At 51.6% G+C, this 57671-nt stretch carries 48 protein-coding genes, 2 tRNA genes and 3 rRNA genes (1 of these 53 running past the window's edge); 20 read left to right on the top strand and 33 right to left on the bottom strand.

Annotated features, from left to right (window positions below; translation table 11 throughout):
* The 3 genes in view from IPG80_RS00265 to IPG80_RS00255 are tightly spaced (at most 33 nt apart) and all read right to left on the bottom strand, a layout consistent with a single transcriptional unit that may run on beyond the window.
* Positions 1-770: the 5' portion of a hypothetical protein gene (locus IPG80_RS00265; protein ID WP_345101427.1), read on the bottom strand. It extends 568 nt beyond the left edge of the window; 770 of the gene's 1338 nt are visible here — the first part of the coding sequence; the start codon lies at positions 768-770; its stop codon lies beyond the left edge, outside the window.
* Between the two features lie 21 nt (positions 771-791).
* Complete coding sequence (locus tag IPG80_RS00260; RefSeq protein ID WP_345101425.1) at positions 792-1592, bottom strand: hypothetical protein; 801 nt, start codon at positions 1590-1592, stop codon at positions 792-794.
* A gap of 33 nt (positions 1593-1625) precedes the next feature.
* Positions 1626-2285: a M23 family metallopeptidase gene (locus IPG80_RS00255; protein ID WP_345101423.1), complete on the bottom strand. Its 660-nt coding sequence runs from the start codon at positions 2283-2285 to the stop codon at positions 1626-1628.
* A gap of 223 nt (positions 2286-2508) precedes the next feature.
* Between IPG80_RS00255 and IPG80_RS00250 the strand changes: the two genes are divergently transcribed.
* From IPG80_RS00250 to IPG80_RS00240, 3 genes are all read left to right on the top strand, one after another.
* A complete protein-coding gene (locus IPG80_RS00250; protein WP_345101421.1) occupies positions 2509-4167 on the top strand; it encodes a tetratricopeptide repeat protein in 1659 nt (552 codons plus the stop codon).
* 82 nt (positions 4168-4249) lie between these two features.
* Positions 4250-5245 carry a hypothetical protein gene (locus IPG80_RS00245; RefSeq protein WP_345101419.1) on the top strand — a complete coding sequence of 332 codons (996 nt, stop codon included), beginning with the start codon at positions 4250-4252 and terminating at the stop codon, positions 5243-5245.
* 14 nt (positions 5246-5259) lie between these two features.
* Positions 5260-6087, top strand: a complete 828-nt coding sequence (locus IPG80_RS00240) for an SUMF1/EgtB/PvdO family nonheme iron enzyme (protein WP_345101417.1) — start codon at positions 5260-5262, stop codon at positions 6085-6087.
* 6 nt (positions 6088-6093) lie between these two features.
* Here IPG80_RS00240 and IPG80_RS00235 read toward each other — a convergent pair whose 3' ends face one another.
* Together IPG80_RS00235 and IPG80_RS00230 are read right to left on the bottom strand one after the other, a co-directional pair.
* Positions 6094-8112 (bottom strand): response regulator, encoded by a 2019-nt coding sequence (locus IPG80_RS00235; protein WP_345101415.1) that lies wholly within the window; start codon positions 8110-8112, stop codon positions 6094-6096.
* A 92-nt stretch (positions 8113-8204) separates the two neighbouring features.
* Entirely contained in the window at positions 8205-8978 is a 774-nt protein-coding gene (locus IPG80_RS00230; RefSeq protein WP_345101413.1) for a response regulator transcription factor, read from the bottom strand.
* Between IPG80_RS00230 and IPG80_RS00225 the strand changes: the two genes are divergently transcribed.
* A complete protein-coding gene (locus IPG80_RS00225; RefSeq protein ID WP_345101411.1) occupies positions 8977-9336 on the top strand; it encodes a hypothetical protein in 360 nt (119 codons plus the stop codon). The two genes, IPG80_RS00230 and IPG80_RS00225, sit on opposite strands and share 2 nt — an antisense overlap.
* A 72-nt stretch (positions 9337-9408) precedes the next feature.
* Here IPG80_RS00225 and IPG80_RS00220 read toward each other — a convergent pair whose 3' ends face one another.
* Positions 9409-9918, bottom strand: coding sequence for a transposase (locus tag IPG80_RS00220; RefSeq protein ID WP_345101409.1), 510 nt, complete (start codon positions 9916-9918; stop codon positions 9409-9411).
* 228 nt (positions 9919-10146) lie between these two features.
* Here IPG80_RS00220 and IPG80_RS00215 point away from each other — a divergent pair, with 228 nt between their 5' ends.
* Together IPG80_RS00215 and IPG80_RS00210 are read left to right on the top strand one after the other, a co-directional pair.
* On the top strand, positions 10147-10845 hold the full coding sequence (locus IPG80_RS00215; RefSeq protein WP_345101407.1) for an AzlC family ABC transporter permease: 699 nt from the start codon (positions 10147-10149) through the stop codon (positions 10843-10845).
* Positions 10842-11171, top strand: coding sequence for an AzlD domain-containing protein (locus IPG80_RS00210; RefSeq protein WP_345101405.1), 330 nt, complete (start codon positions 10842-10844; stop codon positions 11169-11171). Before IPG80_RS00215 ends, IPG80_RS00210 begins: the two co-directional genes overlap by 4 nt.
* A gap of 119 nt (positions 11172-11290) precedes the next feature.
* On the opposite strand, the gene IPG80_RS00205 is transcribed toward IPG80_RS00210, so the two are convergent.
* From IPG80_RS00205 to IPG80_RS00145, 13 genes are all read right to left on the bottom strand, one after another.
* Positions 11291-12127 carry a hypothetical protein gene (locus IPG80_RS00205; protein ID WP_345101403.1) on the bottom strand — a complete coding sequence of 279 codons (837 nt, stop codon included), beginning with the start codon at positions 12125-12127 and terminating at the stop codon, positions 11291-11293.
* 19 nt (positions 12128-12146) lie between these two features.
* On the bottom strand, positions 12147-12428 hold the full coding sequence (locus IPG80_RS00200) for a tetratricopeptide repeat protein (RefSeq protein WP_345101401.1): 282 nt from the start codon (positions 12426-12428) through the stop codon (positions 12147-12149).
* A gap of 325 nt (positions 12429-12753) precedes the next feature.
* Positions 12754-14313 (bottom strand): tetratricopeptide repeat protein, encoded by a 1560-nt coding sequence (locus tag IPG80_RS00195; protein ID WP_345101399.1) that lies wholly within the window; start codon positions 14311-14313, stop codon positions 12754-12756.
* 11 nt (positions 14314-14324) lie between these two features.
* Positions 14325-16820 carry a tetratricopeptide repeat protein gene (locus IPG80_RS00190; protein ID WP_345101397.1) on the bottom strand — a complete coding sequence of 832 codons (2496 nt, stop codon included), beginning with the start codon at positions 16818-16820 and terminating at the stop codon, positions 14325-14327.
* A gap of 29 nt (positions 16821-16849) precedes the next feature.
* The gene (locus tag IPG80_RS00185; RefSeq protein WP_345101395.1) at positions 16850-19528 is read right to left on the bottom strand and encodes a tetratricopeptide repeat protein; all 2679 of its coding nucleotides are present in this window, start codon (positions 19526-19528) and stop codon (positions 16850-16852) included.
* On the bottom strand, positions 19525-20796 hold the full coding sequence (locus IPG80_RS00180) for a hypothetical protein (protein ID WP_345101393.1): 1272 nt from the start codon (positions 20794-20796) through the stop codon (positions 19525-19527). The genes IPG80_RS00185 and IPG80_RS00180 overlap by 4 nt, the downstream gene beginning before the upstream one ends.
* Positions 20797-20924: 128 nt before the next feature.
* The gene (locus tag IPG80_RS00175; protein ID WP_345101391.1) at positions 20925-21578 is read right to left on the bottom strand and encodes a response regulator transcription factor; all 654 of its coding nucleotides are present in this window, start codon (positions 21576-21578) and stop codon (positions 20925-20927) included.
* A gap of 13 nt (positions 21579-21591) precedes the next feature.
* Entirely contained in the window at positions 21592-22032 is a 441-nt protein-coding gene (locus tag IPG80_RS00170; protein ID WP_345101389.1) for a hypothetical protein, read from the bottom strand.
* Between the two features lie 227 nt (positions 22033-22259).
* Positions 22260-22943, bottom strand: a complete 684-nt coding sequence (locus tag IPG80_RS00165; protein ID WP_345101387.1) for a response regulator transcription factor — start codon at positions 22941-22943, stop codon at positions 22260-22262.
* Positions 22944-22945: 2 nt separating this feature from the next.
* Entirely contained in the window at positions 22946-25084 is a 2139-nt protein-coding gene (locus IPG80_RS00160; RefSeq protein WP_345101385.1) for a histidine kinase N-terminal 7TM domain-containing protein, read from the bottom strand.
* A gap of 1 nt (position 25085) precedes the next feature.
* Complete coding sequence (locus IPG80_RS00155) at positions 25086-26423, bottom strand: tetratricopeptide repeat protein (RefSeq protein ID WP_345101383.1); 1338 nt, start codon at positions 26421-26423, stop codon at positions 25086-25088.
* A gap of 4 nt (positions 26424-26427) precedes the next feature.
* The gene (locus tag IPG80_RS00150; protein WP_345101381.1) at positions 26428-27273 is read right to left on the bottom strand and encodes a restriction endonuclease; all 846 of its coding nucleotides are present in this window, start codon (positions 27271-27273) and stop codon (positions 26428-26430) included.
* A gap of 47 nt (positions 27274-27320) precedes the next feature.
* Positions 27321-27746: a transposase gene (locus IPG80_RS00145; protein ID WP_345101379.1), complete on the bottom strand. Its 426-nt coding sequence runs from the start codon at positions 27744-27746 to the stop codon at positions 27321-27323.
* A gap of 340 nt (positions 27747-28086) precedes the next feature.
* Between IPG80_RS00145 and IPG80_RS00140 the strand changes: the two genes are divergently transcribed.
* Positions 28087-28407: a hypothetical protein gene (locus IPG80_RS00140; protein WP_345101377.1), complete on the top strand. Its 321-nt coding sequence runs from the start codon at positions 28087-28089 to the stop codon at positions 28405-28407.
* A 99-nt stretch (positions 28408-28506) separates the two neighbouring features.
* Here the strand turns inward: IPG80_RS00140 and IPG80_RS00135 are convergent, their stop codons facing one another.
* The 3 genes from IPG80_RS00135 to IPG80_RS00125 form a co-directional block, all read right to left on the bottom strand.
* Positions 28507-28929, bottom strand: coding sequence for a transposase (locus IPG80_RS00135; RefSeq protein ID WP_345101375.1), 423 nt, complete (start codon positions 28927-28929; stop codon positions 28507-28509).
* Positions 28930-29153: 224 nt separating this feature from the next.
* The gene (locus IPG80_RS00130) at positions 29154-29804 is read right to left on the bottom strand and encodes a response regulator transcription factor (RefSeq protein WP_345101373.1); all 651 of its coding nucleotides are present in this window, start codon (positions 29802-29804) and stop codon (positions 29154-29156) included.
* 138 nt (positions 29805-29942) lie between these two features.
* On the bottom strand, positions 29943-30584 hold the full coding sequence (locus IPG80_RS00125; RefSeq protein WP_345101371.1) for a class I SAM-dependent methyltransferase: 642 nt from the start codon (positions 30582-30584) through the stop codon (positions 29943-29945).
* Positions 30585-30688: 104 nt separating this feature from the next.
* Between IPG80_RS00125 and IPG80_RS00120 the strand changes: the two genes are divergently transcribed.
* The 6 genes from IPG80_RS00120 to IPG80_RS00095 all read left to right on the top strand — a co-directional run bounded on the left by IPG80_RS00120 (position 30689) and on the right by IPG80_RS00095 (position 38396).
* Positions 30689-31933 carry an NAD(P)/FAD-dependent oxidoreductase gene (locus IPG80_RS00120; RefSeq protein WP_345101369.1) on the top strand — a complete coding sequence of 415 codons (1245 nt, stop codon included), beginning with the start codon at positions 30689-30691 and terminating at the stop codon, positions 31931-31933.
* 80 nt (positions 31934-32013) lie between these two features.
* The gene (locus IPG80_RS00115) at positions 32014-32307 is read left to right on the top strand and encodes a virulence factor (protein ID WP_345101367.1); all 294 of its coding nucleotides are present in this window, start codon (positions 32014-32016) and stop codon (positions 32305-32307) included.
* 33 nt (positions 32308-32340) lie between these two features.
* Positions 32341-34356, top strand: coding sequence for an ASKHA domain-containing protein (locus IPG80_RS00110; RefSeq protein ID WP_345101365.1), 2016 nt, complete (start codon positions 32341-32343; stop codon positions 34354-34356).
* Positions 34357-34400: 44 nt separating this feature from the next.
* A complete protein-coding gene (locus IPG80_RS00105) occupies positions 34401-35279 on the top strand; it encodes a homocysteine S-methyltransferase family protein (RefSeq protein WP_345101363.1) in 879 nt (292 codons plus the stop codon).
* 93 nt (positions 35280-35372) lie between these two features.
* On the top strand, positions 35373-36365 hold the full coding sequence (locus tag IPG80_RS00100) for a uroporphyrinogen decarboxylase family protein (protein WP_345101361.1): 993 nt from the start codon (positions 35373-35375) through the stop codon (positions 36363-36365).
* Between the two features lie 30 nt (positions 36366-36395).
* Positions 36396-38396 (top strand): hypothetical protein, encoded by a 2001-nt coding sequence (locus tag IPG80_RS00095; protein ID WP_345101360.1) that lies wholly within the window; start codon positions 36396-36398, stop codon positions 38394-38396.
* A gap of 54 nt (positions 38397-38450) precedes the next feature.
* On the opposite strand, the gene IPG80_RS00090 is transcribed toward IPG80_RS00095, so the two are convergent.
* Positions 38451-39563, bottom strand: coding sequence for a hypothetical protein (locus tag IPG80_RS00090; RefSeq protein WP_345101358.1), 1113 nt, complete (start codon positions 39561-39563; stop codon positions 38451-38453).
* A gap of 310 nt (positions 39564-39873) precedes the next feature.
* Here IPG80_RS00090 and IPG80_RS00085 point away from each other — a divergent pair, with 310 nt between their 5' ends.
* The 5 genes from IPG80_RS00085 (at position 39874) to IPG80_RS00065 (ending at position 46348) form a co-directional block, all read left to right on the top strand.
* Positions 39874-40653, top strand: coding sequence for a LysM peptidoglycan-binding domain-containing protein (locus tag IPG80_RS00085; RefSeq protein ID WP_345101356.1), 780 nt, complete (start codon positions 39874-39876; stop codon positions 40651-40653).
* Between the two features lie 59 nt (positions 40654-40712).
* Positions 40713-41246, top strand: a complete 534-nt coding sequence (locus IPG80_RS00080) for an NUDIX hydrolase (RefSeq protein WP_345101354.1) — start codon at positions 40713-40715, stop codon at positions 41244-41246.
* Position 41247: 1 nt separating this feature from the next.
* A complete protein-coding gene (locus tag IPG80_RS00075) occupies positions 41248-41604 on the top strand; it encodes a DUF4406 domain-containing protein (protein WP_345101352.1) in 357 nt (118 codons plus the stop codon).
* A 178-nt stretch (positions 41605-41782) separates the two neighbouring features.
* A complete protein-coding gene (nifJ, locus tag IPG80_RS00070; protein WP_345101350.1) occupies positions 41783-45343 on the top strand; it encodes a pyruvate:ferredoxin (flavodoxin) oxidoreductase in 3561 nt (1186 codons plus the stop codon).
* A gap of 3 nt (positions 45344-45346) precedes the next feature.
* Complete coding sequence (locus tag IPG80_RS00065) at positions 45347-46348, top strand: dihydroorotate dehydrogenase-like protein (RefSeq protein WP_345101348.1); 1002 nt, start codon at positions 45347-45349, stop codon at positions 46346-46348.
* 70 nt (positions 46349-46418) lie between these two features.
* On the opposite strand, the gene infA is transcribed toward IPG80_RS00065, so the two are convergent.
* The 7 genes from infA to IPG80_RS00030 all read right to left on the bottom strand — a co-directional run bounded on the left by infA (position 46419) and on the right by IPG80_RS00030 (position 52548).
* On the bottom strand, positions 46419-46667 hold the full coding sequence (gene infA / locus IPG80_RS00060) for a translation initiation factor IF-1 (RefSeq protein WP_345101346.1): 249 nt from the start codon (positions 46665-46667) through the stop codon (positions 46419-46421).
* A 14-nt stretch (positions 46668-46681) separates the two neighbouring features.
* Positions 46682-46888, bottom strand: coding sequence for a 30S ribosomal protein S21 (rpsU, locus tag IPG80_RS00055; RefSeq protein ID WP_345101344.1), 207 nt, complete (start codon positions 46886-46888; stop codon positions 46682-46684).
* A 393-nt stretch (positions 46889-47281) separates the two neighbouring features.
* Positions 47282-47398 (bottom strand): 5S ribosomal RNA (gene rrf, locus IPG80_RS00050).
* A gap of 79 nt (positions 47399-47477) precedes the next feature.
* A 23S ribosomal RNA gene (locus IPG80_RS00045) occupies positions 47478-50428 on the bottom strand.
* Between the two features lie 317 nt (positions 50429-50745).
* Positions 50746-50817 (bottom strand) — tRNA-Ala (locus tag IPG80_RS00040).
* An 18-nt stretch (positions 50818-50835) separates the two neighbouring features.
* A tRNA-Ile gene (locus tag IPG80_RS00035) sits at positions 50836-50909 on the bottom strand.
* Positions 50910-51040: 131 nt separating this feature from the next.
* Positions 51041-52548: ribosomal RNA gene (locus IPG80_RS00030) — 16S ribosomal RNA — on the bottom strand.
* The 16S, 23S and 5S rRNA genes sit together here with 2 tRNA genes alongside, the layout of an rRNA operon.
* A gap of 722 nt (positions 52549-53270) precedes the next feature.
* Here IPG80_RS00030 and IPG80_RS00025 point away from each other — a divergent pair.
* Together IPG80_RS00025 and IPG80_RS00020 are read left to right on the top strand one after the other, a co-directional pair.
* Complete coding sequence (locus tag IPG80_RS00025; protein WP_345101342.1) at positions 53271-53852, top strand: NUDIX hydrolase; 582 nt, start codon at positions 53271-53273, stop codon at positions 53850-53852.
* Positions 53853-53865: 13 nt separating this feature from the next.
* The gene (locus tag IPG80_RS00020; RefSeq protein ID WP_345101340.1) at positions 53866-55077 is read left to right on the top strand and encodes a macro domain-containing protein; all 1212 of its coding nucleotides are present in this window, start codon (positions 53866-53868) and stop codon (positions 55075-55077) included.
* 34 nt (positions 55078-55111) lie between these two features.
* On the opposite strand, the gene recR is transcribed toward IPG80_RS00020, so the two are convergent.
* From recR to dnaX, 3 genes are read right to left on the bottom strand one after another with little or no spacing between them, the layout of a single operon-like run.
* Complete coding sequence (gene recR, locus IPG80_RS00015) at positions 55112-55717, bottom strand: recombination mediator RecR (protein ID WP_345101338.1); 606 nt, start codon at positions 55715-55717, stop codon at positions 55112-55114.
* 19 nt (positions 55718-55736) lie between these two features.
* Complete coding sequence (locus IPG80_RS00010; RefSeq protein WP_345101336.1) at positions 55737-56069, bottom strand: YbaB/EbfC family nucleoid-associated protein; 333 nt, start codon at positions 56067-56069, stop codon at positions 55737-55739.
* Positions 56070-56094: 25 nt separating this feature from the next.
* Positions 56095-57639: a DNA polymerase III subunit gamma/tau gene (dnaX, locus tag IPG80_RS00005; protein WP_345101334.1), complete on the bottom strand. Its 1545-nt coding sequence runs from the start codon at positions 57637-57639 to the stop codon at positions 56095-56097.
* Positions 57640-57671 lie beyond the last annotated feature (32 nt).

Genomic DNA, 57671 nt, shown 5'->3' with positions numbered 1-57671 from the left:
ATCTGCCCCATCAACGCATTTTCCAGCGACTGGCCAAACGCATCAACCCACGCTTTGAGCTGGTCTGCCAGTTGAGATGGTTCGCCGTCTGCTTTGAGTATGATCGAATTCAAGGTCTGCAAGTTCGACCGTAATTTCTGCATGAGCTCTTCGGGAAGTCCCTGCGCTGCCGATTGGGAGAGGGCTGCCATCAGGCTGGATAATGCCTGGGCTGTTTGAGCAGGCTGTCGCGCGGCAAGAGCGAGGCTTTTACTTGTCACAGGCAAGCCGGCAGATTTCATCGCCGCGGCCAGGTCGGCGTCTGCTTCTCCCCATGTGCCGACATCTGAAAGGGCGTTCTGCAATTCCTTGAGCAGTTCCGGTGTGACAGGGAGCTGCTGCTTGAGCAGGGATCGGGTCAACATGAGGTTGGCGGCTGTGGCGGGAAGGTTGTTACTCGCCAACATGCGCTCTGCCAGTTCAGGTTCGTTGGCAGGGACGCCCGCCTGAGCAGGCTGGGACGTTTCGTTCTGTACCAGTTTTAGGGTGATGGAATTGTCGGTCAGTTGGGTGACGATGAATTGGGCGGTGCTTTTTGAGGCGAGGGTGTTGGATTGATCGGCTGAGGTGAGCTGGGCCACCACAGGATGCCCGTCCACTTCAAGCACAGCGGTGGTACCGGCCACCGAAACCACCTGAGCAGTGATGCGCTGAAACGCACGCAGGCCAACCAATTGGTCGGCCGAGTTGTAGTTGATCGGCGTAATGGATAGCGGGCCGGGAAAGCTCATAAGATCACCTGATGCCGCGCGTTAACGAAGAAAATCTTTACGGTTGTATAAATCCTCAGAAAGAATTCGAAGGTCGTTGATGATCTCTGCCTGACGGTGCGATATGTATTGAAGGATCACCATGCGGCTTAGATCTTTGAAGAATACCTGGGCGCTCATACGATAGCGCTTTGAATCGGCCTCCGGACGAATCGAGACGACCCTTCCGCCGGCTTTAATGACAATTTGCCCTTCCTGCCCGTTCGCCGAGTAGGGGCGTACCGGAGCGGGGAACTTCCGCACATCACTGCCTGTTCGCGGGGGGATCTTTTTCATTTTCCGCGCTACAAAATCTGGGATGCTGAGACTCATTTGAAACTCAGTTCCAGGCTGTACCAGGCGGGTTGGGAATAGAAAATCTTCGAACAACAGACTCACGCCGCTGACAGAGACATCTGCCAGCGAGCCCATGAACTCAAAGGCTGAGCCTCTGAACTGAATGGAGGCAATCAGCGTATCGTCCGGCTCAACCCGGATCTGCTCGCGTTTGCCGATCATCGTTCCGGCGACCTCAAAATCTGTGAGGATCGCGTAATCTTGCGCGAGGTTCAGGCTTTTCACAGTAGAGCGGACGATGTTTGGCAGGGCGCTGCTTTGCAGAAAAGACTCGCCCTGATAATACAAGCAGGCGATGTGACTGCGATTCCCCGGCACTTGAATATCTGAATTCCCCACCGCCACAAGTTTTGTTTCGTGGGTGATGGGCAGTCCCTTGTAAATGTTCAACAACCTGATGCTAGATCGGTCGTCTAGAATTTGCCGGAACAGTTTTAAGATATCCATGCTAGGCAGGGAGTGTAATGGGGGTGTTAATGGTTACGCGCCAAGAGTGGCAGCGGTCGGGTCAATGGGCACATTGTTCTTGCGGATCTCGTAATGCAAGTGCGGACCCGTGGAGTTGCCAGTGTTCCCGGAAAGCCCGATGGTCGTGCCTGCGGCGACCGTATCTCCCACAGAAACAGGGATGCTGGAAAGGTGAGCGTAATACGTCTTATAGTCTCCGTTCTCAACAATGACCAAATTCCCATATCCCTGATTGTTCCAGCCGGCGTAAGCCACCTTGCCATCCATGGTGGTTTCCACGGGTGTTCCAACCACGATCCCAAAGTCCAATCCATTATGACCGGGGTGGTAATCCTGAGTTAAGACGCCACCCACCGGTCGCCCTGAGGGTTCGGTTTTCGGATTCAAACTTAGGGTGTTCTGCGATCCGCTTGTCTCTGAAGAGCTGCCATCCATTTGCATTTCCACCAATTTCTCGAGCAGCATGATCATCAACAAGGGGGTCATCATGTCCGTCATGGAAGAACCCGATTGCATCCCCATGGATGATCCGCCGCTGGACAACATCATGGTGGACATGATGTCTTTGAAAGAGGCAACGAACTCGGAGGTGGCGGAATCGGTATTCGTGGTTTGAGAGTTTGCCCCTGAAAGCCCGTACGCGGAAAATGGCGAATTAATGGGAGTGATCATAGTGCCCTCATTCTAAAATCGAAGGCGGAATCTGTGAGTAAACGACGCATAAAAATCACATGATTTGCACATTAATTGTTTATCTTATCTTTACGCAATATTCAGTCATGATTTATTTGAGAAGAGGTGGGCATACACTATACTAACCTCGATCTACACATAAGCGCCGAACCATCATGCCATGACAAAGACGTGATGCATCTTATTTTCAATGGGTAACGTCATGCAACCAGAGCTAAAAGTCAGAAAAATCCTAGGCAAGACCTACCTGAACGAGAACCGTTTATCCGATGCGCTGGATGTATTCAGCAAGATCCTGATGGATTACCCGGAAGATGTGGAAACACTTCACATCCTTGGGAATTTTTATCTCGCCAGCGGAGACGGCAAAACTGCCAAGAAACTGTACCAGCAGGCTTTGAGATTTGACCCAGATAACAAGGTCATTCAACGCCAGGTGAATCTAGCCGAAGAGATGGGCGATGCCGGTCTGGAAGAACCCATCCCCACCGAGATCACCGCGGTCACCCGCTTACTTCAACGGCTGACCGGCAAATCGCAGGAGATCAGCGAAAGCGACATCCTGCGGGCAGCCGACCTGTTGGAAAAGATCATCAACAGTGAAAGCCCCGCAGAGTTGGTTTCCAGCCGTCTCGATGAGATCGATGAACTCCTTCCAGCGTTGATCGAATTGAACATTCGGCAGGCATACGCCGACGGCAAACCAGAGTTGGCAGAGTCACTTCGCGGACTGCAACTGAACATCGACTATCAACTCGCTGCCAGAGATGGAGAAAGCAGCGGCTCAGAAAGCGCGGGGGCGCAAAATCACGCGCCATTCAAGGGCAATATCATGTTCCTGCTGCCAGAGCCAGAGCACATTCCCGGGCGGATGACCCTGCTCAAGTCGGCGTTGGAAGCGCTGGGCTGCCAGGTTTCAGAGAAGCGGGAGTTCATCCCCAACCGCGATGCTGCGCCAGACGTTGTCATCACAAGCGATCCGCACTTAAAGCCAGCGTTGATCGAAAGCCTGTCTGCGCTGTCTTTGGCAAATGTCCCGATCATTCTGGATCTGGACACAGACTTCGACAAACAACCCATCTCCCACCCCGAATACAACACCCGCGGGCTCGGCACTCGCATCAGAAGCAACGCCTACACCTCTGCCCTTTCACTGGCACGCATGGTGACGGTGCCTTCTGATGTCCACGCTGAGTCGTTAAAAAATCTGGTGCAGGATGTGCGCGTGATCCCTGATGGCTGGTCGGATCAGAACAAGCTCTGGCACAAAGACCCCCAACCGCGCAACACCATCAACATCGGTTGGATGGGAACGAACGGTCAGATCGAAGACCTGATCTTGATTCGGCGCTTCATCATTCGCATCATCCGCGAATTCCATAACACACGCATCGTGATCATTGGCAACCCGCAGGCATACCGCCTGTTCGAAGGGCTGCCTGAAAACCGCAGAATGTATCTGCCGGCTGTCGCGCAGGAAGAGTTCCCCTACCAACTGGGTCAGGTGGATGTTCTGCTCGTGCCGCTGTGCAACACCCCATATAACCTTTCGCTCCCAGATACGATCTTGATGGAAGCGGGCGCAAAAGGCATCCCGTGGGTATCCTCTCCCATTCAATCCTTTAAGGGCTGGCAAATGGGCGGGGTCGTTTCTGAAACCATGGACGAGTGGCACCTGAACCTCAGGCATTTGGTCATGGATGAAGAACTCCGCCGCAGGCTGGGCAGAGAAGGAAGGATGGCCGCCAAAGCGAGAGAGATGAAGCAATCAGGAAAGGCGTGGCTTGAAGTCATTCATCAGGCTGTTCATTCGCCGGTGAACCTGCTGTCTGTTGATAGAACGATACCTTCACAATTGTGATCGGAGTTTTGAAGTGATCGTCACTTATATCTTTGCCAATATACCGGCAGACCAGATCAGAATACAGGTCAGGTGCCGAAACATGGCAGACGCAATCAACCGAACTGGAAACCATCGGGCTTACCTGCTCGATATGACCACGTTTGCCAAGAACACGCCGCTGGCTCAAAAAGTATGCGGCGAATCTGACCTGCTGGTCATCTATCGGTATCTGTATGGACCGGTGCTGACCGCCACTCAATATTGGAAGGCCCGCGACAAGAAAGTGATCGTAGATTTCGATCAGTCGGTCGATCACCTCAATCCATCGAATCCAGCCGGATTATTTTGGTATGAGGGATTTCCACTGGAAGGGCTCGATCTTGATGAGGAATCTGTCATCGACCCGCCGCCGATCGAGCAATTCAAGTGGGGGCTTGCCATGGTGGATGCCGCCACGGTCCCTTCGCTTCGCCTCGCCGACGATTGGTCAACCCACACCACGGTCCACAAGGTGATGGATTACATCAACACCCACCACTACCCTGCCGCGCATCAAACTCACGGCGACGAGATCTGGATCGGAACAGGCAGCCGGGTGGAACGGGAAAGCCTGGAAGACAGCGGGCTGCTGACCGCCATGGAAAACGTCTGCCAGAATCATCCCCGGGTGAAATTTGTCGTTTCCGGCATGGACATGATCGAGTCCGCAAAGATCGACAAAGATCAACTGAAATTCTTTGCACCCGAAAATTTTGAAGATTGGGTGAATGTTTTGCTCACCCTAGATATCGGTCTGATGCCTATTCAAGGAGATTACGATCGGCGGCTGGGCTCATACGACCTGCTTGAATTCATGATCGCCAGAATCCCGTGGATCGCCAGCAAAGAACCCACCTTCCATAATATTTTTCAATATGGACAGTGGGTGGCAAACACTCCAGAGGAATGGGAAAAGATCATCCTGGACACCGTGGAGCAGCTTGGGTCCTATCAGCAGAAAGCGGTTGGCGAGCCATTCCTTTTTGCGCTCAATCAAGATATCAGCGTGAACATTTCAAAAATCCTAAAAATATACGAAGAGATCATTCCACGTTAAAAGCCAGGTGAATTATGACAGATTCAAATCCCAAATTTAATGCTGAAGGATGGGAGATCGTTCCGAAGTCTCCTCACAAAATAAAGACCCCAACGCTCATTCCGATCCCTGCCGGAAAATTTCTGATGGGCACCAGCGAAGAGGACATCATGCTGCTGCAGATGAAAGAATCTGACTGGGCGTATGACTGGTCTGACAATGAACTTTTCACTGCGGAGCAGCCTCAGCATCAGGTTACCCTGCCGGCCTTCGAGATCGCCCAATTCCCTGTGACGAACTCGGAATATTACATTTTCATTTGGGATCGGGGTCACCGCATTCCGCGCACCTGGCCGGGATACTCCTTCCAGGAAGGAACTGACGACCACCCGGTGGTGGGTATCTCCAAGATCGATGCGGGAGAATATATCAAGTGGCTCAATGAAAAGACCGGCATCACCTATCGCCTGCCGACCGAGGCAGAGTGGGAATATTCCGCGCGCGGCGAAGACGGGCGTATCTTCCCCTGGGGGAATACTTTTGATCCCTGGCGCTGCAACACGGCAGAAAGCATGAAGAAGGTCACTTCACCGGTTGGTTCCTACTCACCCAGCGGAGACAGTGTATTTGGCGTTGCAGATATGGTTGGGAACGTTTGGGAATGGACTCAATCTTTGTTCATGCCATATCCTTACAAGCCAAATACCAATCGTGAAGAGATCAAACCGAATGGCCGGTACGTGGTCCGCGGGGGGGCGTGGTATTACTCGCGCAAACTGGCGCGCTGCGCCGTGCGGGAAGGCGTGCTGCAAGACCATCTTTCCCCATCCATTGGCTTCAGACTCGCGAGAACGCTGACTTAATCCGAACTAATAATTTTCGTTGTGCTGAATATCGGGCAAGGTGATGATAAACCTTGTCCCTTTGCCAGGCCGGGTCTCAAAATCGATCGTGCCATGATGTTCCTTGATCACTTGCAAACTGACCGAGAGCCCGAGCCCTGTCCCTTTGCTGGCATCCTTGGTGGTAAAAAATGGCTCGAAGATATGCTCCTGATTTTCGGGGTCAATGCCTTTGCCATTGTCAGAAATGACCACGCGGTATTCATTATTTTCATAGCGGGTCGAAATAGAGATCACTCCCTTGGCATCTTCAATCGCGCCCAGCGCGTTCATGATCAGGTTGATCCACACCCCTTTCAGTTGATTCTGATGGGCGGTGATATTGGGCATTCCTTCGCTGAGATCAAGATTGATGGTGATCTCGCGGTTTCTGATCTCAAAGTTGACGATCGCCAACGCGTCAGTGATCGTTTCATTGAGGGGGATATATTCGAACTCATCGCGTTTTTCTTTGCGGGCGCTCTTGAGCAGATCCCCTACGATCTTGGCAGCCCTCACTCCGGCTGTCTCGATCAACTTCAAAGCTTCCTTTATATCCTCATCGGCATCGGCAAGGTCCAACTGCAATAATTGGGCGTTGGCAATGATCGCCGCGAGCGGATTATTGATCTCATGCGCGACATTCGCCGCCAGCTGACCGATGGTGGCCATCTTTTCCGATTGAATCAGCCCAGCTTCAAGGATCCATTTTTCGGTGATATCTTCGTCAAAGACAATGGCACGGTTAACCACATCCGAATTCTCACGGATCGGGATGGTGGTGATCTCCCAATGGATGAAGGTCTCTTTCGGTCCCCATTCTCTCAAATTACGCACGGCAGGCATTCCATCAAAGGCATCCGCGACCCGGCACAAGGCGCACGGCGCAGAGTTGCCATAGAGTCCCTCGTAACATTTCATGCCGACCAATTCCTGGGGCGTCTTTCCTACCCGGTCACTGCGGCGGCTATTGATGATCTGGATCGTGTAGGATCGGTCGATCACATAAATACAATTGGGGATGTTGTCGAAGAAGGTGCGGAGCGTGTTGCGGGAATTAAGGATCTCCCATTGGCTCGCTTCGAGCGCAGCCTTGCTGATGGTCAACTGGCGGGTGTGCTCCAAAGCAAAAGTGGCATTCGCCATGCCTTTCACCATCAACTGCAAGAACCGGGAGCGGCGGTCATCTTTTTTCAGGTCAAACAGGGGGTTGATGAAGAACATAGCCCCCAGAAAATTATTATTTACGATCAACGGTGCCAAAAGAACGTTGCGAACCGGGCTTGTAAAATTATTATCAAGCGCGGGATCCATCTCGCCGATCAGGCTTAATCCATAATCGAGCATGGTTATGTTCTGCGCCAGTGAATTACACAGCTTACTGCTCTTCACAAGGAATGAACTTTCAGATCGCCAAGCAGGTCCCTTCCCCAAAATCTTTTTTGTCGCCAGATCGGTATTCTCAGAATCAAAAAGCACCAACAGGGCTTCTTCCGCCTCAACATAATCCCGAATGTTACTAATTGCATTGACCTGTGTGGTGTTTTGATCTCTAAAACCGTTTGGTTCTTCCACAAAGGTTTCGTAGAACTTCAACTCGATCGAATTGTACAGCGCCCTCTGCTTGTATCGATTCAAGCGGATCATGTTCTGTATGCGCATGCGCAGTTCATGATTGTCAAAGGGCTTGGTCACAAAATCGTCGGCGCCGGCCTTCATCCCAGCCATGCGCGACTCGCGGTCGTCCAGTGCCGTCACCAACACAATGGGGATCTCTGCCAGACCGGGCATGGAACGGAAGTTCTTGCAAACCTCAAAACCGTTCATGCCGGGCATCATCACATCCAGCAAAATGAGATCGGGTTGAATCCCTGGTGCCATGGAAAGCGCCCGAACTCCGTTCTCGGCAAAATGCAATTCGTAATTTTCCAGCGCCAACATGGCTTCAATGGTGACCCGCGTATTCAGGTCGTCGTCAACGATCAACACTCTTGGCTGGGTGAACATAGAAAAGGAGACTCCGCTTTGTTTCAAGATTGCCGCAGCCTCTGCCCTGCCCTGCAGAGAATCGGGTCTGGGAATTTACTTCATCGGACGAATTAATCTTCTGTTTGGATGGTATATCCATACCCTTGAACGGTCTTGATGAACACGGGATTCTTTGGGTCCTCTTCGATCGCTTCACGGATGTTCTTGATGTGAACACGAACCAGGTCTGCGCTGCCTGTATCAGAGGGGTAATCCCACACTTCGTCCAGGAGCAGGGCAGGAGAAAATATCTTGTTGGGGTGAGTCATCAGGTGATAAAGCAGTGTGTATTGAATAGGGGTAAGTCTGAGTTTGCCTTTTTTGGGGCTGGAGAACATGTAGGTTCGAGTATCGAGGGTATATTCACCGATGCGAACAATCGGGTCGGAAGAAATCGGTACAGGCGGATTCTTCTTGCTTTCGGATTCGGTAGCCCCTTCTTTTTCATGGGCGTTCGCCTGCTCGGCCGGTCGGGTGCGACGCAAGATGGCTTTGACCCGCAGAAGAAGCTCATCCACATTGAACGGCTTGCCCAGATAGTCGTCTGCGCCCACGCTCAGGCCGACGATCTTATCTTCCACTTTGTTTTTTGCGGTCAAAAAAATGATCGGGACATCTTTAAGAAGGACATCTTCCCGCATTTCTTTGCAGACCGTGTACCCATCCATTCCGGGCATCATCACATCCAACAGCACCAGATCAGGTATCTTGCGGCGTGCGGCTTGCAAACCTGCCACGCCCGAATTTACGACCTGTACCCGGTACTCGCTTCCACGAAGACACCGTTCAATGGTTCTTGCTACAAGGGTATCATCTTCAATCACCAGTACATTGGATGCGCGCATGGATTGTCCTCTTTGCTTCTGCGTTTTGAAATTATTTTTTGGCAGTAAAAATAAGCTTTCGATGCCGGAAGACCCTAAATGGATTATCAATGCCTTATTACGTCATAAGTATAATACTCGGCATGGAAAGGCTTCCCGCCAAAATGGGGTTGCAATGTTATTGAAACTTGAGCGAAATAGTCCTAAAATTTTTGTTCATAGTCTCGTAAACACTACCATTATTATCTGTTATGCTCTTCTGCACAACCTAAAAAATGTCACCATCGAAATACCCAAAAATCAGCATATTGTTATTACATGGAATTACGCAGGTTCCGTTTTCGGCTGGCAAGTTCGTTCAGCAGGAATCAAAACCTGAATTCCCCAATTCTTTTTAAATTAAGACCAAAAAGAGCGCGGTTGATTAACCGCGCTCCCTCTGAAAAATTTACTAAAAAGAATCCAAGCCTTGTTGGTGCCTTACCATCCGAACGAACTTTCTGATCATTTCATCCGGAAATGGTTCATCACCCATCACCACAAGGTACCCTTTTGCCCAGAATTCATCAGAAAGGACTTCTCTTCTCAATCTTCCAAACTCTGAGAAGATCATCTGCGAAGTCTGCCGGGTAATGGTCCCCATAAATCTGGCAGGGGGAACTGAGACCAGCACACTGATGATCCATTCAAAATGGGTGGGGCTTACTTCCGCGAACTCCAAACGCCAACCGTGAGAGATGCAAATCTGCTGAATCCACTGCGGAAGATAATCCGCAATGTCTCCCACTAATTGATGCGCAGGAAAACGTGGAACCAGAAGGCAGGTGTATTTAACCTCATAGGCGTTACTATGAACGACTTCGGGGAATACATCCCGCTCCTGTCCAGACTCGACTTCCACAACTTCAGAATATGAGGCGTTTTCGATTGGTCTTTCCGCAGTGTCAATCAATGGACTCATGAAAGAGGGTTCCTCAACAGTCCCCAAGTTTATATTCAATTGCAGTCTATACCAAGTCGTAATAGTACTTAATTACCCCCCATTTAACTACTTAATCCAAAAATATTTGGGCGGACGCGCATAGTCGAATCTATGATAACTCTCTCAGATTTTATTATCACCAGCCTGAAATTTCCCACAGTTTCCCGGGTAACTTGGTACACTCAGAAAAAAACAAAAGGAATAACAATGCAAATCAACAGGGATTTTTATGCCGGTGTACGCGGCACCCTCCCCATTCTGATCGGAGTGATCCCGTTTGCTATGATCACAGGCATGGCAGCGGTCAGCGTGGGGCTAACACTATTTGAAACCGTGGGAATTTCCGTGATCGTTTTTGCTGGAGCTTCACAATTGGTGGTGTATCAATTGATGAGCGCCGGCAGCCCGTGGATCATCATGGTTCTGACCGCGTGGGTAATCAATTTGCGCTTCTCCATGTACAGCGCCACGCTTGCCCCCCACCTGCAAAAACTTCCCACCTGGCAAAAAGCAGTGATGGCATACCTGCTCTCAGACCAGGCATTTGGAATCAGCCTGAGTCATTTCATCATTAACAAGGAAGTCAACCATCGTTGGTTTTATTTTGGCGCAGCGCTCACGGTCTGGGTGGCGTGGCTGATCAGCGCAACCATTGGAGCCTTGCTTGGCGCGCTCGTCCCCGCGAGCTGGGGCTTTGACTTTGCCTTCCCGCTCAGCTTCATGGCTTTGATGTTCGCCGCCTTGCATGACCGCCCCACTGTGATCGCAGCGCTCACTGGCGGTAGTATCGCCGTCATCGCAAAGGGACTCCCCTACAACACCGGGCTGGTGCTCGCCACATTCACGGGCATCGCCGCAGGCTACATGGTCGAGAGTTATTCCAGGCAAAAGGAAATCGTGAAATGAGCACAACTTCCACCTGGCTTCTTTTCTTTGCCATTGGGCTGGGCACCTTCCTGCTGCGCTTTGTGTTCATTTACTTGTTCGGGAAAATCGAAATGCCCGACTGGCTTCGCCGCGCGCTTCGGTTCGTCCCTGCCGCAGCTCTCGCCGCTTTGGTCTTTCCTGCGCTCACCCACCCGGCAGGGCAGCTCGACCTGTCACTCCAGAACTTCAGGTTGCTGGCCGGATTGGGCGGAGCCATCATTGCATGGCGCACCCGCAATGTTCTGCTGACCATCCTGATCGGAATGATCCTGTTGTGGATATTGGAAATGCTATTTGGGATCTGACCCGGTTAAACATCAGCGGCGATGGAGCATTTCTGCCACGCCGCTGACGTTCACACTTAATCTGTAACCTGCTCCACATCCCCCGACCTGATCTTATTGGACGGATTTACTACAACCGGTTAGTCCTGCTTATCATGTTCTTTCTCTACTTCTGCGGCCGCATCTTCTGTTTTGTTCATATAAACCCGCATGCGCGGTTCGATCGGAGTAAAGTACTGCCCCAGGATCTGCGGCATCACACGAAAGCCCACCACCAAAAAAACGAACAACAACATATAACCAATAATATAACTGGAAGCCGCCAGCCTTACTCCGCTCAGGAACAGCAGCGCCAGCACCCCGTTAAAAACCGTGGTAAAGCCGGGCGTCTTTGAATGGCGGACGTAAGCCCGGCGCGGATCCTTCATCACTTCAACAAGTAACTTCTTCACCGAATAAAGGTAGGGCGCGGCTTTAACACTCAACGGGTGGCTCATAGCGGACTTCACCATCCCCGCGATCATATCCGCCGCGATATTATACACAGCGCGTGATCGTCGTTTGGAAGAGCAATGCTCTGCATGGCTGGCAGAATAACCGAACACGTTCATGGTCTGAAACTCATCTTGCGCAGATCGTACAGCATGATCCGTTCTTGCATCCACGCCAGAGGCATTGAAATCCCGCGAGGCGGCTGAGTCCTGCCGGATCTGAAGGGTCTGCCAGAGGTAGCAATCAACGATATCGTTCTTCTCGCCTTCGCTCAGTTCACGGGTCTTGAGAGCGCGTTCTTTCACCCAGTCGAGACGGGATTGCTGCTTAAGGATCTGCAGATAGACCATCCAGGCCTCCACGTTTTGCGGTTCAACGCGCACAACGGCATCGAGCAGCATCTCTGCATTTTGCAGCTGCTTGTCATCGATAAATTGCATGGCACGTTCGAGCAGATGATGGGCGGCGGGCATTGTGGTTTCCACAGGTTGATTCCTTTGGTGATTAGAGGGAATTCAATTTCTCATCGAGGCGCTGTAAGACAAAACGCTGGGTGGCGAACAGGTAATCGTTGCCGCGCACATGCTTCTTCCACACATTGTGAATGTACTGGCGCAGTTGTTCGAGCTCGCCCGGTGTCTCACAGATCTGGATGTAGGCATTCCAGGCGTCTACATTCTGCGGATCGACCGACAACGCCATTCTCAATATGCTCTGTGCTTCATCGTAGCGGCTGTCGCCGATACATTCATAGGCTTCATCGAGTAGTTCCCATAGCTTTGGCATGATCGTAACTCCTTGTAGCTTTGTGATGCCAATATGATAGCTCTCCTTGCTTTTACATACCACCTGAACAACTTCCCAATGCCACTACTCATTTATGCCCCCTAAAAAGGCACAATATGTAAAAATGACCAGCCCTTTTTTGCGGTCATTTTTACATATTGTGCCCTCGCAAAAATCACTCACATTTCATGGTGGGCAGAAAAAGGGTGCATAAAACACGGTGTCGATGGCGCCCGCCCTGCCGGCGGCTTCACCCAAAAAGAAACGGAGCTGACTTTACATCAGCTCCGTTCTGAGAGAGGGAGGTTTGCGGCTGGTTCGGCTTTTATACCGTCGCTGCGGCAAAGTTCATCAGAAGAGACTTAAACCGATGGTCATTGCGCAGCCCGTCAAAGTCCGGGTCATTCCGCACCCAGTTGACGTAGGTCTGCTTGGTCTCGAGTGCTACCGTCAGCAGTTCAAAGGCACGTTCGTTGTTTCCGCACAGGGCTTCGAGGCAGGCGCGGTTGTAATCGGTCTCCTCTTCCGGCTGCAGGGATCTTGCCTTCTCAATGTGCATCTGCGCTGAGTCTTCCATGCCTAGCAGACGGTATTGACTGGCGAGCGAGGCGTGCGCCTGTGAATTACTGTGGTCGATCTCCAGGACCTTCTCGAAGGCTTTCACCGCTTCGTGATGTTTTTTCTCGGCGGCATAGACCAGCCCCAACAGGTAATGGTTGTTCGGGTTGACCGGATTCAACTGGATCGCGGTCTGGAAGGCCTGAATGGCATCCTTGTATCGCCCGAAGGACTTATACGCTTCGCCCAGGCTGACCCACAAAATGAAGCTGCGCGGGTTCTTGGCGGTCTCGTGCTGGTACTTGATGATGTTCATCTCCAGGTTGGTTCTTTCCTCGGGAGAGAGATCGTTGAGGATGTACTCGATTTGCGAGTATTGCGTGGCTTCGATATCCGTTTCATTGATGACAGGCTCGGGCGCATCGACGAAAACGGCGCTGGTATCTTCGGCGGCGATGACGGGGTTCACCACCTCCACGAAGTCGGCGTTGGTCTTTTCTTCGTCAAGCACCGCGAGTTCTGGCATTTCGATCAGCTCGAGGAGTGGAGTCTCTTCAGAAACAGGAGCGGGTTCGGGGTCCGGTTCAGACTGCTCGATGGGCAGGTCATGGATCTCCACCGGGAGTTCCAAGTCTACGGGAACGATGATCTCACCGGCCGGTTCGTCCACTTCCACTTTGACCTCTTCGAGAACAACTTCGGGCTGGGGCACAATGGGAGAAGGTGCATCGGCATAGATGAGCTTCCAATCATTGTGAGTTCCGGCTTGCGGCTTGAAAAGGTCGTCAGAGAAGTTTTCAAAATCAAGCGGAAGCACTTCTTCGGCAACAACCTGCTTGCCAAATTGCATGGTTTCTGCTGTGGCAAACTCGGCATTGATCTTGGTTACCAGATCTACCTGGGTTTGGCGCGCAATGACATTGCCTTTCGCGAGGATCGAAGCCATGTTGATGTTGGGCATGGATACCGTGAGGGGTTTCCTCGCATCCACCCCGGCCTCATCCTGATTGTGCGGAGCGATGAGGTCGGCATGTTGATAAGCTTCGAGGGCCAGGTCGTACTCTTTGATCTGCCGGTAGAGCAGCCCCAACTTGTTCCAGGTTGCGGCTTTCTCTTTTTCGTCTGCCAGCAGTTCGATGCCGCGCAGGTAAAGGTTGATTGCGTCGCGATAGCGGCCGGTCTGCACGTAGGTCATCGCGAGGTTGCTGTAGGGTCTGCCAAAGGTATTATCCAGTTTGATCGATTGCAAATAAGCATGGATGGCAGGCTCGTATGCGCCGCACACAAAGTATAGATTGCCGATCTCGTTCCAAAATTCGTGATTCATAATGGCCTCGCTTACATGGCGTAGGCAGGTTTCTGCTCTGAGTAATTTCCAAGCAGACCAAAGCTGGCGCGCAGGGAAAGGGTGGCGTTTTCGGGGTCGAGTTCGTCTGCGACCTTATAAGCCTCAATGGCATGTTCGTAATCATTAATCCGGCGATAGACGCTGCCCAGACGGTTCCAGGTGATGGCCTTGTCTTTGTCGGAGTTGAACAGTTCAATTCCGCGCTGATAGAGGAGGATGGCTTCTACAAAACTTCCTTTGTGGACATAAGCCAGAGCCAGGTTGCTGTAAGGCCACGCAAAGCGGCGGTCAAGCTCAATGGCTTTGCGGTATGAAGAGATGGCTTCATCGTACGAGCCGGCATTCATGTACACGTTGCCAAGTTCGTTCCACACATGGGCATTGTTGGTATCCATCGCGATGCGCACTTCGCCGTTCTTGCTGACAGCGGCAATCGGAGCTTCAGCCTGAATATCATCCACATGATCGGTCAACATCTCATCCTGCATAAAGCCATCAAACTCAGCAGAGATATCTTCCGTGTCGAGGCTGGCTTCTGCCACCGGTTCTTCACTTTCATCAGAGACCTCAGCCACGACCGGCTCGATCGGGTCGCCTTCTTCCGGCTGTTCAACGGCTGCTTGCACAGAGATCGGGTCGGCGAAGGTTTCCACAACATCCATGTTCAGCATCGATTCGTTCACTGCAACATTTTGGGGAAGGTCAGACAGGGTGGTCACGGCTTCCGCAGGTTCAGAAACAGGCTGGGCATGTTCTTCAGTATTGCCAAAGAACTTATGCTTGAGGGTCAGCCAGGCGGGAACGCGGCGCGGCTTCTTCACAGGTTCAACAGGTGCAGAAGCAACAGCGGCTTCCACTTCCTGAATGGATTCAGCTTCCATCACCGGCTGTGACTCAGCGACTGCATCCGCAATCACTTCCATCACCAAAGCGACTTCTTCGATCACTTCTTCGATCGGAGCTGATTCAGTTTCAGCGACCACTTCCACAACCGGGGCAGCTTCAACTTCAGTAACAGGTTCAGCTTCGGCAACCACTTCAACAACCGGGGCGACTTCAACTTCTGCAACAGGTTCAACTTCGGCGACCACTTCAGCAACCGGGGCAGTTTCAACTTCTGCAACAGGTTCAGCTTCGGCGACAACTTCAGCAACCGGGGCAGTTTCAACTTCTGCAACAGGTTCAGCTTCGGCGACAACTTCAGCAACCGGAGCGGCTTCAACTTCAGCTACGGGTTCGGCTTCGGCGACCACTTCAGCGACCGGGGCAGCTTCAGCTTCGGCGACCACTTCAGCAACCGGGGCAGTTTCAACTTCCGCAACGGGTTCAGCTTCGGCGACCACTTCAGCGACCGGGGCAGCTTCAACTTCCGCAACGGGTTCGGTTTCGGCGACTACTTCAGCGACCGGGGTGGCTTCAACTTCTGCGATGGGTTCAGCTTCGGCGACTACTTCAGCGACCGGGGCAGTTTCAACTTCTGCGATGGGTTCAGCTTCGGCGACTACTTCAGCGACCGGGGCAGTTTCAACTTCTGCGATGGGTTCAGCTTCGGCGACTACTTCAGCGACCGGGGCAGCTTCAGCAGACTCTGCTTCCACCTTGGCGATCACTTCTTCCACAACTTTGAGCGCATCGAAAGGTTCCACAGCTTCCACAGCGACAGGTTCTTCCACTGCCACGGCTTCGCTCACAACTTCTTCCACTGCCTGGGTTTCAGCAACAGGCTCCATTATTGCGACGGGTTCTTCAACCTGTTCAACTACAGGCTCAGAAACTGCTTCCGCCTCAGGCATTTCGTCAACTGCGACAGCCTGAACATCCGCCTGGTCCATCAACTGCGCCATCTCAGGGTCGATCTCAGGCTGGGCAACTTCTTCCACAGGGTGTGGAACAAGGACCTGCTCAAGGATCTCAGCAGGGGGAGCCATGGACGGGGCCGCTTCAGTTACCTCATCCATCTTGTCTGCCAGACCGGCGTTCTCTTTATCCAACAGATCAGCCTGCTGGAAAGCCTCGAAGGCGTTCTGATAATCATTGATCTTGCGGTAGGCATTGCCAAGGCGGTTCCAGCAGATGGCCTTGTCTTTGGCCTCGGTCAGCAGCTCAATGCTCTTGATGTAGAGGGGAATGGCATCCTCTACCTTGCCCTGCGAGACCATGGTCAATGCCAGGTTGCCAACGGGCCAACCCGCTTCAGGGTCGATCGTGACCGACCGTTCATAGGACGCAACCGCTTCATCGTATGCGCCCGCTTTGAATTGCGCATCACCAAGCCCGGCCCAGTTCTGCGCGTTTTCGGGGTCGATCTCCGTCGCGTGTTTGTAGGCGTCCACCGCTTCTTGATTCCTGTCTTCCCGTTCAAAGATATTTCCAAGACGGATCCAGGGGTTGATAAAACGGTTGTTAAACTCTACATTCTTCTTCTGATAATTCAACACTGCGTCGAAAATGTTGCCCAAGTCTTTCCAAAATTCGAGATCAGACATTTTTACCTCCGTGTAATATGGGTGATTGTTTATTGAGTGTAGCAATTGCTCAACAGGCTGAAGCGTGTGCGTGTCAGCAAACTAACTTTTTCCTTGGAAAGGATGACAGCGGTCTGGTGCGCTCTGCGGGCGCTGGTCTGGTCGTTCAGTTTGCGATAGACCGTGCCAAGCCGATCCCAGGTAATGGCTTTATCTTTATCATCGGGCATGAGTCCGATGCTCTTCAAATAAACCGGTACGGCTTCCGAGTACCTGCCCTGAAAGGCAAGGGCCATGGCGAGGTTGCTGTGCGCCCAACCGGAGGTGGGGTCAAGGTTGACGGCCTTGAAGTACGCATTCACAGCTTCCTGATACGATGCGGACTTGAAGAAGAGGTTTCCCAGTTCTGTCCAAACCTTTGCATTCTTTGAATTCGGTTCGGTGCGGGCGAGCTCAAGGCTGGCGCAGCGACCTGCGTTCTGCGGGTCGATCTCGTCTGCGGTTTGATACGCCAGACGGGCCTCTTCGTATTCGTTCAAGTGGCGGTGAATGTTTCCAAGGCTGTTCCATGCCGCAGCTTTTTCCTGCGGTGTTTCAAGCAGGCTGGTGCTTCTTTCATAAAGGAGCAGGGCTTCGGCGTATTTGCCCATCGTGAGATAGGTAAAAGCCAGGTTTCCGTATGCCCAACCAAAGGAACGGTCCAGTTCTATGGCCTTGTTGTACGCGGCGATCGCATGGTCGAAATCCTTGTTCTGGAAGTGGATATTCCCCTTCTCGTTCCAGACATTGGGGTCGCGGCTTTCAACGATCTTTTCCGCGTTCTCGAAAGGATCCTTCAACAGGGATGCTTCTGAGAACTTTGCGGGAGACGCGGGGGAAGCGAACATGTTTTGATTCATAGGCTGGTCCTCCTCATTGGATTTTGGCTCTGATGGTTCATCCTTCCAGAACATGGTGTCTGTGATGGATTCATTGGATGGGTTTGATTCGGGTGCGAGCACCCAGGCGGGCGCATCTTTCCACGCCGGGGCAGGGTCTGCTTCCGGCTGATGCGCGGGAGTCGGAGTCTCTTCGGGTTGTTGCACAGGAGCCTGCGCGGGCTGGGATTCTGTCTGCACGGGCGCGGCAGGCTGAACTGAGTCTGATGCGCTTTCCACGGCGGAGGTGGAGAGTCCCTTCAGGCGGTCAATGGTCTGGTAGGCGCGCATCGCGTTCTCGTAATCATTGATGGAACGATAGATGTTCGCCAGGCGGTCCCAGGCTTCGATCCGCTCGCTATCCTGTGTGAAGACCTGTAAACTTTTGCGGCAGGCTTCAATGGCTTGTGAGTACTTACCCTGCTGCGAGTAAGCGAGCGCCAGGTTGTTGAGCGCCGACCCAAAGGATGGGTCGATATCGATGGCTTTGAGGAAAGCGGCGGCGGCTTCACCGTGAGAATTGATCTTGAGCAGAGACAGCCCAAGCTCGTTCCAAAGTTGCTGGTTCTTCGGGCTGACAGCCAGCGCGCGTTGATAGGTCTTGACGGCGTCGCGGGTGCGTCCCTGTCGGCGATAGATATCTGCAAGGGACAGCCAGGATGCGACGTTGTTCTTGTTCAGCTCGATGGCTTTTTGATAAGCCGTGATCGCTTGCGGGTCGCGCCCGGCGGCGACGTAGGATTCGCCAAGACCTGACCAGGGCTGCGCGAGAAGCGGGGCACACTCAATGGCTTTGCGGTAGGCAGTGATGGAGTCTTCGATGTAGCCAATGCGGTAGTACACGCTGCCGAGTCCGCTCCAGGCGACCGGGTCATTGGGGGTGTGCTTAAGGGTCTTTTGAAAAGCGAGCATGGCTTCGTCGTTGCGGCCGATCTTGAGGCACAGGTTGCCCAGGTTGTTCCAGACCGAGATCTGCTCGGGAGCGGCTTCAATTGCCCGCTTGTAGGCTTCGATGGCTTCGTCGTTCTTGTTCTGCGCGAACTTGACGAGGGCGAGCGCGTTGAAGCATTCGGCTTCGAACCAGTTATCTTCAAGGTGGATCGCGGCTTTCAAAGCGTCTTGCAAGAACTCCTCTGCGGTCTCATGGTTGTTCTTGCGCCAGTTGAGAATGCCCAGCGTGAGCAAAAGCTTTGCGCGTTTGATGGTGGTCTCGGCCTTCGGGCTGAGCTCGGTCAGCATGGATTCCTGCAGGCTGAGTTCTTCATCTGCCTCTTCGGTCTCGGGGTATTCAGCGGCTTCCATCCAGGCTGATTCAACAGCGTCTTGAAGGGCGTTTTCGGCGCGGGGGTTATCGGGGAATTCCACGATGTGCCGGGTGAACTCCCACAGGTCATGGGCGTTGCGCACAAGGTCTGTGAGGACTGCCTGGTTGACCCAGATGATCGCGCGTACCTTTTTGCGAATAAAGATGTCTTTGTGATTTCCGATCATGGCGAGGGTCTTGCGCTGTTCGGGTCCACAGCCATGAATGAAGTAGATCTGTTGCTCGGGATTTTGCAGTTTTCGAAGCAGGGGGATGAACCCGTCCATTTCGTCATTTAATTGAATGCGTGTGATCTTTTGTCCGCGTTCAATGAGCGAGTTCCTCAAGGCTGTTTCAGCATCTGCGCGCGTATATTCCGAGTTGGTAACAACCATGAACACGGAAGAACGATCCCATTTGATGGCAAGCTCAAGTTCGCTTAACACGATCTCGAGTCGTTCACCGAACAGGTCAGCATGTGATTGCTGAACAGGGGCTTGAGAGGTCATAGCATCTTCCTCAATGCGGGGTGGATATCGCACCAGTTTTCCTGGTCACGATATTCCAAAATAGCTAGCAATTGCAGGAGGGGCATCATCCGCTCGTTGTATTCGAGCTTCTTGGTCTCATTCACTTTTTTTAGTAGCTTTACATCTTCCCGGTCGAGGATGCGCCGATACTCATTGCGGATCTCGGCGGCGGACCATTCCACGTCCTCCATCTCGATCTGGGCAGATTTTCGCCGGCGGGCCCGCCCGATGGCAGTTCGCATGATGCGAGCAAGTTCCCGGAAGACTCCGCCGCTGGTGGCGATGGCCATTTCAAGTGCGGCAGGCTGGATCAGGTCACGATTGATGCGCACGTTGATGAACCGCTCCAGGGTCAGGTAGCCTTCATGCATGTGCTTGTCATCGGTCGCTGTGTGCAGGTTGATGTTCGGCAGGAAGAGAGCCTGGTCGCGAATGGAGTCGAATTCCTTGCTGTAAAAGAGCGCGCTTGAGACGGTGTAGACAATAGCGCAATTGGGCTGGATCATGATCTCGCGGCGGTCATGGAAAATGGCGCGCGCGCGTTCGAGATCGGGCTTGTCCATATCGTCGATCAAGATCAAGGGCATGCGGCGTTCCTGGGTATAGATCGCAGATGCAATATGGTTGATGAGCGCGATCAGCCCGGTGATGTCCGTCTCCACGACCTGGCGTAATTCCACGCGTGTGGCGGGTTCAAGTTTCATCTTCAAACCGGCGCTGGCGAAGAAGGCATCGATCGATGCGCCAAGTTCGGTGCTGGAGATCCGTCCATCCAAAATGGTGGAGGTGTGCTTTTCAACTTTGCCCTTCCAGCGTTCGAGTTCACGCATCAACTGCTCGGAGAGTTCTCCGCCGCGTTTGCGGTATTCCCGATACAGACGACTGCCAATGGCAAGGAGCACATCGCGGAAGTCGAGGTCGATAATGTCGGTCTCATCACGGATGCTGAAGTTGATCGTCCAATACTTCCTCTGGATCTCGGGGTGGCTCATAAGTCTTTGCAGCTCGGTGGATTTTCCACAACCACGATGACCCGAGAAGAAGAACTTGGGCGGGCGATAGAACGGCGCGAGCAAAGCATCGACCAGTTCGTTGATGGGGTTGCCCGGGCGGTCAATATAAAAGGGATTGGGTTTCCCATTCTCGCCGGGTCTGAGAGGCAGATCGAGCTCAAAGTTGAGCCACGCTCTGTCGAAGTCGTTTGCCTTTTGATATTCAAAACCAGTCATGATTCCTCTGTTCTTCATTACAACGATTGTATGATTTGACTCTGTAAATCGTTAGCCAGAAATCTTGTCTTTACGCTGCCCGTTGTATGAACAACGGTGTGGTCATTCCTGACCATGCGCAGGTGATGCAAGTGCCTGCAAAAATCTCAACCGGCAGCCACTGCCAATCCTTCGCGCAGGGCATACAATGCAGCCTGGGTTCGGTTTGCAAGGTGCAGTTTGGTCAGAATACTGCTGACATACTTGGCTATGGTACGTTCGTGAACGACCATAGCCTGGGCGATCTCCTGGTTGCTTAATCCACGGGCGATCAACTTCAGGGTCTCAAGTTCGCGCTGGGTCAAGTGCTCACCTGCCAGGGCGTTCCCTTCCGTGGGGCGCTCAAATTCGTGGATCATCTTGACCGCCATCGACGGGTTGAGCGAAGCCTGTCCCTTGGCAACTTCGCGGATGGCCTGCATCAACTGGGCGCGGGGCGTATCCTTCAACAGGTATCCGAGCGCGCCGGTACGGATGGCTTGATACACCTGGCTGCTTTCGGCAAAACTGGAAAGAACGAGAATGCGGCTCTTGGGTGAAACTTCGCGCAGTTTAGGAATGGTCGTCAGCCCATCTTGAAGAGGCATCACGATATCCAACAGGACCACATCGGGCTTGGTCTTGCGAGCCATCTCCACAGCCTGGATTCCATTTTCTGCCTCACCGATAATTTCAATATCGGGCTGGACGGAGAGGATGGCGACCATCCCTTCCCGGACAAGATGCTGATCATCAACAACGAGAGTGCGAATTTTTTTCATGGCGACCTTTGTTTTATGAAGTTGTGATGTTGAATGCAGAGAAGCGTTCAGTGTTCGCCTTTGCATTTTGAATTTCAAGTTCCTGCTGCTGCCACTGGCTGGGAGACCAAACTTCCACGTACTCTCCCTGCCCCACCACGACCACGCTGTCTTCGAGGTTTGCGTACCCCATCAAATGGGGCGGCAGTGAAATGGAGTCTGTATCCTGCGTCACTTCCACGTAGCTCGCCGTGCTGCAGAAGGTCCGCGATAGCAGGCGAACCAGAGGATCTGCGAGGTTCAGGGCGCTGATGCAGGTGTAGATCTCCTGAAATTTATTTGGCGTCAGGATCATGATGTTCTGATCGAAGCCTTGTGTAAGGTACGCCCCTTCCGAGATCAAAGTGCGCCAGCCGGCGGGAAGAGGTAATTTATTCGAGTTCTTCAACTGGGTTGTGTGATGTCCGAGGAACAAGGTATGTCTCCTAAAAAGTGTTGAGGGTCCAGGGAATGTATGCTCGTGATTATAGGTACAAGGCATCTTTTGCGAAATGAATAAAAATGGTGGCACGCATGGCGTACTCTGCGTATTATTTATGAACACAATATGGGCACAAATGACCATACCATTTAGGGCACATGGGAACACTTAAAAACAAAAAGGCAGACGCCATTTGCGTCTGCCTTTTTGTTTTGGGGGTCTTACTTTTTGGGTCTCTTCGGTGTCTCACTTTTTTCGTTCTTCGACTCCGCCAGACCTTCACGGATCGCGTACAACGCGGCCTGCGTACGGTTGGCAAGATGAAGTTTCTCCAGCACACTGCTTACGTATTTGGCCACTGTGCGCGGATGCACGACCATCGTCTCTGCGATCTCTTGATTGCTCAACCCACGCGCGATCAACTTCAAAGTCTCCATCTCGCGTGTGGTCAATGGTTCGGCGGTGTACATCAACTCGGCAGGATGTTCGATCTCATGGATCACCTTCATTGCAATGCTCGGCTGAATGGAAGCCTGCCCCACTGCAACATCGCGGATGGCCTGGAGCAACTGGTCTCTGCGGGTATCTTTCAGCAAAAAGCCCAAGGCCCCCGCCTTGATGGATTGATAAACAACGCCGCTTTCTGCAAAGCTGGTCAACACGAGAATGCGCGAAGTGGGCGAGACTTCCTTTAGGTGCGGAATAGCCTCCAGCCCGGTCATCTTTGGCATGTGGATATCGAGCAGGATCACATCAGGCTTGCTCTGCTTTGCCACCTGCACCGCCTCCTCCCCATCTCCTGCTTCGCCCACGACCTTCATATCAGGCTGAAGAGACAGGATCGTGACAACGCCGTCACGCACCACACTTTCATCGTCTGCCACAAGGACTCGAATCATTTTCATTTTCAACTCTTTCTGGCGACAGTCACCATGATCTTGGTTCCTGCGCCAACCTTCGAAGTGATCTTGAATTTACCATTGGCCTGCTCGGCGCGCTCACGCATATTCCGCAAACCCAGTCCGGAGTTATCGATCTTTTTCATGCTGAAGCCCTGCCCGTCGTCTGTGATCTCGAGCAAAACATTCAGCCGATTCTTCTTCAAATTCAACGTGACGTTCTTTGCATGAGCGTGCCGCAGAATGTTATTCAGCGCTTCCTGCGCAATGTAATACAAAGCGATCTCATGCTCCTTATCGAGCTGGATGTTATCGTCCGAGATCAATCTGGCCTTGATGTCGGCGCGGCCTTCCACCGCCGCAAGACGATGCTGCAACGAGGAGACCAATCCCTCCTCCAGGTCCACCGGCTGCATCTGATACAGGAACAACCGCATCTCCTTCACCGCCTGACGGGCGTTCTCACCAATGCGGGTTAGCACGCCCAGCGGTTCGATGGTCGCGCCCGCTTCGATGCCCGCCTGAGCCGCTTCGGTCAATGCCACCAGACCATATAACTTCTGACTAACCGAATCATGCAGGTCACGCAGGAGTCGCTGACGTTCGCTCAAAGCAATAGACAATTGCCGGCGGCGATCGCTATCGATCAGGATCGCGATCTGATTGGCGATCGTCGTCAGGCGGATGATCTCATCCTGCGTGTACGGACCTTCTTCGTTGCGTCCCAGACACATACAGCCAAGGATCGTATTTTCATGCTGAGTGTAGATCGAGAGCGGGATCAAGGCTACGTAGTTGAACCCGATCTCCTTCGGCTTGAAAGGAGTCTCTTTGGGGCGGCTATTCTCATCGAGGATAAGCGGACGACTCTCTTCATTACTTTGCAGCCATTGATGAATATTGGCGGCAATAAACTTGCTGCCGACCATCTTTGTGTATTCGGCAGGGAAACCAAACTGTGACTGCATGGAAAGTTTTTGCAGGCTGCTTTCCTTTTCCTCGGTCATCAAAAAGACCGCCACCGCCTGGCTGTGAAATGAATAAATGATCTGAAAACTAGACTCCAGCAGGAAGTCTTCCATCTTCATTGAGCGGTTGGCCAAACTGGAGATGGCTGTGAGCAGCCCTAGCAGTTCATCGCGAGCGCGCATGCGCGCATCTTCTGCCAGTTTCCGCTCGGTGATGTCACGCCAAACCACAAGATGCCCAAACTGGCTGTTATCGTGGTTGAACAGTTGGGAAATACGCACGTTCAGGTACCGCCAGTTGTTCTGGTCTTTATCCTTACGCTTTATCTCCATTTCCTTCGCACCGGCCGAAGATTGAAGTATCTCGTGCCAGTTGCCGAGGATCTGATCCACGGGTAAACCATAGGTCTCTTCGCGTGACTTGTTAATCATATCCTCTGCCGCAGAGTTCAAGTCGATGATCTTTTCTTGGTTGTCGATCACCATCCAGCCATCATCCATGCTCTCCACGACCGCATTGCGTGTGATCGGTTTCTTCTCCACGATGCGGCTGCTGAAAGTTCCATAAATAAATCCGGCAAGAGCCAGAGAGTACGAGAAAATGGCGATATATAAATTCTGATTTTCCAGGCTGCGCACAGTGAGCAGCAGAATATTCGCGATCATCGGAATCGCCGAACCGAAGAAGATCACCCCTGCCCGCATGAAATGCGAACGCGGCTTGTTCAAAAAGGTATCCATGAACAGGAAGAGGCTGGCCGCGAGCACATGCGAAACGTAGATCAGGTTGACCTGCTCCCAGATCCTGATTTGCTGATCGAACAAAACCCTGTTGATCGGTTCGACCCAAAAGAACATCTGGGTCAGAACAGGTTCGATCGCAAAAAAAGAAATGACCGTCGGGTTGATCCACCTCGCGCGGTTTGTATAAACAAAGGCAAAAAACAATTGACCGTACGCGGCCAAAGTCAGGCAAAGGTAATTTACGCTTTTCAGGAACTTCAACGGAAAAAACGCCGGGGCGAAAGCATACAGCAGGACGGCAATGCTCCAGATCATGATGGTCACTGCCAGCATATTAATGCTCCCTGCGCCGGGAGTTTTTCCTCTTAGCAATAGCGCTGTTCCCAACGCTGCGGCGATCACCGCTAATAACAAAACATCAAGTATCGGCATCATATTACTCAAATAACTCAAGTTCCTGCGGGCTTAGTAAAGCGTACAGGTTTGGATCAAGAGTCAATTGTCGAAGAGTGATGCGCTGTTCACGAATCGCCCTTTGAAGTTGACTCACCGCCTCATCCATTTTTTTCATGAGGATGAGGTGACACGCCTGCTGTATGAGAGAAACAGACGCGAAATCTTTTTCAATGGAAGAAAGCGCCGCGGCGCTTTCTTCCGGCTGGTTGTTGCCGTTTAGGCAGATCGCCAGCGCAAACAGGGAATTGGTCTCGTACGGGTCCAGTCCATATGCCTTGCGCATGGACTCTACAGCTTCTGTCATCTTCCTTGTATACATATATATATAACCCATTACAAGCCAAAATGCGGGGTTGTTTGGTTGGCTTTTAATGGCACGTTTGCATAATTGAATGGCGTCGCTATTCCTGCCTACCCCATGCAAGGCCAGCGCCGCATTGATCGCAAGCCTGGGATCATCTGGCAAAATCTCGTTTGCCCGTGAAAGCAGGTCACAAGCCTCTTGGAATTTTCCTTCTTCATACAACACCACCGCCTGCGCCGACAACAACCACGCCTGATATTCAGGGAAGGGATGGGTTTGCAAAAGGGACTCCACAGACTGAATCCGTGTGGAAAATGCCTGCAGATCTTTCAACAGCCAATCACGATGAATGATCCGCAAAAGAACATCCAAACGAATAGAAAGTGAATCGCTTCCATCTGGAAGTTGAGACAACAAGCTTTCATCCTGTGCGCGATCCTTTTTTAGCATTCGATCATCGCCGTGCAGGATATTTTCATTCCAGAAGAATGCGCCCGCGGGGATCAAATGCTTTCTACTTCCGCGCCCGGATTCGAACTCAACAACTCGATGGCGAAAGGCCCAAAAGTCTGGAGCGTGGCGCGAAAGCTCAGTCAGTTCCACTCCGCTCAACCAGAAAACGATCCGCACCCGGCTCTCCACTAATAACTCACGGTTATTATTTAATGCCTGAAAAACCTGACCGGACGAAAGACTGTTTGCATTTCCAAGCCCTGTTACAAAAAAGATCGTGTCCTTGATATCGCCTCGCCCGCAAACCTGTCGGATCACATCCGGGGTCTGTGCGTTGACGTTTGTGTACACTATTTTCTGTCCATGTCTGGAAATTATGTTTTCAAGCGCACTTTGTGTCTCCGCTTCCCGCTGCTTGGAGAAATGTACCGCGATCAAAATACTTGCCCGATCCCATTTTAATGCAAGATCGATCTCGCCTGCGAGAATTTCCAACCCGGTATCGAAGGCTTTGCTATGTTGCTGGCTGGCGGCGCGTTCTTTCTTTGGTTGAGTGTTCATTCGTTTATTCGGTCAATGCCAAAAAGTACACTGCTTTCAATGGAAGCAGGCGGCGCACCTCTTCATCCAATTGATCGTAATATGTTTCCCATAATTTGAAGAATGCCGCGGCATCCAGTGCGGTCAATTTTTGGAAGTTGCCAAGTTCCTGTCCCGCTTCGTTGGTAAACCCGGCGACTGAAAGGATCATGCCATAGTCATTCGGATTGAGCATGGAAACGAAGCTCTTGACGCCCTCCAAGGTGATCGCCTGCCCTTTGTGCTTGATCTGCACAAGGATACGCGGTCCCTTCACCCCGAGCGGATCGGTGTATGCGACCAGATCGATTCTCCCCCGCTGCTTTTCCTGGGGAGCCATCCAAGCAGGGTGATAATCCATGGCACGCAGCAATCCGGCCAACATTGAAAGCATCTCGTGAGCACTCAAGCGATGCAAATATTTTCTGATCTGCGCCCAGGAGATCTCCTGCGCGGCTTCGAGGGTCATTACGTTTTCAGGAATGGCACTTCTGCGTTGATCATATAAACGCAATGCTTCTTTGTAAAATTCACGGGCATTGGTAAATTGCGAGCCGGCATCATATCCCTCACGGGTGATGTGCCACAGTCCCTGTCCGTCCTTTGTCAACCAGCCGGCTTGCGCAAGGGGGATAACTGCAATGCGTACGATCTTTTCGTATCGTGGTGACCCGCTATTCGGGGCAGGAGTTTTTTCTTCCTCGGTCAATTTCGCTATTCGGGGAATCTGCGCAAGGACATCCTGTGCTTTTAAACCAGCAGGGTGATTCCACAAGATCTCGAATACGCTTCTTGATAATTCACCAGCTCTTTCAATGGTTATATTCGGCATGACGAGATTCCCTGTGAAATGAATAGTGCATGAAATGTGCCCGTCATCTAGGCTGAAAGTCCCTGCTGACGGCGCACAAGATTAATGTAATGTTCGATCATCGCTTGAGGATGCGGACGGGTACCCAAAACCACTAGGTATCCCGGCGCCCAAAAATCGTCCTCCGAGCCGCCTTCGGCAAGCTCAGGAAATTTGGAGTGCACCATTTCAGAAGTCCTGCTGCGGATCTCTTTCATGAACTGCCCAATCTGAATAGAAGAAGCCACCCGCAGCCCCCATTGAAAATACCCAAACTTTACGGTCAAAAAATCGACCTGCCAATTCCAAGTTTCGCATATTTCATACAGCCAGCTGCGGAGCAAGTCTGCTAAATCGCCATCCAGTTGTTGGGAGGGAGATCGTGGAATTAACAGACATGTATAACTAATATCATACGTCTCAGAGGAGAGCGGCTCAAGAGATAATTTATCCAACTTCCAAACTCCCCCCAGCAAAAAAAGTCTTTCTCTTTTCGAGAAGACTGGATAAAAAAGGTGTGTCTGGTTGGGTCATTGCAGTGATCATTGAAAACTGTTTGCTCGCTATTGCCGCCAAAGGATAAAAGCACACACATTTCTATAAATACTCAATGCGACATTATACCTAATTTTCCTTGAAACTTATCCATGGCATGAAGAACCATCGCCAGGCGGTCCAAGAGCCCTTAAATCGGGCCAATTTCAGTCGTAATGATTAACATGAAACGGCAACGGCACAAAACCAAAAAAGGAATATCATGCCAATACGTTTGAGCCTCAACCAAGGAACTATCCTATGAGCAAAAAAGTTGTATTCAACGGCATCGAGATATTAACCGAGGAAAGTGACGCTTCGGCGCACGACCTTTTGGGGTTCATCGAATCCGTCATCGATAAATTGGAAAACAATCTGGACGATCAGGATGAAAACTTCCATTTATCGGTTAATATGGATTTTCACCCTAAAAAGCCCTTAAAACACACCTTTTCTGTCACCAACCTTTTTAGCAAAAAGACCAGGCAAAAAGTGGTGAGTGTTTTGAAGAGCACTGCCAAAACAGACAACATGGGAATTCTAGGTTCAGTCCATATTGATTTTCAGGTTGAGGATAAGTAGAAACCCTTTCATACACTTTGGAACATAAAAAAAATAACGCCTGTGTTGAAACACGCATGGCGTTATTTTTTTAACGATTTACCTATATGGAATAGGCTCTCAGTTACTCTGCTGGCGGCGTATCAATTTTATATAATGCTCGATCAATGCCTGTGGGTGGGGGCGTGTACCCAAAACCACCAGATATCCGGGTGCCCAAAAATCCGTCGTAGTCCCGTCCCGCAGATCCGAGAAGTGATTCAAGACCAGGTCAGAAGTTCTGGTTCGGATCTCTTTCATGAATTGACCGATCTGAATAGGCGAGGAAAAGCGTAGACCCCATTGAAAATACCCATCTCGTACAGTCTGAAATTCGATCTGCCATTGCTTGGATTCGCAGATGCTGATAAGCCAGTTTTGCAGGGAGCTTGAAAGTTCATCATTCAAACTCTGGGACGGAGAGCGTGGGATCAGCAGGCAGGTATAACTAACGCTGAAAACCTCAGCGGAGTCCGGTTCATTGACAATATCAAATGGAATCACAATTCCCTCCCATCAACGAAAAAAATCCTTTCACTGATAAAAGGGGGTGCACCAGATTGTTTAATCTGGCTACTAAACCGAGGTTTTCTTTTTTGCATTTCATTTAATAAGTTCTTCAGGGTATTGGCATACCCTGAACCTTGAATGTGATTGTATGCTTAATTCCCCAATACACAAGTATCCAATTGGATTTCCACCATAGCCAGGCGGCTATAGTCAACTGGCTATTCTTTTATCAGGCCAAGACGCAACGCAGCCGCTGTTGCCTCGGTACGGCTTTTCACCTTTAGCTTTGAAAATATATTACTAACATATTGTTTGACCGTCGATAATTGGACTTTCAGCTTGAGTGCAATCTGCTTGTTCGTCAGACCCTGGGTCAGTAACTGCAAAACACTCTTTTCACGTTCACTCAACTCAGGGTACTCAGGTGAAACTGGGACAGAATCACCAACAAGCCGCATGATCGCATCTGATGCTTTTTTATCCAGAATCACCCGTCCTTTGTGCGTTTGCCTGATGGCATCAGCCAGATCTTTCACACTCACATCCTTATAAAGAAATCCGCGCGCGCCTGCGCTCAAAGACTCTTTGATCAATTTTTCATCGCCAAATGATGTCAGCGCAATAAAGACCGCATCCGAATGATCTTTTCGAATACGGCGGATGATCTCAATTCCAGACATATCTGGAAGCATCATATCCACAAGGGTCACATCCGGTTTCTCACTCTCAAAAAGTTTGACGGCAGTGGCTGCATTTGGGGCCTCCCCCACCAAATGCATATCTTTGAAACCAGAAACCAGCAAAGCCAGCCCCTTGCGAACCATCAAGTGATCGTCCACAATCAATACCTTGATCCGTTTTCCCTTCAAACAACCCTCCCGCTCTATTACATCACTCAAAACAGTTCACTAATATTGCTGCAAAGGAGTTTCAACTTACCCCTTTTCGGTAAGTTCACTATATAGCAATATAAGAACAGATGCAAGCATTAAATTTAAATAAGTTTGCTATTTGATAAAGTGACCAACAGTATAGACATTCCCAGCAATGGGGGGAGTGCTCTTCATATGGATAACATGCCCTTTGGTAAAGGAACGATGCGCCGCCTCTTCGATCTCTTTTTCGGTTGAGAAATGCTCATCGCGGATGTTATGCCCCAGGAGGCTGAACATAAATACCATAAAAGGCTTTTCCACTGGCGTGCCATAAACCATTTGACCACCCGGCTTTAGCACACGGTTCACTTCCACGAAGGCCTGTGCCAGTTCAAGAGGTTTCAAGTGCTCCAAAATGCTGACCAGCAAAACCGTGTCAAAGTAATTGTCCGCATAGGACATTTTCAAAACATCCCCCTTTTCAAGGAACAGAGGAATTTTCATAGGCTCAAAAACTGACTTTACCGCGTGAATATCAGCCGTGAGGTCAAGACCGTGGATCTCCTTGTACATATCACGCAGGTTGGGAAATGCTAGTCCGGTTCCAAAACCAACTTCTAGCACACGCTCCCCACCAGTGCATTCTTCCAAAGCTAACTCCACCCGCCGGCGATACATGCGCCCAAAGACAGGCCAATAGTAATATTTGATCGGGTCATATTGATTGACCCCTTTATATTGAGACGCGGGCAAGAGTTTTAGTTTTGTAGGCATTAACTTTCCTGATCGAAAAAATTTGAAGGGTACTCAAAAGCCCCACGATTTTACCTGAATATTTTTATATCGTTCAGGCATGAAACGGGTATACTCGAAAAATCATGACCTCATTGGAAAAACAAGATTGGGATTTGATCATCACGGGTGGCGGACCAGCGGGTTTTTTTGCGGGGATTCGCTGCGCCGAGTTGGTTCCGTCGCTGCGGGTGCTGATCCTTGAGAAGTCGAGTCAGACCCTTGGCAAGGTGCTCATCTCTGGCGGCGGACGATGCAACGTGACCCACGCTTGCTTCGACCCTGCACAACTCATCACCTACTATCCACGCGGCGGGACAGAATTGCGCGGCGCATTCACCCGCTTTCAACCTGCTGATACGGCCAAGTGGTTCGAAGATCGCGGCGTGAAATTGAAAACCGAATCCGACGGACGCATGTTCCCAATCACAGATTCATCCGAGAGCATTGCAAACTGCCTGCGCGAAGCGGCGAAGAATGCAGGGGTGAAGGTGCAGCTTGGGGCGAGTCTGCTGAAGGTGGAAAAAAGCCCATTGGGAGGATTCAAGCTCGAGGTCAGGCATGACGCGCAGGTTCTTCATCTCCAAACCAAAAAATTATTGCTCGCCACTGGCAGCGACCCCAAAACGCGCGAGGTCGTGCAGGCACTGGGTCATTCAATCGTGGAGGCTGTACCTTCGCTCTTCACCTTCAATGTGAAAGATAAACGCATTGATGGTCTGGCTGGGGTGTCGGTGGAAAACGTGACTCTCAAAATGGATTCGCTCACCCAGCGCGGACCGATGCTCATCACCCATTGGGGATTGAGCGGGCCTGCCGTGCTGAAACTCTCTGCCTGGGGAGCGCGGATTCTCTTTGAGAAAAAATATCGATCCACCTTAACAGTGAACTGGCTTGGTGACTACAAGCTTGACCCTGCGCTGGAAGTTTTACAACGCAGCAAAGACTGGCATGAAAACGCGCGCAAGAAGATATCAAGCTCTTCGGCGTTCTCGCAAATCCCCATCCGCTTATGGAAACAGTTGACGCACTTTATCGGCGAAAAGAACTGGAGCGACATTTCCAAAGCGGAGTTGCGCAAGCTCGCCGAAGAATTAACAGCGGGACAATTTGAGATCCAAGGCAAGGGACAATTCAAAGATGAATTCGTTACCTGCGGCGGAGTCAACTTAAAGGAAGTGGATTTCAAGACCATGCAAAGCAGGGTGGTGAAGGGTCTTTTTTTTGCAGGCGAGGTTCTGGATATTGACGGAGTCACCGGCGGATTCAATTTTCAATCCGCGTGGACCACGGGGTGGATCGCAGGGAACACCCTGTCTGCGGCAGATTGAATTTTTTCATTGACCGACAGCCATTCGTCCCGTAAAATCCTGCCTTGCAAATTATATATAATTATCAGAGGTTAGAGGAAATGGCAAAGTATCGGGTCATGTATTGGAGAGACATCCCGCAATCCTTCGCGGTTGAAGGGGACGGGAAAAAGGTAAAAAAGGAACTCTCGCAAAAAGTTCAAAACAAAATCGACGCCTACGCAATGGCGATCGGAGCAACGTCTTCAACGGATTATGCCAAGGAATACAAACGCGGCGAGTGGATCGAGCGTGAAGGCGCACCCGAGGATATTGCCGAAGCGCTTCTCGCCGAATTGGAAGCAGAGGCGGCGCGGGTGGAAATTCCGCGAAGAAACCTGGGTAGTGAGCAGTAACCCATTATCAGCCGTAATTAGTGAAAGTCATTCATGAAAAAACATAACATCATCCTGCAACCCTCGGGTCGGCGCGGACAAGCGGAAGAAGGCTTGTCAGTCCGCACGGCCGCGCGCGAATTGGGCGTGGAGATCGAATCGATCTGCGCTGAAAATGCCACTTGCGGCAAGTGCATGGTCTTGATCGAAGAGGGACGCTTCGAGAAATACAATATCGATTCGAAGCGGGAGAACGTCTCCCCTGTTACCACCGAGGAAGCGGCCTACTTTGCGCGGCGTCCCAAACTGTTGAAGGACAAAGGCTGGGAGGTTGGGCAGGTGCGCCTTTCGTGCCAGTGCAAGATCCGCGGGGATGTGCTGATCAACGTGCCCGAGGAAAGCCGCGGCAATAAGCAGATCGTCCGCAAGAGCGCGACCCAGCGCGAGATCGAGGTCAAACCTTCGATCCGTAAATATCTGGTCTCGATGAGCCCGCCCACGCTCGAACGCCCCATCGCCGATTGGGAGCGTCTCGCCAAAGGACTCGAAACCTCCATGGGATTGGTGCGCGGCACCGAGGAAAAACTTCCACGCTGGAACGAATTTACGATCGATTATCAATGCCTGCGGACCTTATCTGCCACACTGCGTGAATCAAAGTGGAATGTGACCGTTTCGGTCTGGCAGGATCAGGAAGTGGTGCAGGTGCAGGCGGGCTATCACGAGGACAGTTACGGCGCGGCGGTGGACATCGGTTCAACGACGGTCGCGCTCTACCTGTGCAACCTGCGCACCGGTGAAATGCTCGCCGCTGAGTCAGAGATGAATCCGCAGATCGTGTATGGCGAGGATGTGATGTCCCGCATTCAATACACCATTGAACACGCCGATGGTTTGGAGAAATTGCACAAGGCGATCATCGCCACACTCAACAAATTGCTCAAGCAAGCCGCAAAAACAGCAAACATTCAAATCAAAGACATTTTGGAAATGGTACTGGTCGGCAACTCGACCATGCATCACCTTTTATTGAATCTCCCCCCCAAAGATCTGGGATTGGCTCCGTTCGTGCCCGCCATTCACAGTTCAGTGGATGTCAAAGCTCGCGAGCTGGGATTGAATATCAATCCTTCGGCAAACATTCACGTCCTGCCCACCATTGCTTCTTTTGTGGGCGCGGATACCAGCGCAATGCTCGTAGCAGAGGAACCCCACAAGCAGGATGAGAATTGGCTGCTGATCGATGTCGGCACGAATGCGGAACTGGTGCTTGGAAATCGCAAGCGGCTCTTATGCACCTCCACGCCAACCGGGCCCGCGCTGGAAGGCGCTCATGTGGAATACGGCATGCGCGCCGCGCCGGGTGCAATCGAGCGGGTGCATATTGATGAAAAGACTCTCGAACCGAAATATAAGATCGTGGGTGAGGAGAATTGGAACGAAGGCAAAGCCAAGGGAATCTGCGGCTCGGCGATCATCGACGCGGTGGCAGAATTGTTCCGGGCTGGGATCGTGGACTCTCGGGGCAAGTTCAAGACCGGGCTGGAGTCGACGCGCATCCGAAAGGGAGAGAGCGGCTGGGAGTACGTCATTGCCTGGGCGGAGGAAACTTCCATTGGGCGCGACATCCCCATGACCCAGCAGGATGTGAGACAGATCCAGCTGGCGAAGGCTGCGCTCTTCACAGCGGCGCGGACTCTGCTCAAACGCTCCGGTCTGGAATCTCCTGATAAAATCATTTTGGCTGGCGGCTTTGGCAGTTACATTGACAAGGAAAAAGCCATGTTGATCGGGTTGATCCCCGACTGTGAATTACCGAATGTTTATGCGGTTGGAAATTCTGCGGGAGACGGCGCGCGCATCGCGCTCTTGAACGTGGAGAAGCGGCGCGAGATCGAAGCAGTGACTCGGCGTGTGGAACGCTTTGAGCTGCCCACCGATCCCGAATTCCAGAATCAGTTCATGCTGGCGACCAGTTTCCCGCACATGAGCGAGCCTTTTCCGCACATTGCGCATTTGATTCCCAACCGAGTTGCGGATCCGATGGCAAAGAATTTTATGGTGAAATAATTTTTGTAGAGGCGGGGTAACACCGCTTCTACGGAGGACATAACATGAATAAATTTTTGGAACGATTGAACAGCGGGGAGATCCTGGTCGCGGATGGGGCGACCGGCTCGAATTTGCAGAAAATGGGACTCAAGCCCGGCAAGCCGCCTGAGGATTTGATCATTGACGATCCCGATACGCTCTTGAAGCTGGCATCCTCTTTCGCCCAGGCCGGGTCAGACATTATTTTGACCTGCACTTTCGGCGGAACACGCCTGCGCATGAAAGACTCAAAATATCAAGACCGCACGCCCGAGGTCAACATCCGCGCGGCAGAGATCGCGCGCAAAGCCGCCTCGCTCAACAACGGTTTGGTCGCCGGCTCGATGGGACCCGTCGGCGCACTGGTCAAGCCTTACGGTCCGCTTGAAGTGGAAGATGTCCAAGCGACATTTGCCGAGCAAGCCAAGGCGCTCGCCGATGGCGGCGTGGACTTTCTCTTGATCGAGACCATGTTCTCTTTTGAAGAAACCACCGCTGCGTTTCAAGGCGCGCGGTCCATGACCGATCTGCCAATCGTGGTTTCCTTCAGCTATGACCGCGGCACCCGCACCATGATGGGCGTCAAGCCAAAAGATGTGATGAAACGCTACACCGAAATGGGTGCAACCCTCATCGGCGCGAACTGCGGAACAACACTTCAAAATATGGAAGCCGTGGTCAAGGAATATGGCGCGACCGTGCCAAACTTCCCGCTTTGGGTCAAACCGAATGCTGGCGTGCCGCACATGGACCTGGAGACCGAGCAGGGCGTGTACGACATGGGACCCGACGACATGGGCACTTACGCCAAAAAATATGTTGAGATGGGCGCCAAAGTGGTTGGTGGTTGCTGCGGAAACACTCCCGAGCATATCGCCGCGATCGCAAAGGCTGTGAAGTAGTGACCAGTAAGAAACAATAAAAAAAGTGATCGGTTACGAGTTACACGTTACGAGTTGCGTAGCCTGTAACTCGTAATTTGTTAATGGAGAAATATGCGCGAAAAGATCCTGGACCTATTGGCTGGTAAAAAAATGGAGAGTGCGCCCGCTTTCAGCGGATTGATCCACATCACGGCAGAGGGATTACAAAGTGAAGGGCTCACCTTTCACGAAGTTCACAAAGATGCGGGCAGGATGGCGAAAGCCGCGGCAAGCACCTTCAAGTTGAGCGGGCTTCCCTCCGCGGTCGTGCCACTGGACCTATATGTCGAAGCAGAGGCGCTAGGCGTACAGATCAACTTCCGCGAGAACGGGGAGTTTGAATTTCCGCAGGTAAGCAAGGCGAAGTTTGCTTCGGTCAAAGAACTGGCGGCAGAATTCGATAAAGGTATGGAGAACCTTCGCACAGGGAGAATTCAACTGGTCTGCGAAGCGATCAGGCTGCTGAAGACAGATATCGGAGATCAAGCCGTCATCGGTGGGATGATTCCCGGCCCGTACACTTTGTTGCTGGTCATTGTTGAGCCTGGCAAAATGTTCCTGGAGATGAAGAAGGAGCCGCAGATCATACAGGATGCGCTCTTGCATCTTTCGTCCTTCCTTGCACAAGTTGGCGCAGATTATCGCGAAGCAGGCGCAGACTTCATCACCATTCACGACATGGGCGGGTCACCCGCATTCATCGGTCCGGCAAGGTATGAGCAGTTCGTTTTGCCTGCCGAGAAATCTTTGATCGAGAAACTGCCAAAGCCGCGCGTGCTCTCCGTGTGCGGGAATGTGAGCAAGTCCCTGCACCTGCTGGCAGAGACAGGCGCAGACGCGATCTCAATCGATCAGACCGTAGATCTCGCGACAGCACGGCTCGCGCTGAAAGATACTTTGCTATTCGGGAATCTCGACCCTGTGCAAACCCTGTGGCAGGGAGATCCTGCCGGGGTACGCGAGGCAGTTATCAGCGCGAAAGAAGCGGGCGTGGATGCCATCTGGCCGGGTTGCGACCTTGTCCCCCAAACGCCGATCCAGAACATCAAGTCCATGAACGAGTAATATATAATTATCCAATTCACGGAGGCTTGGTTGAAGAAACAGCTATCGAATTGGATCCCATTTTTTCTACTGTTTGCGGTTTCGGCATTGGTGTACCTGCCGTTCGTGCGCAGGATCGGTCTGATCAATGACGACTGGTATTTGATCTTCGCGGGCAAGGCGGGCGGCGCAGATTTTTACTCCGCTGTGTTTAGCAGCGACCGCCCGATGCGGGCGTTCGTGATGAGCGCCGCTTATTCTCTCTTCGGTGATCATATTCTCCTGTATCATCTGAGCGGATTTTTGTTTCGGGTCTTGAGCGGGGTTTGCGCTTATTGGCTTTTTCAAATGATCTGGCAAAAGAATCGGACTGCCAATACCTGGCTTGCGATCCTCTTTGTCATTTACCCGGGTTTCCTCTCGCAAGTCAATCCCATTGATTATCAATCGCAGTTGTTCAGTCTCTTTCTTGCGGTGTTATCCATTGCATTGAGCATCAAAGCCATCCTCACCTCAGGCTGGGCGAAGATCCTTTTGACCGCGCTCGCGATCGTGACAGGCATTTTTTATCTGGGGCTGGTCGAATACTTTTTCGGCTTGGAAGCATTGCGGGTCATTTGTATTTACCTGCTCCACAAAGACCGCACGTTTGTGCAAAGAGCGATCACAACCTTCAAGCAATGGCTTCCGAGCGCCATCATCCCCTCGGGGTTCATGTTCTGGCGTGTTTTTATTTTTGACAGCGAGCGCAAAGCAACGGACATCGGCGCGCAACTGCAGACCCTCTCTACCTCTCCCCTGCTGAACAGCTTCTGGCTTGGGCTGGCCCTCTTTCAAGACTCTTTCAAAGCCGCGTTTCTCGCGTGGGGCGTGCCGCTTTATCTTTTCACGACAGGCTTGCGCATCCGTGAACATCTGTTGAGTTTCGGGGTCGCCGGGTTGATCATTGCCCTCATCATTTGGGGATCAAAACATCTGGAGGATGACTCACGATCCGTAGACAACGGATGGACATCCGCGTCAACCGCCGCCGGGCTTGCTTCTGTTACTTTGAGCGTTCTGCCCGTTATCTTTGTCAACCGCCGTTTGCTGTTCGAGGTCTACTCGCGGTACGCGCTGGGCGCATCGCTTGGCTCGGCGATGATCCTCGTTGGGCTATTGTTTTCCATTTCCAACAAGCGGATTCGGGATGGCGCGCTGGCCGTTCTTGTGCTCATCGCCGCGCTGACCCACTTCCACAACGGAGCGCGGGCGGTGGAGAAGACGGAATCCTTCCGTGATTTTTGGTGGCAGGTCAGCTGGCGAGTACCAGACCTTCAGCCTGGATCCACGCTGGTCGGCAATTATCCGATCACCGCCATCGAAGAAGATTACTTCGTCTGGGGACCCGCGGCCCTCATTTACAATCCCGCCTCCACCGACAGCACAGTCGTCAAGCCAATGGTGTATGCCATTGTGCTGAACGAGAAAAATCTGCTTGGCATCATGCAAGGAGAAGAGACTCCAGCAATTGAACGGCGCGGTATCCTCACCGAGCCAGATTTGAAAAATGTGCTTGTGCTTAGTCAGCCAACGCCGTTCTCCTGCGTACACGTCATGGACGGAAACTTCCCGACCATCTCCACCTATGAAGAGACCGAGATCGCAGCCGCAGCAAATTACTCCAATATTGAGCTGGTCAATTCAGAAGCTGAACCGCACACTCCGCCGTTCTCCATTTTCGGGGCGGAGCCTGAACACGGATGGTGCTACACCTTCCAGGCAGCGTCGCTCGCCGGTCAACGCGGAGAGTGGGAGACTGCCGCAGAGTTGGGAAATAAAGCCTGGGACAGGGACATGCGTCCCGATGATAAGAGCGAGTGGTTGATCTTCCTCAAGGCATATGCCCATCTCAATCAATTCGAGGAAGTAACAAAGATCGCCAAAGACATAAAAAAAGATGCGATGCTGACGCATCAGGTGTGTTTGAGCCTGCCAACCCAATTTAGCGACCCAGATACATCACCTGAGATGCAAAGGTTGCTGACAAAGATTTTCTGTGAGAGCAAGTGAGCGAACAAAAAGAGAGAGGCTAATGCCTCTCTCTTTTTGTTCGCATGCGGTTCTTTATTGGGCTTCGATCAGCAGCCGGGTGTCTTCGGTCCGCTTGCATAGTTCGCTGAATTGTCCGCAGGTGGAATTTACCCCGTCTACCGTGGGTTCGGCGATCTCTTCCACTTCCCCATCCTTTACGTAACAGCCCATCGGCTCGTTCCCGGTCACCTGAAAACCGATCGGGATGCGGCAGGTATTATCCACGCCAGCGAGATCCTTAAGGGGGTAGTTGGGGGTATCTGTGTTCGCGGTTCCTGCCTCTTCGACGGTGTAGTTATCGTGAAAATAGAATTCACCCGGGTTAAGTTCTTCAGCGCTGGAGACAGCGCTCCACATGAAGGCTTCCTTGCCGCCATCAAAGATCCATTTTTTGAAGGCGATCTCGATGGCGGGTAAATTTCCATAAGTGCTCAACCGAGCCCAAAGGAAGTCGGGGTCATCTTCGGGATGGATATCCTGAGTCAGGTCGAAAATAACCGCCTCAAAGCCATCGCTGTCATAATCATCGGGGCGGTTGATACTCTGCCCGCCGACATCGCCATTAATGTCCAGGTAGGCGATCGTCCCGTCTGTGCTGAACTCGGTGGAATAAGGCGGTCGGGTCACCAGCAATAGTTCTGCCCGTCCATCGGCGTTTCGGTCGATCTCGACCCCGTAAGAGCCGGAAAGCGCCTGCGTTTCAGGATTCAGCCCAACAAATGAGATCTTGATGTAAAAGAAAGTATCATCACTCGTGATGGAAAAATCTGCGATATCGACATCTGGCAGGTATTCCATCTCAATGGAAGTAAAGGGGCGTTCAAAGACATTCTTACGTAAAAAGTCACCTGTCTTGATTTTTTTAGTCTGGAAAGAGAGGGATTCCTCGTTGTCGTGAGCGGTAGCCCGGTCGGTAATCCCTTCAGTTGGAATGGATACATGCTGAATGGCTGATGTCGGCTGCGGCGGGACGGTCGGCGTTGACACCTCGGTTGGCGGAGCACTTTCCACGGTCGCAATAACTTCCTCACCAGAAGCAGGTCTGGGAATCTCTGTGGCGGGTTCTTGCGTGGCGACTGTTGAACTTCCACATGCCTGTAAAAGCAAAGCACCAGCCAGCAGAAACTGAGGGACAACTCTTTTCATAATACTTTTCCTTTTTCAACCGCAGGATTCCCGGTTTTCCATTCAAATCCTTTATTAAAAACACAAACATGAAGGTAAATCATTATACCCAACGGGTAGAATGGGCAAGCTGCCTGATAATTGCAGAAACATTATCAATATCAATCATGGCTAAAGTGGCATTATCATACTGATGTTTTTCACCGCTGTAGCTGTAAAAGATGGAAAAATCATGACACAACGGAAGTGGGTCTTCTTTCAGATCGGTAACTTGACGCTTTAAAGGTCATGTGCTACTATCTTCCGCTGAGTAAATTAAAGAGGAGAATCTATGAGTAACAAACAACGCGGCTTGCTGGCAGTCTTCGTCATTGTTGTATCCACACTGCTGATCTCTGCCTGCACGCAATCACTTTCCGCTGCCCCTGCGGCAACGCCAACTTTGCTTCCCACCGGTCTATTTGTATCGCCGTTCCCTTCGGTTGAAAACCCGATGGCCATGATCGAGGAGTTTGCAAAGCAAACCGCAGCAGCACAGACAGTCGCCGCAGGTGGAACCCCAGGCACCTCGGGCACTCCGCAAGCAGTTGCCACTACCGAAACAGCAACTCTCCCCGCCGGGACAGTCATCACACCGCAGACCGGAGTCACAGCCACCCCGGGAGTACCCACCACGGCACCGAGCACACCGACCAACGCTAACGCTGTGCCCACCACTCCTGTCGCCGCTGGCACCACCCCTGTAGCTTCAAACAGCACAGCGGTTCCCGCAGGTGTTCGCCCCGCCACCTATGTTCTTAATGAAGGTGAATGGCCTTACTGCATTGCCCGCCGCTTCGATGTGGACCCCGATGCATTGCTCAGCGCCAGCGGACTCACCAGCCCCGATATTTATTATGAAGGCTTGAAGTTGACTATTCCCCAGACCGGTTCTTTCCCCGGAAAGCGCAACTTGGTCACCCACCCGGTCACCTACACCGTCAAGGCGAACGAATCCATCTACAGCATCGCCTGTGACTTTGGTGATGTCACCCCGGAAGGGATCATCGCAGCCAATGGATTTACTGCCACAACACAATTGACCCCCGGGCAGCAAATCAAGATACCCTAAAATGAATTCAAAAAGCCCAAGCAAATGCTTGGGCTTTTTTTTTATTACAGGAGAATGACATGCCATTTGAATTTATTCGTTCTGAAACCCTCCTCAAGGGACGAGCCTTTCTCATTCGCCGGGATCATCTCAAAACGCCAGACGGACGCGAAACCAAATTCGATATCATCGAACACGGCGGTTCGGTCATCATTGTGCCACTGGACCAGAATGGAAACCTGCTTTTCGTACGGCAGTACCGTCACGCCGCAGGCATGGACCTGCTCGAGCTGCCTGCCGGAACTTTGGAAGAAGGAGAAGACCCGGCCGTGTGCGCCGCGCGGGAGATCCGCGAAGAGACAGGCTTCGCCGCAGACAAGATCGAGAAGATCGGCGATTTCTACCTTGCTCCCGGCTACTCGACAGAATTCATGCACGTCTATCTGGCAAGAGACTTGAGGCATGACCCGCTCGAGGCAGACGAAGATGAATTCCTCAGCGTGCAATCCATTCCCTTCGCTGAAGCAATTCAAATGGCCGAAAGAGGCGAGATGCCCGATGCCAAGTCACTGGCGGCGTTGTTATTGGCCCGGTCACATTTGGAGTCGAAGTAACATGTTTATTTTAATCGCGGGTCCCTACCGATCGGGAACGAACGATGATCCCGAAAAGATCTCCGAGAACGTACGACTCATGGAAGCCTTTGCTTTGCCCATCTTCCGTATGGGACACATCCCAGTGTTGGGAGAATGGTTCGCTCTTCCACTGGTTCACCTGGCAGGGTCTAAACGGATCGGGGATGAACCCTTCAATGAGATCTTTCACCCGATCGCAGAAAGACTTTTGGAAAAGTGTGACGCGGTCTTGAGAGTAGGCGGTCCCTCGCAAGGGGCAGACATGATGATCGAGATCGCGCGTAAACGAGGGTTAAAAGTCTTTCGGACATTGGACGAAATTCCACCCGCAAAATAACAACAAAGAGACAGCAGAAGTTCTGCTGTCTCTTTTAATTCTACAATTATTGTCCAAAATATGACAACTTTCAGGTAGATTCGGGTCATTTATAACTAACCGGTGGGCTCGGGGGTGATAAACTTGATAGATGAAGAAATTCACAGGGTAAAACCTGCTTTCAAAGGAGCATGTAATTATGAAAAAACCAGTTGTAACGATTGACGGTAATGAAGCTACCGCATCAGTCGCGCATCGCTTAAGTGAAGTGATCGCGATTTATCCAATCACCCCCTCGTCTGCCATGGGCGAATTTGCAGACGAGTGGACCTCAAAAGGCAAAAAGAATCTGTGGGGAACGGTTCCCGCCGTGATTGAAATGCAGTCCGAAGGCGGCGCTGCGGGCGCAGTCCACGGTGCTTTGCAAACCGGTGCGCTCACCACCACATTCACAGCCTCGCAAGGTTTATTGTTAATGATCCCCAACATGTACAAGATCGCCGGTGAACTCACCAGCACGGTCTTCCACGTTGCGGCTCGCTCGCTCGCGGCCCAGGGACTTTCGATCTTTGGCGACCATCAAGATGTGATGTCGGTGCGCCAGACCGGTTGGGCGCTGCTCTCCTCCACTTCGGTGCAGGAAGCGCACGACTTTGCCGCCATCTCGCAAATGGCCACCCTCAAATCAAGGATCCCCTTCATCCACTTCTTCGACGGCTTCAGAACCTCGCACGAAGTCGCCAAGATCTTCCAGATCACAGATGGTGAACTGCGTCAGTTAATCGACGACGATCTGGTACGCGCCCACCGGGCGCGGGCGCTCACTCCCGAGCACCCTGTGTTGCGTGGAACCGCTCAGAACCCCGATGTGTACTTCCAGGCGCGTGAGACGGTCAACCCGTATTACGATGCAACCCCCGCCATCGTGCAGGAAATGATGGATGCCTTCGCCAAGGTCACCGGCAGGCACTACAACCTGTTCGACTATGTCGGTCACCCCGAAGCCGAACGTGTAGTCATCCTCATGGGCTCGGGCGCTGATACCGCCGAAGCGACCGTGAACTACCTCGTGGAAAAAGGCGAAAAGGTCGGTCTGCTAAAGATCCGCCTGTACCGCCCGTTCTCGGTGGATTATTTCATCAAAGCGCTGCCCAAGTCGGTCAAGAGTACCGTCGTCCTTGACCGCACCAAGGAACCCGGTTCCATGGGCGAGCCGCTTTACATGGATGTGGTCAATGCACTGGCGGAAGGTCAGCGCGCAAATATCAAGGTGATCGGCGGGCGTTACGGTCTTTCCTCCAAGGAATTCACCCCCGCCATGCTCAAGGCTGCGCTGGACGAATTGAAGAAGCCGGAACCGAAGAATCACTTCACGGTCGGCATCAACGACGATGTCACCCACACCAGCCTCGATGTAGACACCAGTTTCTCGGTTGAACATGCCGAAACCGTGCGCTGCGTATTCTTTGGACTCGGCTCCGACGGCACTGTGGGCGCAAACAAGAACTCGATCAAGATCATCGGCGAAGAGACCGATAACTACGCGCAAGGATACTTCGTGTACGACTCGAAGAAATCCGGTCAAATGACGACCTCACACCTACGCTTTGGTCCCAAGCCGATCCATGCCCCGTATGTGATCGAACCCAACCAGGCGAACTTCGTAGCCTGCCACCAGTTCAACTTCCTCGAAAGATTTGACATGCTGAAATATGCCAAGGAAGGCGCTGTTTTCCTGCTCAATAGCATGTATGGCAAGGATGAAGTCTGGGACCAGCTTCCGCAGGAGGCTCAGTCTGCGATCATCGACAAGAAGCTCAAGTTCTATGTCATCAACGGTTACGAAGTCGCCGAGAAGACCGGCATGGGTCAGCGCATGAACACCATCATGCAGACGGCCTTCTTTGCCATCTCCGGCGTGCTTCCGCGCGAGCAAGCCATTGCCGAGATCAAACATGCCATTGAAAAGACCTATGGCAAACGCGGTGAGGCAGTGGTGAAGAAGAACTTCGAGGCCGTGGATGCGACCATTGCCAACCTTTATGAGGTCAAAGTCCCGGCGGCGGTCAGCTCGAAGATGAGCCGCAGGTCTGCGGTCCCGAATGAAGCGCCTGACTTCGTCAGAAACGTCCTCGGACCGATGATCAGCTTTGATGGCGATAATCTTCCGGTCTCCGCGATGCCTGTGGATGGCACCTACCCCACCGGAACCACCCAATGGGAAAAGCGCAATCTTGCGCTTGAGATCCCGGTTTGGGAGGAAAGTCTGTGCATTCAATGCGGCAAATGCGTCATGGTCTGCCCACATGCGGTCATTCGCCATAAGGTTTACGATGAAAAAGCCCTGGCCGGAGCGCCTGAGACCTTCAAGCACACCGCTTCCAAGTTCAAGGAGTTCTCAACTGGGTTTGCCTACACGGTGCAGGTCGCTCCCGAAGACTGCACAGGTTGTACGCTATGCGTGGAAGTCTGCCCTGTGAAGGATAAGAGCCAGGTCGGCCGCAAGGCGATCAATATGGCTCCGCAGCCTCCTTTGCGAGAAGCTGAAACCAAGAACTGGGATTTCTTCATGAATATCCCGGATATGGACAAGAGACTGTTCAACCCCGGCACGATCAAGAATTCACAGTTGCTGCGCCCCTTGTTCGAATTCAGTGGAGCCTGCGCGGGATGCGGTGAGACCCCGTATGTAAAACTGGTCTCGCAGTTGTTCGGCGACCGCTCGGTGATCGCAAATGCAACCGGCTGTTCCTCCATTTATGGCGGCAACCTCCCCACCACACCGTGGGCTCAAGACACGACCGGTCGCGGTCCCGCGTGGTCCAACTCACTGTTCGAGGATAATGCCGAGTTTGGTCTGGGCATGCGCCTGACCATCGACAAACAGGCTGAATATGCCATTGAATTATTGAAGAGCTTTGAGAAGGAACTCGGCGCAGAATTGGTAACAGCGATCGTCAATGCCAAGCAGGATGACGAGACAGGGATCCAGTCCCAGCGCGAACGGGTGGATCAGTTGAAGAACAAACTCGCCAAGTCCAGTGACAGCCGGGCAAAAGACTTGGTCAGCCTGGCGGAAAATCTTGTCAAAAAGTCTGTGTGGATTATCGGCGGTGACGGCTGGGCCTACGATATCGGCTACGGCGGTCTCGATCATGTTCTGGCCAGTGGTCGCAACGTGAATATCCTTGTTTTGGATACCGAAGTATATTCAAACACAGGCGGGCAATCCAGCAAGTCCACTCCCCGCGCCGCAGTTGCGAAGTTCGCCATGGGCGGAAAGGGAATGCCCAAGAAAGACCTCGGTCTGATCGCAATGTCATACGGCTATGTATATGTAGCCCGTGTCGCCATGGGCGCAAACGACCAGCAGACCCTGCGCGCACTGATCGAAGCCGAATCCTATGATGGTCCTTCGCTCGTGATCGCCTACAGCCACTGTATCGCCCACGGCTATGACATGGCAAAAGGTCTGGAGCAGCAGAAACTCGCGGTGCAATCCGGTCACTGGCCGATGTATCGTTACGATCCGCGTCTGGTCCAGGATGGCAAGAATCCGCTCGTGATCGAATCCAAGGAGCCGAGCATCCCGATCTCTCAATATGCCTACAATGAAACCCGCTATAAGATGCTGACCCAAATGGATGAAAGCCGCGCTGAAGAATTAATGAAAGAAGCCCAAAAGGACGCCAAGTCTCGCTGGACGCTTTATCAGCAAATGGCTTCCATGCACTACGGAAACGGCAATGAGGAGAAATAATCCATGACCGACCTATCAACTACCTACCTTGGCCTGAATCTGAAGAATCCTTTGGTCGCTTCGGCTTCTCCCCTCTCGAAAAAACTGGAGAAGGCGCGCAAACTGGAGGAAGCAGGGGTATCTGCGATCGTGATGTACTCCCTTTTTGAGGAACAGATCATCCACGAAAGCCTCGAACTCGATCATTACCTGACCCGCGGCACGGACTCATTTGCAGAGGCCATGTCCTATCTGCCAGATGGCGGCATGTATGCTGTCGGTCCCGAAAAATATCTCAATCAAGTAGCCGGGCTGAAGAAAGCCCTAAGCATTCCCATTATCGGAAGCTTGAACGGGGTATCGAAGGGCGGCTGGACCAATTACGCCAAGCAGATCCAGGACGCAGGCGCAGATGCCCTGGAACTCAACCTTTATTACATCCCGACTGACCCCGATCTCACCGCAGGGGAGCTTGAAAATGCTCAGATCGAACTGGTTGCTGAAGTAAAATCCGCGATCAAGATTCCCCTGGCTGTGAAACTGAGTCCCTTCATCACAGCCCTGCCCAATTTCGCCAAAAGAATCGTGGAAGCCGGGGCAGATGGGCTTGTTCTTTTCAACCGCTTCTATCAGCCTGATTTTGACCTTGACGAGTTGGACATCGTTCACAACCTGGACCTGAGCACCTCTGCAGAAATGCGTCTGCCCCTGCGCTGGATCTCCATTTTGCACGGCAGGATCAACGCAGATTTTGCCCTGACCAGCGGCGTTCATACCAGCAAAGATGTGCTAAAAGCCATGATGTCCGGGGCAAAAGTCGCCATGATGGCATCGGCCCTTCTTGAAAATAACGGACAGGGCGTCCCGGCCATTTTGAATGAACTGACAGGTTGGATGGAATCTCACGAATATCAATCGGTCAAACAAATGCAGGGTAGCATGAGTCAGAAATCGGTCAGAGAGCCGGCTGCTTTCGAAAGAGCCAACTATATGAAGGTCCTCAACTCTTTTAGAGACACCCCATAACAGATCATGTGAAACAAAAAAGTCCTCCATAAAACGGAGGACTTTTTTGTTTGTAGGTTCAAATCAAAAGTTAGCTTTCAACAGGCGCAGAGGCGTTCTTGCGCTGACGGAAAGTAATGCGGGCGCGGGTCAGGTCATACGGCGACATTTCCATGGCAACGCGATCTCCCAACAAAATACGAATGTAATGCTTACGCATCTTGCCAGAGAGATATGCCAATACCTCATGTCCGTTATCAAGCCGTACTCGGAATTGGGTTCCAGGTAATGCTTCGATCACGACACCATCTACTTTGATTTTGCCTTCTTCTTTTGTCATACACGCCTCTTGACTTATTCCGGATCTTTGAAAGAACGTCGCTTCATGCGGCGAATAGCCTTCTTCTTCTCCATACGACGTTGTTCGCTCTTGGAGATGAACCAACGCTTGTTGCGGATGGTGCTTAGAACGCCACTCTTCACTACCTTTTTACGAAAGCGTTTGAGCAGAGAGTCTTGAGACTCACCGTTGCGCAGATGTACTGAACCCAATGTAATCACCTACTTTCCATGATGAAATAAAAAACGGCCGTTACAAGATTCGGCCGCGGGCGTTATAAATAAGAACTGAAACGAACTATTGACCAAATGATCAGAAGATGCGCTTCACACTCCTCTTTTACATCGAACACAAAACCGCCACACACCGAAACCTAGGTTGGCATTATACACGATAGAAGCACGAATGAAAAGATTTTGAGAGAAAATTCAAAGAGTTTCTCAAACTTCAAAGTTCAACCTGAAACAAAACTTTTCATTTACCCCGGACCAGCCGTAAATCAAATCGGCATGTCCACTACCATAAAATAATTGTGAAGGCACAAAAGCAAGTATGCCAGAAACAACACACGCGCGGATGGAAATCCCGCGCGTGAATGATTATAAAGAAAAGCCCCTTGGCAATGACCTACTCTCCCGGGAGGTCGCCCTCCAAGTACCATCAGCGCTGACATGCTTAACTGCCGGGTTCGGTATGGGACCGGGTGTACCCACGTCGCTCAAATCACCAAGGGACATTTTCACAATGTTGGTCTGAACAGCAAAATGATGTATTTGTCTTCTAGAAAAGTACCAAATTCTCCGCATCACGTAAAGGAAGCCCTCGACCATTAGTACAGCTTAGCTTAACACATTACTGTGCTTACACATACTGCCTATCAACCAGATAGTCTATCTGGGGTCTTACACCCTTACGGGTCACAGGGATCTAATCTTAGGGCGAGTTTCCCACTTAGATGCTTTCAGCGGTTATCTCTGCCAGACATGGCTACCCAGCGATGCTCCTGGCGGAACAACTGGCACACTAGAGGTCTGTCCACTCCGGTCCTCTCGTACTAGGAGCAGCTCCCTTCAAATCCCTTACGCCCACAGCGGATAGAGACCGACCTGTCTCACGACGGTCTGAACCCAGCTCGCGTACCGCTTTAACGGGCGAACAGCCCGACCCTTGGGACCTTGTCCAGCCCCAGGATGCGATGAGCCGACATCGAGGTGCCGAGCGAGATCGTCGATGTGAACTCTTGGATCTCACCAGCCTGTTATCCCCGGGGTAGCTTTTATCCGGTAAGCCACAACCCTTCCACTCGGTATTGTGGGATCACTAAGCCCGACTTTCGTCTCTGTTCGGCGCGTTGGCCTTACAGTCAAGCTCCCTTATGCCTTTACACTCTATGGTGGGTTTCCATTCCACCTGAGGGAACCTTTGGGCGCCTCCGTTACTCTTTGGGAGGCGACCGCCCCAGTCAAACTGCCCACCTGGCACGGTCCCCCATCCGGATTACGGAATGGGGTTAGGATCTAAACATGATCAGGGTGGTATTTCACCGTCGGCTCCACCGAAGCTAGCGCTCCAGCTTCAAAGCCTCCCACCTATCCTACACAGATCATATCCAAATACAATGCCAGGTTGCAGTAAAGCTCCACGGGGTCTTTTTGTCCTGCTGCGGGTAGGCCGCATCTTCACAGCCATTTCAATTTCACCGGGTCCCTCGTCGAGACAGTGCTCTAATTGTTACGCGGTTCGTGCGGGTCGGAACTTACCCGACAAGGAATTTCGCTACCTTAGGACCGTTATAGTTACGGCCGCCGTTCACCGGGGCTTCAGTTCAAAGCTTCGCTTGCGCTAACCTCTCCCTTTAACCTTCCGGCACTGGGCACGCGTCAGCCCCTATACATCGCCTTACGGCTTAGCAGAGACCTGTGGTTTTGTTAACCAGTCACCAGAGCCATTTCACTGCGACCCTCCGAAGCTTTGACACCTCAGAGGGTACCCCTTCTCCCGAAGTTACGGGGTCATGTTGCCTAATTCCTTAACGAGGGTTATCCCGTTCGCCTTGGTATACTCTACCCATCTACCAGTGTCGGTTTGCGGTACGAGCACTAGAAAGCTATGCTTAGAGACTTTTCTTGGCAACAAGGCTCAGCCACTTATGCCTTACGGCTCGCTCTCACCTCAGCTCAACTGGCGGATTTACCTACCAATCTCAACGCCTAGATGGATCGCACCCAAATCCAATAATGGGCTGGCCTACCTCGTTGCGTCCTCCCATCGCACTCTCTAGTGGTTCCGGAATGTTGACCGGATGTCCATCACCTACGCTTCTCAGCCTCGGCTAAGGACTCGACTAACCCGACGCGGAATGACCTGGCGTCGGAAACCTTAGATATACGGCGAATACGGTTCTCACGTATTTGTACGCTACTCATGCCTGCATTCTCACTTCTGTCCGCTCCAGTCGCCCTTACGATCGACCTTCACCGCTGACAGAACGCTCCCCTACTGCCCCAACAAATGTTGAGACCCATGGCTTCGGTACTATGCTTAGCCCCGTTAAGTTTTCCGCGCAAAGTCACTAGACCAGTAAGCTGTTACGCACTTTTTAAAGGGTGGCTGCTTCTAAGCCAACCTCCTGGTTGTTTAAGTAACCTCACCTCGTTTCCCACTTAGCATAGATTTAAGGACCTTAGCCGATGGTCTGGGCTGTTTCCCTTTCGACCCCGAAACTCATCTCCCGGAGTCCGACTGCCGTACTATGGAGAACTGGCATTCCGAGTTTGATTGGGTTCAGTAAGCTGTAAGCCCCATAGCCCATTCAGTGCTGTACCTCCAGTTCTAAACATACGACGCTAGCCCTAAAGCTATTTCGGGGAGAACCAGCTATCTCCGTGTTCGATTGGCATATCACCTCTACCCACAGGTCATCTCCTAACTTTGCAACGTTAGTGAGTTCGGGCCTCCACGAGTGTTTAGACTCGCTTCACCCTGCCCATGGGTAGCTCACACGGTTTCGGGCCTAATTCCAGCGACTATACGCCCTATTAAGACTCGCTTTCGCTACGGCTTCGGGTGTCACTCCCTTAACCTCGCCACTGAAATTAACTCGCAGGCTCATTCTCCAAGAGGCACGCTGTCAGGCATAACAAGGAACATCCCTGTTTCCAGGGGGCTCAACTTGTCGTAGCCCTCCAACTGCTTGTAAGCTTATGGTTTCAGGTTCTATTTCACTCCCCTAACAGGGGGACTTTTCACCTTTCCCTCACGGTACTTGTTCACTATCGGTCGTCAAGCGTATTTAGCCTTAGAGAGTGGACTCCCTAGATTCCTGCCGGATTAGCGTGCCCGGCAGTACTCAGGAACACGGCGGAAGATAATCAATTTTCGCATACGGGGCTATTACCCTCTTTGGCAGGCTTTCCCACACCTTTCCGCTAACTGATCATTTTGTAACTTCCGTATTGCCGGTCCTACAACCCCGCCTCTGCAAGCAGATGCGGTTTGGGCTGATCCCCGTTCGCTCGCCACTACTAGGGGAATAATTTCTTTTCCTCTGGGTACTTAGATGTTTCAGTTCCCCAGGTTCCCATCCTCAAGCCTATATATTCAGCAAGAGGACACTGTTGGTTCGCAACAGTTGGTTTCCCTATTCGGAAATCCTCGGATCAACGCCTGTACACGGCTTCCCGAGGCTTATCGCAGTGTCCCACGTCCTTCATCGGCGCTTGACGCCAAGGCATTCACCATAAGCCCTTACTAGCTTCTCCACGTGATACGGAGAAGTTGATACTTTTCTTTATACATTTGATAAATTTTACTTTATCGGCTTTACATCAATTGCTATTCAGTTATTAAGGTGCATCCACCGTTTGACCGGTGAATAATGTCATTGAATTTCATCAAGAACATTAGTCACTGTTCAACTTGCATCTTCGTTTTTCAATGTTCAAGCCTTAGAGACAAAGCGACCCAGCGAACACCGCCAGGTCGAAATTCAACCTATCTCACGCGGTGTTTTTGTTTTACTATGTTTCCAGACTATTCAACAAACTCTTATCTATCTCCGATTTTATTACGAACTCAGTGGAGATGGCGGGATTTGAACCCGCGACCTTCGCCTTGCAAAGGCGCTGCTCTCCCACTGAGCTACATCCCCAGAACTTGCTTGGGTTAGTGGGCTTGACAGGATTCGAACCTGTGACCCCTGCGTTATCAGCACAGTGCTCTAACCAACTGAGCTACAAGCCCGGGATTTTTCCTTAGCAACTGAGGAGTGATAGGAAGCTCATTTCTGCGACCCAGAGCCCAAGTTTCACCGTATGGGCATAATAGAACTATGAGTAGAGCGAATCTCCTTGGAGATTGCTCAAGAACTCTAGAAAGGAGGTGATCCAGGCGCACCTTCCGGTACACCTACCTTGTTACGACTTCGTCCTAGTCACCAGCACCACCTTCGACGGCGCTCTCCTTGCGGTTAAGCTACCGGCTTCAGGTGTTACCAACTCCCATGACGTGACGGGCGGTGTGTACAAGGCCCGAGAACGTATTCAACGCACTATAGCTGACGCGCGTTTACTAGCAACTCCAGCTTCATGCAGGCGAGTTGCAGCCTGCAATCTGAACTGAGCTGGCTTTGGGGGATTGGCTCCGCCTCGCGGTTTAGCAACCCATTGTACCGCCCATTGTAGCGTGTGTGTAGCCCCGGACATAAAGCCATGCGGACTTGACGTCATCCCCACCTTCCTCCGGCTTGATACCGGCGGTCCCGTATGACACATGTAACATACGGCGAGGGTTGCGCTCGTTAGCGGACTTAACCGAACATCTCACGACACGAGCTGACGACAGCCATGCAACACCTGTGCAAGCTCCCTTGCGGGTCGTTCACCTTTCGGATCACTACCACTTGCATGTCAAACCCGGGTAAGGTTCTTCGTGTAGCATCGAATTAAACCACACGCTCCGCTGCTTGTGCGGGCCCCCGTCAATTCCTTTGAGTTTTAATCTTGCGATCGTAGTCCCCAGGCGGTAAACTTATCGCGTTAGCTGCGGCACCGATGGAGTTTAAAGCCACCGACGCCAAGTTTACATCGTTTACGGCTAGGATTACCGGGGTCTCTAATCCCGTTTACTACCCTAGCTTTCGCGTCTGAGCGTCAGAAATGGTCCAGAAGATCGCTTTCGCCACTGGTGTTCCTCCCGATATCTACGCATTTCACCACTACACCGGGAATTCCATCTTCCTCTACCACTCTCAAGTCCGGTAGTATTGAACGACCTCTCCTAGTTGAGCCAGGAGATTTCACGCCCAACTTACCGAACCGCCTGCACGCGCTTTACGCCCAGTGAATCCGGATAACGCTTGCCTCCTACGTTTTACCGCGGCTGCTGGCACGTAGTTAGCCGAGACTTATTCCTGAGGTACTGTCCTTGCTCATCCCTCAGAAAAGTGCTTTACGACCCGAAGGCCTTCATCGCACACGCGGCGTTGCTGCATCAGGCTTTCGCCCATTGTGCAATATTCCCTACTGCTGCCACCCGTAGGTGTATGGACCGTGTTTCAGTTCCATTGTGGGGGCCACCCTCTCAGGTCCCCTACCCGTCGTAGCCTTGGTGAGCCATTACCTCACCAACTAGCTGATGGGACGCAGGTCCCTCCCAAAGCGAATTGCTCCTTTAGTCATCAGTTTCTAAATCCGAAGACCACATGCGGTATTAGCAGATCTTTCGATCTGTTATCCCACACTTTGGGGTAGGTCACCAACGCGTTACTCACCCGTTCGCCACTAGGATACCTTCGTATTGCTACAAAGGCACCTCGTTCGACTTGCATGTATTAGGCACGCCGCCAGCGTTCATCCTGAGCCAGGATCAAACTCTCCGCAAAAAATCACTCTTGCGAGTGTTAAAGTTACGGATTTACTGGTTCAACAAAAAATTTTACTTCCTATCACTCTTCAGTTGTTAAGGTGCTTGCCATTTGAGCGAGCGATATTTTATCTGCTCTATAACCGTCTGTCAAGTCTTTTTACAGACTAAAATACCGATGCTTTTTTCTTTCGCATCGGTTCATCAGACTGCAAAACTGTTTGCTTTGTGTCTCTGATGGAGACGGCTAACTCAGTTGTGATTGATTTGTCGGGGAGACGAAATCTTTTTCGTTTTTACTGGCGAGGCGTAATTATATGCATGTCCTTATATTTGTCAATAGCCGCAAGGCTTTTCAACCTTAAAAAATCGCCGGGTTTTTATAGGTTTATGAAGTGCTAGCTAGCAAGCTAGCATTCACATCAATGATTTTATTTTACCTCACTATTCACAATTGCGGTTTAACCAAAGTTCCAAATACAAAAAGCGCGCCAAAATAATAGTTGCCACACAAGACAAATTATTGAGAACGGTTAATGTTGCGACAACATGCTTCATAAAAATATTTCAAGCGCGCACAGAATCAGTAATGCGTCATTAAGATCTGACAGCGAGCTTCCACCTCCCTTCTCAAAGGAATAAAAAACTCAAAAGCGAGCGCATTCTTTTATGCACTTTAAATTTTTTACTTTTTTCATCTCCTCCATGCTATACTCGAAAAAAAACTATTAAGCAGGGATTATGAAAAAAGTTTTAATCAACAACCAACAAATTGTATTTAATGACTTTTTCAAATTGGAAGACGCTCTGGTAAGTTTCGAAAAATTCAACGGCGAAATGAGCGAACCTGCCAGGCGTCTCAGCCTTGAGCGAGGGGATTCAGTGGCTGTTCTTGTCTTCAACCAAACTACACAAAAGCTGATCCTAATCAATCAATTCAGGTATCCGACCTACAAAAACGGAGACGGTTGGATCATTGAAACTATTGCAGGCATGATAGATAAAGAGGAATCTGCAGAAACCGCCGCAAAAAGAGAAGTCGAGGAAGAGGTGGGATTAAATATAAATTCAATGGAATTTATTTCCACTTTTTATTTATCGCCAGGCGGAAGCTCGGAAAGAATTCATTTGTACTTCTCGGAAGTTTCTGGAGAGGACGCCAACTACAAAGGGTTTGGAGGAATGATCACTGAGGGGGAAGATATCAAGGTGGAGGAAATGTCACTAAACGAAGCTTTGCATGGAATTAAGTCTGGCAAGATCGTTGATGCCAAGACTATTTTGGGTATCTACTGGTTGAAAAATAGGCAACTGGAAAAATAAACGAGGAGGAAGAATGGCTGGCAACACCGACAACAAATTTGCAGGTAAAAAGTGTTTTGTGATCATGCCTTTTGGTACAAAAAAAGAAAAAAGACCGGATGGCAGGGAAGTTAAGATCAATTTCGACTCAGTTTACCGGGACTTGATAAAACCGGCTGTCGAATCTCTCGGTGTTACCTGCGATCGGTGTGATGAAATCATTGACACCGGGTCGATCCATGCCAAGATGTTCAACGGTATTATCGACGCGGATGTGTCAATCGTGGACATTTCTTTTGTAAACCCCAATGTCTACTATGAGCTTGGTGTGCGTCATGCGCTGAACAAGCATGTCACTCTTGTTATTCGAAAACTTAGCAATACCCCACCCCCATTCAACATCAGCGGATTAAATGTATTGGGATACGACATTGATAGTGCAGATAAAATTAACGCCAGCAAGAATCTGATCGCGGAATACATCAGAGTCGGATTAGAGAAAAAATCTGTTGACAGCCTGGTGCACGAATATCTTGATGACTTGAAAGTGGAGCGTAAGCCCAAACCCATTAGCAAAAAAGAGACGATCCTTTACCCACTCCTTAATGCACCCGGCAAGGAAGTCGGGATCATTACCGGGGATATCCAAAACATCAAAGAAGTGGATGTTTGGGTGAATTCTGAGAACACCAACATGCAGATGGCGAGGCACTACGAGAGATCGATCTCAGGGACCATTCGGTACATGGGCGCGATCAAGGATCAAGCCAAACGCGTGTCAAAGGATGTGATTGCAGAAGAACTTGAGAAAATCGTTGGCAAGTTGGACGTAGATCAGGGTCAAGTGATTGCGACCAGCTCAGGACAATTAAAAAAGACCAACAAAGTAAAAATGATCTTCCATGCCGCCGCAGTGATTGGGCAGGTCGGTCGCGGCTACAGCCCCATCCCAGATATAGCCGAATGCGTTCGAAATGCACTTGTGTTGGCGGATCAAACGAAAGGGGTGACATCGATCCTCTTCCCGTTGATGGGAACTGGCACATCGAAACTGGACGCTCAGGAAGTCGCCAAAGGGTTACTCAACGCGGCGATCTCATATCTGGAAGAAAATAAAAAATCCAAGGTGAAGAAAGTTTACTTCCTGGCTTTCAACGAACAAGACAAGGAAATTTGCGAACACAATTATTCGCACTTCATCAAAGAGAAACGACTCGGAAAACGCAAACGTCTTGCAGCGAAATAAAAGAGAAACGCCCCACAAATGCGGGGCGTTTTCGTTAATTCATTTCCTGCCTGCCGGATAAGGCTCGAAGCAAGGTATTTTGATCGGCATATTCAAGGTCGCCTCCCACGGGCAGTCCGCGCGCAAGGCGTGTGACGTGCACGTTGAAAGTCTTGAGTTGCGACTGCAAATATTGTGCGGTCGCATCGCCTTCCATGCTGGGGTTGGTGGCAAGGATGATCTCCTTCACTCCCCCACCAGCAACTCGCGAAAGCAGTTGCTTGATCTTCAAATCATCGGGTCCAATGCCTTCAATAGGAGATAAAACTCCCTGCAAGACATGATATTTTCCATGAAAACCGCCTGTACGTTCCAAAGCGAGGACATCCAGCGCTTCTTCCACGACGCAGATCAGGGAACCGTCCCGCTTGTGAGATTCGCAAATTTCACAGCGTTCCCGCCCCGCCTCGGTGATGTTCCAACATTCCTGACAAAAAGCGGTATTCGCTTTGAGATTCGCCAGCGCTACAGACAGATCCTGCGCGACATCTTCAGAAGCACGCAGCAAATAGAACGCCAGCCGTGACGCGGATTTAGGTCCGATGCCAGGGAGGCGCTCAAGGGCATTGACAAGAGATTGAATGGATTCAGGTAAAAGCATTTTGATGGTTGATAGTGACCTAGAAAGGCATCCCACCCGCCAGCGGACCCATCATCTTTTGCTGAAGCTCGCGGGATTGATCGAGCGCCATGTTGACCGCAGACAAGACCATGTCTTGCAGCATCTCGGCGTCGGCATCTTTCAGGAATTCGGGAGAGATCTCAACCGACTTGCATTTCTGGTCGCCGGTCATGACGACCTTGATCGCACCGCCACCCGCCGTAACGGTGACCGTCTCATCGGCGAGCTTTGCCTGCGCTTCAGCAAGCTGTTGCTGCATGCGTTGCAATTGCTGCATCATTCCGCTCTGTCCGCCGCCCATGGCGGGTCCGCGATTAAATCCTTTAGCCATAAACTAGTCTCCTAATTAAAAAAAATTATTCGTCCATATCCACGATCTCGCCGCCGTGATGAATGGCGGCTGCGACCATGCCGTCTTGCGCCACATTGGCAGGGATCTTGCCTTTGGCATTGGTGACCGCGCATCGCACAGCCACATCTACACCGAAGTGATCTTTGATCAACTTTTGGATGGCTTCGATCTGGTCGGGCTTGTCGATCTTCGAGACAAGCACATCGCTGGCGAGCCCGAGCACAAGGGTCTTGCCTTGCACGTCGATCATCTTGACCGAGTTCATCAGCGCGGACAAGTTCGCCTGCGTCTTCGGGAGTGCCGCCGCCAGATGCTTCCACGATTTAATGACATCATTGGAATTGATGATGGGCTTATCAGGTGCTGCTGCGGGCGCCTCGCTCTTAACCTCGGGCTTGGACTCTGCCTTCGTGACAGCAGCAGGCTTCGGCTGAGTCTGACGCGGCGCGGCGGTGAATTGAGAAGTTTCTGCCGGGGCGTCCATCACTTCCGCGAGGGCGAGCTCAATGCTCAGGGAGGGCTGCCAGCCGCCGCGCAGATCCGTCGCAGAGGTGTTAAATATCTTCATCATGCGCAAGACATCGGAAGTGCTGAATGACTGCGCGTGCGCATCCATTTGTTGTTTGACTTCGCGCGTGGCTTCGACTTGATCGATGTTGCCCATTTGAATGAGCATGAGCCCGCGCAGGTATTCGACGATCTGGCGTGAAAGGGAACGGGGGTCTGCACCAGAGTCGAGAGCGCGGTGAATGGTTTCCAGCCCGTCCGCGGGTTGACGCTCAAGGATGGAGGAGATGATGTCAAGTACGGTTTTGCTGGTGGCAGTGCCAAGCACAGTTTGCGCGAGCGCGAGCGTGATCTTCGTCCCTGTGGAGGATAGTTGGTCCAGCAGAGACTGAGCGTCGCGCATTCCGCCTGCAGATTGACGGGCGATGAGGGTGAGCGCCTCGTCGTCGGCTTGAAGATTTTCAGCGGTGACGATATGTTTGAGATTGGCTACGATCTCGTCCACGGGCACACGGCGAAACTCATGCCGCTGACAGCGGGACAAAACGGTGGCAGGGATCTTGTGGATCTCGGTGGTAGCCAAAACAAAGATGGCATTCGGGGGCGGCTCTTCAAGCGTTTTGAGCAGGACGTTGAAAGCCGCGGTCGAAAGCATGTGAACTTCGTCGATGATGTAGATCTTGAACTTGCCCTGTGAAGGCGAGAAGTTGATCTTGTCGCGCAGATCGCGCACATCGTCCACACTGGTGTTGGATGCCGCGTCGATTTCGATCAGGTCCATGAAACGGTTCTCATTGACCGCTTTGCAGTGGTCGCAGGTATTGTCGGGTCGGTTGGCTGGGTCTTCGTTGAGACAGTTAACCGCTTTCGCCAGCAAACGCGCGACCGTGGTCTTGCCCGTCCCGCGCGGACCCGCGAAAAGATAAGCATGACCCACACGGTCTGCTTTGATGGAATTGGTAAGCGTCTGGACAACATGATCCTGTCCGATGACGGCATCCCATCCCTTGGGGCGATACTTACGATAGAGGGCTTGAGTCATAGTTTAGTTTCAGGTTACAAGTTACAGGTTGG

Source organism: Candidatus Villigracilis vicinus (assembly GCF_016702885.1).
In the GTDB taxonomy this organism is placed as follows: domain Bacteria; phylum Chloroflexota; class Anaerolineae; order Anaerolineales; family Villigracilaceae; genus Villigracilis; species Villigracilis vicinus.
The sequence above is the reverse complement of the archived record's forward strand: the minus strand, read 5'-3'. Positions and strand labels throughout refer to the sequence as shown.

Excerpts from the sequence above, each read along its gene's own strand:
- IPG80_RS00260 (WP_345101425.1), bottom strand. The coding sequence starts at position 1,592 with ATGGATATCTTAAAACTGTTCCGGCAAATTCTAGACGACCGATCTAGC.
- IPG80_RS00255 (WP_345101423.1), bottom strand. The coding sequence starts at position 2,285 with ATGATCACTCCCATTAATTCGCCATTTTCCGCGTACGGGCTTTCAGGG.
- IPG80_RS00250 (WP_345101421.1), top strand. The coding sequence starts at position 2,509 with ATGCAACCAGAGCTAAAAGTCAGAAAAATCCTAGGCAAGACCTACCTG.
- IPG80_RS00245 (WP_345101419.1), top strand. The coding sequence starts at position 4,250 with ATGGCAGACGCAATCAACCGAACTGGAAACCATCGGGCTTACCTGCTC.
- IPG80_RS00240 (WP_345101417.1), top strand. The coding sequence starts at position 5,260 with ATGACAGATTCAAATCCCAAATTTAATGCTGAAGGATGGGAGATCGTT.
- IPG80_RS00235 (WP_345101415.1), bottom strand. The coding sequence starts at position 8,112 with ATGTTCACCCAGCCAAGAGTGTTGATCGTTGACGACGACCTGAATACG.
- IPG80_RS00225 (WP_345101411.1), top strand. The coding sequence starts at position 8,977 with ATGGATTGTCCTCTTTGCTTCTGCGTTTTGAAATTATTTTTTGGCAGT.
- IPG80_RS00230 (WP_345101413.1), bottom strand. The coding sequence starts at position 8,978 with ATGCGCGCATCCAATGTACTGGTGATTGAAGATGATACCCTTGTAGCA.
- IPG80_RS00220 (WP_345101409.1), bottom strand. The coding sequence starts at position 9,918 with ATGAGTCCATTGATTGACACTGCGGAAAGACCAATCGAAAACGCCTCA.
- IPG80_RS00215 (WP_345101407.1), top strand. The coding sequence starts at position 10,147 with ATGCAAATCAACAGGGATTTTTATGCCGGTGTACGCGGCACCCTCCCC.
- IPG80_RS00210 (WP_345101405.1), top strand. The coding sequence starts at position 10,842 with ATGAGCACAACTTCCACCTGGCTTCTTTTCTTTGCCATTGGGCTGGGC.
- IPG80_RS00200 (WP_345101401.1), bottom strand. The coding sequence starts at position 12,428 with ATGCCAAAGCTATGGGAACTACTCGATGAAGCCTATGAATGTATCGGC.
- IPG80_RS00195 (WP_345101399.1), bottom strand. The coding sequence starts at position 14,313 with ATGAATCACGAATTTTGGAACGAGATCGGCAATCTATACTTTGTGTGC.
- IPG80_RS00190 (WP_345101397.1), bottom strand. The coding sequence starts at position 16,820 with ATGTCTGATCTCGAATTTTGGAAAGACTTGGGCAACATTTTCGACGCA.
- IPG80_RS00185 (WP_345101395.1), bottom strand. The coding sequence starts at position 19,528 with ATGACCTCTCAAGCCCCTGTTCAGCAATCACATGCTGACCTGTTCGGT.
- IPG80_RS00180 (WP_345101393.1), bottom strand. The coding sequence starts at position 20,796 with ATGAAGAACAGAGGAATCATGACTGGTTTTGAATATCAAAAGGCAAAC.
- IPG80_RS00175 (WP_345101391.1), bottom strand. The coding sequence starts at position 21,578 with ATGAAAAAAATTCGCACTCTCGTTGTTGATGATCAGCATCTTGTCCGG.
- IPG80_RS00165 (WP_345101387.1), bottom strand. The coding sequence starts at position 22,943 with ATGAAAATGATTCGAGTCCTTGTGGCAGACGATGAAAGTGTGGTGCGT.
- IPG80_RS00160 (WP_345101385.1), bottom strand. The coding sequence starts at position 25,084 with ATGATGCCGATACTTGATGTTTTGTTATTAGCGGTGATCGCCGCAGCG.
- IPG80_RS00155 (WP_345101383.1), bottom strand. The coding sequence starts at position 26,423 with ATGAACACTCAACCAAAGAAAGAACGCGCCGCCAGCCAGCAACATAGC.
- IPG80_RS00150 (WP_345101381.1), bottom strand. The coding sequence starts at position 27,273 with ATGCCGAATATAACCATTGAAAGAGCTGGTGAATTATCAAGAAGCGTA.
- IPG80_RS00140 (WP_345101377.1), top strand. The coding sequence starts at position 28,087 with ATGAGCAAAAAAGTTGTATTCAACGGCATCGAGATATTAACCGAGGAA.
- IPG80_RS00125 (WP_345101371.1), bottom strand. The coding sequence starts at position 30,584 with ATGCCTACAAAACTAAAACTCTTGCCCGCGTCTCAATATAAAGGGGTC.
- IPG80_RS00120 (WP_345101369.1), top strand. The coding sequence starts at position 30,689 with ATGACCTCATTGGAAAAACAAGATTGGGATTTGATCATCACGGGTGGC.
- IPG80_RS00115 (WP_345101367.1), top strand. The coding sequence starts at position 32,014 with ATGGCAAAGTATCGGGTCATGTATTGGAGAGACATCCCGCAATCCTTC.
- IPG80_RS00110 (WP_345101365.1), top strand. The coding sequence starts at position 32,341 with ATGAAAAAACATAACATCATCCTGCAACCCTCGGGTCGGCGCGGACAA.
- IPG80_RS00105 (WP_345101363.1), top strand. The coding sequence starts at position 34,401 with ATGAATAAATTTTTGGAACGATTGAACAGCGGGGAGATCCTGGTCGCG.
- IPG80_RS00100 (WP_345101361.1), top strand. The coding sequence starts at position 35,373 with ATGCGCGAAAAGATCCTGGACCTATTGGCTGGTAAAAAAATGGAGAGT.
- IPG80_RS00090 (WP_345101358.1), bottom strand. The coding sequence starts at position 39,563 with ATGAAAAGAGTTGTCCCTCAGTTTCTGCTGGCTGGTGCTTTGCTTTTA.
- IPG80_RS00085 (WP_345101356.1), top strand. The coding sequence starts at position 39,874 with ATGAGTAACAAACAACGCGGCTTGCTGGCAGTCTTCGTCATTGTTGTA.
- IPG80_RS00080 (WP_345101354.1), top strand. The coding sequence starts at position 40,713 with ATGCCATTTGAATTTATTCGTTCTGAAACCCTCCTCAAGGGACGAGCC.
- IPG80_RS00075 (WP_345101352.1), top strand. The coding sequence starts at position 41,248 with ATGTTTATTTTAATCGCGGGTCCCTACCGATCGGGAACGAACGATGAT.
- nifJ (WP_345101350.1), top strand. The coding sequence starts at position 41,783 with ATGAAAAAACCAGTTGTAACGATTGACGGTAATGAAGCTACCGCATCA.
- IPG80_RS00065 (WP_345101348.1), top strand. The coding sequence starts at position 45,347 with ATGACCGACCTATCAACTACCTACCTTGGCCTGAATCTGAAGAATCCT.
- infA (WP_345101346.1), bottom strand. The coding sequence starts at position 46,667 with ATGACAAAAGAAGAAGGCAAAATCAAAGTAGATGGTGTCGTGATCGAA.
- IPG80_RS00025 (WP_345101342.1), top strand. The coding sequence starts at position 53,271 with ATGAAAAAAGTTTTAATCAACAACCAACAAATTGTATTTAATGACTTT.
- IPG80_RS00020 (WP_345101340.1), top strand. The coding sequence starts at position 53,866 with ATGGCTGGCAACACCGACAACAAATTTGCAGGTAAAAAGTGTTTTGTG.
- recR (WP_345101338.1), bottom strand. The coding sequence starts at position 55,717 with ATGCTTTTACCTGAATCCATTCAATCTCTTGTCAATGCCCTTGAGCGC.
- IPG80_RS00010 (WP_345101336.1), bottom strand. The coding sequence starts at position 56,069 with ATGGCTAAAGGATTTAATCGCGGACCCGCCATGGGCGGCGGACAGAGC.
- dnaX (WP_345101334.1), bottom strand. The coding sequence starts at position 57,639 with ATGACTCAAGCCCTCTATCGTAAGTATCGCCCCAAGGGATGGGATGCC.